Genomic DNA, 45,712 nt, shown 5'->3' with positions numbered 1-45,712 from the left:
GGCCGTATACCGCGAGTTGCTGATCAACAGCCCGCAGCACTCCACCCTCGTTCATTGAAACCCAGGGTGTTGCACTTCACTTTTGAATCCGCCCAGTAACGAGCATCGCGGTTGGTGGTGCTTATCAGGCAAGAGCAACGGTGAAGGATGCATCGGGCGCAGCCGTAGCGAACCGCGTGGTGACTTTCAGCATCAACAACAGTGCTATCGCATCATTGCCTCAAACCACGGCGTTGACCGACTCTTCCGGTGTGGCGCTAGTTCCTGTGAGCGTCGCGTCGTTCACGGCCTCTGGTGCGGCTACGCTGACTGCGGTAGCTGAAGTCACGACGTCGGGAGTGACAGTCTCCGGAACAGGGAGTGTGGATTTCGCGGTCGCTGCAGCGGGTCTGACCTTGTCACCTATTGCAGTCACCACGCCAAATCTTCCTTCCGGCGGGAACACTGCTCTTTCGGTTACTGCACTAGTGAATGATGCTCCTTTAACAGGCACTCCTGTCAACGTGGCATTTTCTGTGTCCTGCGGGCGAATCAATGGATCCGACGCTTCTGCAGGTGGTGTCAGTGTCACAACCAACGGTAGCGGCGTAGCTTCCGCGACATACACGTCTGTGAACCCTGATGGTTCGCTTTGCAGTGGCAATATCAGTTTGTCTGCGGCAAGTGCTGGAGCTGCTACGCGATCTACCACGATTATTGTCGCTGCCCCCGTAGCCAACGCAGTCACGTTTGTCTCGGCTACTCCCAGTCAAATCTTCGTGGCCGGTTCTGGCGCTGCTGAGCAGGCAGTTGTGACCTTCAAGGTGTTCGCTGCATCCGGCACGCCGCTCTCTGGGGTAAACGTTGCTTTCAGTATTCAAGAGAATCCAGGTGGTGTGGGGCTCAATGCGTCTGGTTCTACGTCGAACGTCACCGCTACCACTGACCAGTCGGGTCAAGCATCTGTTTCTGTGTTCTCGGGAACGATTCCCGGCCCCGTCAAGGTCAGGGCCGCATTGGTATCCGCTCCTTCTGTCTTTGCTGAGTCACAAAACCTGACGATTGCTTCTGGCCCACCATCGCAGCGATTCATGAGTTTGTCGGTAAGCAGCTTCAACATTGAAGGGTGGAAGGTGGACGGTACGCCCACACGCCTAACTGTGCGTATTGCGGATCGTCAGGGCAATGCAGTTGCTGACGGAACCGTGGTCAACTTCACCGCTGAAGGTGGCCAAGTTGCAAACAGTTGTGCAACCGCCACTGTTAACAAGATATCTTCTTGCTCGGTAGATTTTGTAACCCAGAATCCCCGACCACCAGGCGGGCGTGCTTCGGTGATGGCGTATCTGGCAGGTACCAAGGATTACGACGACATCAACGCCAATAACATTTTCGATGCGGGTGACGTGTTGAAACAGTTAGGCGATGCATACCGGGACGATAACGAAAATAATGCTTTTGATGCAGGTGAATTCGTCGTGTCGCGCGGTGGCAGCATTGCGTGTCCGGGTGTGGGTGGCGAATTTGCTTCGCTGCTTAACACTTGCAATGAAGGTCTCAGCACTACGGTGCGTCAAACGGCTGTAATCCTGTTCGCGTCATCATCTCCGGATATCTCGACCGATTTAGTCCGGAGTCCGACGGTGATCAGTTTCAAGCTGGGCAGTATTGACAACAAGTTGCTGCCCATGCCCGTGGGTACTACGATTACTGCTATACCTGTGGCAGACGGCTGCACTGTGGGAGACATCAGCGGATCGCCGGTAGTCAATGTTGGCTCCAAGCCAGGGAACCCCGACGAAGATCTGAAAACCAATGTGGCCATTACGCTGAAGGGTTGCGCGGCTGGCCAGCAGATCAACGTGAAAGTTACTTCGCCGGGCGGATTGGTAACTTCCATTCCCGTGACCCTTAACTAAGTGGGTGCTAGTCTCCGACATGATCTGTCACTGCACAGTTCATGTTGAGACGGCGGTCTTGGTTTGTTTGGGCTCACGACTAGCGGAACAGTGGGATTACGTCTCTCTGAAGGGGACAACTCGGTAGACTTGTGTCCATGATGACACTCCTTCCTCTTTCATTGACTGGTGATGCGGAGCAGCGGCCGCTCTCCGATTTTTTGCGCGTGCCGGATAGAAATGCAGCAGACTCAGCGCCGTCTGCTGATGTTCGGTTTTCACCCGATGTTTCGATCAACCTTGGAAAGCGCAGCTACCCCATCGCGATAGGCGCCGGCCTGCTGGCCACGCCTGCCACCTACGCCGCGCTACCCAGCGCTGCTGCCGCCCTCATCGTCACCAACACCACCGTAGCTCCGTTGTACAGCGATGCCTTGCGCGCCGCGCTGGCGCCGAAGTACGCGCAAGTGCACCTGGTGGTGCTGCCCGATGGCGAGGAGCACAAAAACTGGCAGACCCTGAACCTGATTTTTGATGCCCTGCTGCAGCATGGTTGCGACCGCAAGACCGTGCTGTTCGCCCTGGGCGGCGGTGTTGTCGGCGACATGACGGGCTTTGCCGCCGCCAGCTACATGCGCGGTGTGCCCTTCGTACAGGTGCCCACCACGTTGCTGGCACAGGTCGATTCTTCGGTGGGGGGCAAGACGGCCATCAACCATCCGCTGGGCAAGAACATGATCGGCGCGTTCTACCAGCCGCAGTTGGTGGTGTGCGACCTGGCCACGCTCGATACCCTGCCGCCGCGCGAGCTCAGCGCTGGCCTGGCCGAAGTCATCAAGTACGGGCCGATTGCCGACATGGACTTCATGGCCTGGCTGGAAGAAAACATGGAGGCACTGCTGGCCCGCGACCGTACGGCGCTGGCGCATGCGGTGCGGCGCAGTTGCGAGATCAAGGCCTGGGTGGTGGGGCAGGACGAGCGCGAGGCCGGGCTGCGTGCCATTTTGAACTTTGGCCACACCTTTGGCCACGCCATCGAGGCGGGCATGGGCTACGGCGCATGGTTGCATGGCGAGGGTGTGGGTGCCGGCATGGTGATGGCGGCCGAGCTGTCGCGCCGGTTGGGCCTGGTGGACGACGCGTTTGCGGCACGCTTGAAAGCGCTGGTGCAGCGTGCTGGGTTACCCCTGCGCGGGCCGGTGCTGGATGCGGGGGACAATGCCGGCCGCTACCTGGAGCTGATGCGCGTGGACAAGAAATCCGAGGCGGGCGAAATCCGTTTCGTGCTAATCGACGGGCCGGGCCAGGCTTGCGTGCGCGCCGCGCCCGATGCGCTGGTGCGCGAGGTGATTGACGCGTGCTGTGCTTGATTGCGATGGCAATGGCGCCTGCATGCCAGTGAATATCCTCCACTTGCGGCCTGTTTGATGCTCGGTCAAGGCTTGGCACACTATGCCTGCGATCCCGCGCACACCCGTGGACGCAGGCACGCAGAAGCGCCGGCGCCCACGCGCACCGACTACCAGCGCGACCGCGACCGTATCGTGCACTCGTCGGCGTTCCGTCGGCTGGTGTACAAAACCCAGGTTTTTCTGAACCACGAGGGCGATCTGTTTCGCACGCGGCTCACGCATTCGCTGGAGGTGGCCCAGCTGGGGCGCTCGATTGCGCGGTCCTTGTGCATCAACGAAGATCTGGTGGAGGCCATTTCGCTGGCCCACGATCTGGGCCATACCCCTTTCGGGCACGCCGGGCAGGACGCACTCAACGGCTGCATGCAGGCCCATGGCGGGTTCGAGCACAACCTGCAGAGTCTGCGGGTGGTGGACCAGCTGGAAGAGCGCTATCCCGACTACGACGGCATCAATCTCAGCTTCGAGACGCGGGAGGGTGTGCTCAAGCATTGCTCGCAGGCCAATGCGCTGCGGCTGGAGGCCGCTGAACCGGGTGGGGTGGGCGGACGATTTCTGCGCAAGGAACAGCCCAGCCTGGAGGCGCAACTGTGCAATCTGGCCGATGAAATTGCCTACAACGCGCACGACATCGACGACGGTGTGCGTTCGGGTCTGATCACGCTGGCGCAATTGGCCGAGGTGGAGCTGTTTGACCGTTACCGCCGGGTGGCTGAAGCCGAGCACCCGCACCTGGTGGGTGCTGCGATGGAGCGGCGCCTGCTGTATGAAACCATCCGGCGCATGCTCAGTGCGCAGGTGTACGACGTGATTGATGCCACCCGTGCAGCGCTGGCCGATGCCGCGCCACGCAGTGTGGCCGATGTGCGCCGGGCCCCAGCGCTGGTGGGCTTCAGCGCCCCCATGCGGGCACAGTCCTCGGAGCTGAAGCGCTTTCTGTTCAAGAACCTCTACCGCCATCCGCAGGTGGTGGAGACCACCGGGCGCGCGCAGCGTGTGGTGACCGGGTTGTTTGCGGCTTACGTGTCCGAGCCCGGCGAGATGAAACCCCGCTTTACCCGGCAGGCCATGGAGGGCGAACCTTCGGTGCGTGCCCGGGCGGTGGCCGATTTCATCGCCGGCATGACCGACCGCTTTGCAGCGCGTGAGCACGAGCGCCTTACCGGCCTGCGCTTGCTGGGCTGAGGTGCCGGGAGCGCGTCCGCTGCAGATGCCGTGGCAGCGGGCCGGTAAAATGGCACTCCCTTGTTGTCGCCTTTCGAATCCACCTGCCATGAACCTTGCCGCCCCTGCGTCGCCCTCCGCGCCCTCAGAACGGGCCGACCTCGTGACGGCAGACATGGTGCGCTGGCTGGAGCGGGCGGTGATCGGGCTCAATCTGTGCCCCTTTGCCAAGGGCGTGCATGCCAAGGGGCAGGTTCACTATGTGGTGAGCGCCGCCACCGATACCGCAGCGCTGGCGCAGGACTTGCGGCGCGAGCTGGCCGATCTGGCCACAACCCCCGCGGAGGTGCGCGACACCACCTTGCTGATGGCGCCAGGCTGCCTGCAGGATTTTCTGGAATTCAACGATTTCCTCGACGTGGCCGAAGCTGTTCTCCAAGAGTTGGATCTCGATGGAACCCTGCAGATTGCCAGCTTTCATCCCCAGTTCCAGTTTGCCGGAACGGACGCGGACGATGTCACCAACTGCACCAACCGCGCGCCGTATCCCACCTTGCACCTGCTGCGCGAAGACAGCATTGACCGGGCGGTGCAGGCCTACCCCGAAGCGGAGGCCATCTATGAGCGCAACATGGAAGTGCTGGAGCAGCTGGGCATGACGGGCTGGCAGGCACTGGAGGTGGGGGCAAGTATGAGTACGACGGCTGCCGCATCGCCAACGCCCAAGGACCTGGCATGAAGGCCGCGCACCACAAGGCCGCCGTCAACGCGACCGGCAAGAATGCCCCTGCGGCCAGCGCTGAGCTGTCCGAGCTGCGCCCGGGCCAGTCCGTTGAGCTGCTGAAGGAACTGCACATCCTCACGCGCGAAGGGCGCTTGAACCAGGATTCACGGCGCAAGCTCAAGCAGGTGTACCACCTGTTCAACTTCATCGAGCCCTTGCTGCAGGAGCTGTCGGAGGGCGGGCGCAGCCCCACGTTGGCCGACCATGGCGCGGGCAAGTCGTATCTGGGCTTCATCCTGTACGACCTGTATTTCAAGGCACTGGGGCGCGGCCACATCTATGGCATCGAGTGGCGTGCCGAGCTGGTCGAGAAATCGCGTGCGCTGGCCGAGCGGCTGGGGTTCGGGCGCATGTCCTTCCTGAATCTCTCGGTGGCCGCATCCACCGGCGCGGCGGAGCTGCCCGAACGCATCGACGTGGTGACCGCGCTGCACGCCTGTGATACTGCCACCGACGATGCCATTGCCTTCGGCCTGCAAAAGCAGGCGCGTGCCATGGTCATCGTGCCCTGCTGCCAGGCTGAAATGGCGGCCTGTCTGCGCCAGGGCAAGGCGCTGCAACTGGCGCGCACGCCGCTGGCCGAGCTGTGGCGCCACCCGCTGCACACGCGCGAGCTGGGCAGCCAGGTGACGAATGTGCTGCGCTGCCTGCACCTGGAAGCCTGCGGCTACCAGGTCACGGTGACCGAACTGGTGGGCTGGGAGCACAGCATGAAAAACGAGCTGATCATCGCGCGTTATACCGGCCAGAAAAAGCGCAGCGCGCAGGAGCGGCTGCGCGCCATCCTGCGGGAGTTCGGCCTGGAGCAGGCGATGGGCGCGCGGTTCGGGTTGCCAGCGGATGGCATCGCCGTGCCGCAGGGCTGATCCGAGCACCCCTCTTTAATGGGGGTCAGACTCCCATTAAGATTCCGGCTCCGTCATTGTCAGGAGCCCGCCATGGCCCGTTTGCCCCGTCTCACGCTTGCGGGCTATCCGCACCACATCATCCAGCGCGGCAACAACCGCCAGGTGATTTTTGTGGACCGGCAGGACTTCGAGACCATGCTGGCGCTGCTGGCCGAGAACGCGCAGAAGTTTGCCGTGGCCATTCACGCCTATGTGCTGATGGACAACCACTTTCACCTGCTGGCCACGCCGGCCACGGCCGAGGCGCTGCCGCTGATGATGCAGGCCGTGGGGCGCAGTTATGTGCGCTATTTCAATCAGCGCCATGGCCGCAGCGGCACGCTGTGGGAGGGACGCTACCGCTCCACCCTGATCGAGAGCGAGCGCTATCTGCTGGCCTGCATGGTCTATATCGACCTGAACCCGGTGCGCGCCGGCATGGTGGCGCAGCCGGGCGCCTGGCCCTGGTCCAGCCATGCCCATTGCCTGGGGCAACGCATCGACAAACTGGTCACGCCGCATGCCTTGTACTGGGCGCTGGGCAACACGCCGTTTGCACGCGAGGCAGCTTACGCCGCGCTGGTGCAGGCGGGGGTTGGCAGCGGCGAGCAGGCGGCGCTGACCGATGCGGCGCTGCGTGGATGGGCGCTGGGCGATGCAGATTTCGTGGTGGAGCTGCAAAAAAAATCTCTCCGCAGAGTTACGAAAACCAGGCCAGGGCGGCCCAAACTGGCCGGAAAGTTACCAGCCAATTAAGTCTCCAGTGCTTGATGCATCAGTGTAAAACGCTATCAAATTGAATGTGTCCCTTATTTAATTTGTTTCCATTTCCGTTGGGTTTAATTGGAGTCTGACCCCAAATATTGTGCTTGCCTGAATATGTTGCAATGCACTAATCTTGCGGTCCCTGCGAAAAACTTGAGGAGTGCGCCATGACCACGGCTGCCGAGATCCAGCATCTGCAACAACACGGTTTGTATTCATCGGGCAACGAACACGACGCCTGCGGCCTCGGTTTTGTGGCCCACATCAAGGGCATCAAGCGCCACGACATCGTGACGCAGGCCCTGAAGATCCTGGAAAATATCGACCACCGTGGCGCGGTGGGTGCCGACCCGCTGATGGGTGATGGCGCAGGCATCCTGATCCAGATCCCCGACGCGCTCTACCGCGAAGAAATGGCCAAGCAGGGCGTGACCCTGCCAGCGGCGGGTGAGTACGGTGTCGGCATGATCTTCCTGCCCAAGGAACACGCTTCCCGCCTGGCTTGCGAGCAGGAGATGGAGCGCGCCATCAAGGCCGAAGGCCAGGTGCTGCTGGGCTGGCGCGATGTGCCGGTGAATGTGGACATGCCCATGTCGCCCACCGTGCGCAAGAAGGAGCCCATCCTGCGCCAGGTCTTCATCGGCCGAGGCAACGATGTGATCGTGCAGGACGCGCTGGAGCGCAAGCTGTACGTGATCCGCAAGACGGCCAGCGCCAACATCCAGGCGCTCAAGCTCAAGCACAGCAAGGAATACTACGTTCCATCCATGTCCAGCCGCACCGTGGTCTACAAGGGCCTGCTGCTGGCCGACCAGGTGGGTGTGTATTACAAGGACCTGTCGGACGAGCGTTGCATCTCGGCCATCGGCCTGGTGCACCAGCGTTTCTCCACCAACACCTTCCCCGAGTGGCCTTTGGCCCATCCCTACCGCTACGTGGCGCACAACGGTGAAATCAACACCGTCAAGGGCAACTACAACTGGATGAAGGCGCGCGAAGGCGTGATGGCCTCGCCCGTGCTGGCGGCCGACCTGCAAAAGCTCTACCCCATCAGCTTTGCCGACCAGTCCGACACCGCCACGTTCGACAACTGCCTCGAACTGCTCACCATGGCCGGCTACCCCATCAGCCAGGCCGTGATGATGATGATCCCCGAACCCTGGGAGCAGCACACCACCATGGACGAGCGCCGCCGCGCCTTCTATGAGTACCACGCCGCCATGCTGGAGCCCTGGGACGGCCCGGCCTCCATCGTGTTCACCGACGGCCGCCAGATCGGCGCCACGCTGGACCGCAACGGCCTGCGTCCCTCGCGCTACTGCATCACCGATGACGACCTGGTCATCATGGGTTCGGAATCTGGCGTGCTGCCCATCCCCGAGAACAAGATCGTGCGCAAGTGGCGCCTGCAGCCCGGCAAGATGTTCCTGATCGACCTGGAGCAGGGCCGCATGATCGATGACGATGAGCTGAAAGCCAACGTCGTCAACACCAAGCCCTACAAGCAGTGGATCGAGAACCTGCGCATCAAGCTCGACAGCATCGAAGCCGGTGCCGGGGCCTCCGCGCCACAAGTGGCTGACCTGCCGCTGCTGGACCGCCAGCAGGCCTTCGGCTACACGCAGGAAGACATCAAGTTCCTGATGGCGCCCATGGCCAAGAACGGCGAGGAGGGCATTGGCTCCATGGGCAACGACAGCCCGCTGGCCGTGCTCTCGGGCAAGAACAAGCCGCTGTACAACTACTTCAAGCAGCTGTTCGCCCAGGTGACCAACCCGCCGATCGACCCGATCCGCGAGGCCATCGTGATGTCGCTCAACAGCTTCATCGGTCCCAAGCCCAACCTGCTGGACATCAACCAGGTCAACCCGCCGATGCGGCTCGAAGTGAGCCAGCCCGTGCTCGACTTTGCCGGCATGGCCAAGCTGCGCGACATCGAGCGCCACACGAACGGCAAGTTCAAGAGCGCCACCATCGATATCACCTACCCGCTGAGCTGGGGTCGTGAAGGCGTCGAGGCCAAGCTGGCCTCGCTGTGCGCGCAGGCGGTGGACGCCATCAAGGGCGGCGCCAACATCCTCATCATCAGCGACCGCGCCGTGAGCGCCACGCAGGTGGCCATCCCCGCGCTGCTGGCGCTGTCGGCCATCCACCAGCACCTGGTGGGCGCGGGCCTGCGCACCACGGCCGGCCTGGTGGTCGAAACGGGTACCGCCCGCGAAGTGCACCACTTCGCCGTGCTGGCCGGCTACGGCGCCGAGGCCGTGCATCCCTATCTCGCCATGGAAACCCTGGCCGAGATGCACAAGGGCCTGGGCGGCGACCTGTCGGCCGACAAGGCCATCTACAACTACGTCAAGGCCATCGGCAAGGGCCTGTCCAAGATCATGTCCAAGATGGGCGTGAGCACCTACATGAGCTACTGCGGCGCCCAGTTGTTCGAGGCCATCGGCCTGAACACGGACACCGTGGGCAAGTATTTCACCGGCACCGCCAGCCGCGTGGAAGGCATCGGCGTGTTCGAGATCGCCGAAGAAGCCATCCGCATGCATAAGGCGGCCTTTGGTGACGACCCCGTGCTCGAAACCATGCTGGACGCGGGCGGCGAATACGCCTGGCGCGCCCGGGGTGAAGAGCACATGTGGAGCCCCGACGCGATTGCCAAGCTGCAGCACAGCACCCGCGCCAACAACTGGAACACGTACAAGGAATACGCCCAGATCATCAACGACCAGAGCAAGCGCCACATGACGCTGCGCGGCCTGTTCGAGTTCAAGATCGACCCCTCCAAGGCGATCCCGATCGACGAAGTCGAGCCCGCCAAGGAAATCGTCAAGCGCTTTGCCACCGGCGCCATGTCGCTGGGCTCCATCTCCACCGAGGCGCATGCCACCCTGGCCGTGGCCATGAACCGCATCGGCGGCAAGAGCAACACGGGCGAAGGCGGTGAGGACGCTGCGCGCTACCGCAATGAACTCAAGGGCATCCCGATCAAGAAGGGCGATACCTTGAAGAGCGTGATCGGCGCCGAGAACGTCGAGGTCGATCTGCCTTTGCAGGACGGCGACTCGCTGCGCAGCCGCATCAAGCAGGTGGCCTCGGGTCGCTTCGGTGTGACGGCGGAATACCTGTCGTCGGCCGACCAGATCCAGATCAAGATGGCCCAGGGCGCCAAGCCCGGCGAAGGCGGCCAGCTGCCCGGCGGCAAGGTGTCCAACTACATCGGCAAGCTGCGCCATAGCGTGCCGGGCGTGGGCCTGATCTCGCCCCCGCCGCACCACGACATCTACTCCATCGAAGACCTGGCCCAGCTGATCCACGATCTGAAGAACGTGGCGCCGCATGCCGGCATCAGCGTCAAGCTGGTGTCCGAAGTGGGCGTGGGCACTATCGCCGCAGGCGTGGCCAAGTGCAAGAGCGACCACGTGGTGATCGCCGGCCATGACGGCGGCACGGGTGCATCGCCCTGGTCGTCCATCAAGCACGCGGGCGGTCCGTGGGAAATCGGCCTGGCCGAGACCCAGCAGACCCTGGTGCTGAACCGCCTGCGTGGCCGCATCCGCGTGCAGGCCGACGGCCAGATGAAGACCGGCCGCGACGTCGCCATCGGCGCGCTGCTGGGCGCCGACGAGTTCGGCTTTGCCACGGCCCCGCTGGTGGTCGAGGGCTGCATCATGATGCGCAAATGCCACCTCAACACCTGCCCCGTGGGCGTGGCCACGCAGGACCCAGCGCTGCGCAAGAAGTTCTCGGGCAAGCCCGAGCATGTGGTGAACTACTTCTTCTTCATTGCCGAAGAAGTGCGCCAGATCATGGCCCAGCTGGGCATCCGCAAGTTCGACGACCTGATCGGCCGTACCGACCTGCTCGACATGCGCCAGGGCCTGGAACACTGGAAGGCCCGTGGCCTGGACTTTGGCCGCCTGTTCGCGCAGCCCAACGTGCCCGCCGACGTGCCGCGCTTCCATGTGGATGTGCAAGACCACAACATCGGGCACACGCTGGACCGCAAGCTCATCGAGCGCAGCCAGCCTGCCATCGAAAAGGGCGAGCGCGTGCAGTTCATCGAAGTGGCGCGCAACGTGAACCGCTCCGTGGGCGCCATGCTCTCGGGCGCGGTGACCCGCGTGCACCCCGAAGGCCTGCCCGACGACACCATCCGCATCCAGCTCGAAGGCACGGGCGGCCAGTCGTTCGGCGCCTTCCTCACGCGTGGCATCACGCTGTACCTGATCGGCGACGCCAACGACTACACGGGCAAGGGCCTGTCGGGCGGCCGCGTCATCGTGCGTCCCAGCATCGACTTCCGCGGCGACACGGTGCGCAACACCATCGTGGGCAACACGGTGATGTACGGTGCCACCGCGGGGGAGTCCTTCTTCAGCGGCGTGGCAGGCGAGCGCTTTGCCGTGCGCCTGTCCGGCGCCACCACCGTGGTGGAAGGCACGGGCGACCATGGTTGCGAGTACATGACGGGCGGCACCGTGGTGGTGCTCGGCAAGACCGGCCGCAACTTCGCCGCCGGCATGAGCGGCGGCGTCGCCTATGTGTACGACGAAGACGGCCAGTTCGACACCCGTTGCAACATGTCCATGGTCACGCTGGAGCGCATCCTGCCCTCGGCCGAACAGGAAGCCACGGTACCGCGCTCCATCTGGCACAACGACCAGACGGACGAAGCCCAGCTCAAGAAGCTGCTGGAAGACCACAACCGCTGGACGGGCAGCAAGCGCGCACGCGAGCTGCTCGACAACTGGGCCGCATCGCGCAGCAAGTTCGTCAAGGTTTTCCCGACCGAGTACAAGCGCGCGTTGTCTGAAATTTATGAACGAAAAGTGATGGAAGAGCAAGCTACGCCTGCGGTAGTAGCTACCAAAAAGGACGCGATCCCGGCCAAGTAAGGCGGCATTGCAACCCTTTGCACACCATTCATAGACAAGGACACCGACATCATGGGAAAGACCACCGGCTTCATGGAATACGAGCGCATCGAAGAGGGCTACAAGCCCGTGCCCGAGCGCCTGAAGCACTACAAGGAATTCGTCATCGGCCTCGACGAGAGCCAGGCCAAGCTGCAGGGTGCGCGCTGCATGGACTGCGGCACGCCGTTCTGCAACAACGGCTGCCCGGTGAACAACATCATTCCGGACTTCAATGACCTCGTGTACCACGCGGACTGGAAGAGCGCGATCGAGGTGCTGCACAGCACCAACAACTTCCCCGAGTTCACCGGCCGCATCTGCCCCGCGCCCTGCGAGGCCGCCTGCGTGCTCAACGTGAACGACGACGCCGTGGGCATCAAGTCCATCGAGCACGCGATCATCGACCGCGCCTGGGCCGAAGGCTGGGTGCAACCGCGCCCTGCCAAGCACCAGACGGGCAAGAAGGTGGCGGTGGTGGGTTCCGGCCCCGCAGGCTTGGCCGCTGCCCAGCAACTGGCCCGCGCAGGCCACAGCGTCACGCTGTTCGAGAAGAACGACCGTGTGGGCGGCCTGCTGCGCTATGGCATCCCCGACTTCAAGATGGAGAAGTCGCACATCGACCGCCGCGTCAAGCAGCTCGAAGCCGAAGGTGTGGTCATCCGCACCAGCGTGTTCGTGGGCGCCGCCAAGGACGGCCTGGGCAAGGACTCCAAGGTCACCAACTGGGCCAAGGAAACCGTCACGCCCGAGCAGCTGAACAAGGAGTTCGATGCTGTGCTGCTGACGGGGGGCGCCGAGCAGTCGCGCGACTTGCCCGTGCCGGGTCGCGAGCTCGATGGCATCCACTTTGCCATGGAGTTCCTGCCCCAGCAGAACAAAATCAACGCGGGCGACAAGCTCAAGGGCCAGATCCTGGCCACGGGCAAGCATGTCATCGTGATCGGTGGCGGCGATACAGGCAGCGACTGCGTGGGTACCAGCAACCGCCACGGAGCGGCCAGCGTGACCCAGTTTGAGGTGATGCCCCAGCCCCCCGAGGTGGAAAACCGCCCTCTGACCTGGCCCTACTGGCCGCTCAAGCTGCGCACCAGCTCTAGCCACGAAGAGGGCTGCGTGCGCGAGTTCGCCATCTCCACCAAGGAGTTCACGGGTGAAAAGGGCAAGGTCAAGGGCCTGACCACCGTGCAGGTCGAGTTCAAGGACGGCAAGCTGGTCGAGATCGCAGGTACCGAAAAGCACTACCAGGCCGACCTGGTGCTGCTGGCCATGGGTTTTGTGAGCCCGGTGGCGCCCGTGCTCGATGCCTTTGGCGTGGACAAGGATGCGCGCGGCAACGCCCGCGCCACCACGGAGTTCGACGGCGGCTACGCCACCAATGTGCCCAAGGTGTTCGCCGCCGGCGATATCCGCCGCGGGCAGAGCCTGGTGGTCTGGGCGATCCGCGAAGGCCGCCAGGCGGCGCGTGCGGTGGACGAGTTCCTGATGGGCTACTCCGACCTGCCGCGCTGAGCGGGCAACCGCACCGGCCTTTCCAACGGCGCCCGCGGGCGCCGTTGGTGTTTGTATTGCTACAATTTTAATAGCTTGAGGCGCTTGTCCAGTGCGCGCTGGTGCCATGCTTCGCTCGTTATCCCCAGGGTGGCGCATGGTGGCCAGGGTGCCGGCAGGCCGCATCGATGGGAGAATGCAGGGTTTTCCCGGGGCGTGAAACACTGCACCAGTGGTGGTGCATGCCCCCTCCGGCGTTGCCGTCCTGTCTGTTCTTTTTGAAAATCGTCACACCATGAAGAAAATTGCTGCTGTTGCTTTGCTGACCCTGGGCGCCGTACTGGCGGGATGCTCCAAGCAGGAGTCTGCCGCGCCCGCCGCCGCACCGGCGCCAGCCGCTGTCACCAAGATCGTCGTCGGCCTGGACGACAACTTCCCGCCCATGGGTTTTCGCAACGAGAAGAACGAACTGGTCGGTTTTGACATCGACATGGCCAGGGAGGCCGCCAAGCGCCTGGGCCTGGAAGTCGAATTCAAGCCCATCGACTGGAGCGCCAAGGAAGCCGAGCTGTCGGGCAAGCGCGTGGACGCGCTGTGGAACGGCCTGACCATCACCGAAGAGCGCAAGCAGAACATTGCGTTCACCGCGCCCTACATGGAAAACCACCAGATCATCGTGGTGCCTGCCAACTCCGCCATCAAGTCCAAGGCCGATCTGGCGGGCAAGGTGGTGGGCGCGCAGGAAGGCTCCAGCGCCGTCGATGCGATCAAGAAGGAAGACGCCGTCTTCCGGTCCTTCAAGGAGTTCAAGACCTTCGGCGACAACGTGACCGCCCTGATGGACCTGAGCACCGGCCGCCTGCAAGCCGTGGTGGTCGATGAGGTGGTGGGCCGCTACTACGTGGCCAAGAAGCCGGGCGACTACGCCGTGCTGGATGACAACTTCGGCACCGAGGAATATGGCGTGGGCCTGCGCAAGGACGACACCGAGCTGCACGGCAAGCTCGACAAGGCCCTGACCGACATGAAGCAGGATGGTGCTGCAGCGAAAATTGCCGAACAGTGGTTCGGCAAGAACATCATCAAGTAAGCTCCCCGCCATCAGGCCCGTGGCCCGCACCGGCAGCGCCCTTCATCGGCCTGCCGGTGTTTTTCGTTCACGCGACTGGAAGTCATTGCATGGACTACGTTCTCTCCCTCCTGGGGCCGCTGGCGCAGGGCGCCACAGTCACCCTGAAACTGTTTGCGATCACGCTGGCGCTGGCCGTGCCGCTGGGGCTGTTGCTGGCGCTGGCGCGGGTGTCGCATGTCAAGCCGTTGTCGGCGGCGGTGAATGGCTACATCTGGCTCATGCGGGGCACGCCGCTCATGCTGCAGATGCTGTTCATCTACTTTGCGCTGCCCTTCGTGCCGGTGATCGGGGTGCGCCTGCCCGACTTTCCGGCTGCCGTGGCGGCTTTTGCGCTGAACTACGCAGCCTACTTCGCCGAAATCTTCCGTGCGGGTATCCAGTCGGTGGACCGGGGCCAGTACGAGGCCGGCAAGGTGCTGGGCATGAACTACGGCCAGACCATGCGCCGCATCGTGCTGCCGCAGATGGTGCGCAGCATTCTGCCGCCCATGAGCAACGAGACTATCACCCTGGTCAAGGACACGTCCCTCATCTACGTGCTGGCCCTGAACGACCTGCTGCGTGCCGCGCGCGGCATCGTGCAGCGCGACTTCACCACCACGCCCTTCATCGTGGCCGCGGCCTTTTACCTGCTCATGACCCTGTTGCTTACCTGGGGTTTCCAGCGCCTGGAGAAACGCTATGCCAAGTACGACCAGTGACGCCGCGCCCATGATCGAGGCGCGCGACGTGCGCAAGCGCTTTGGCCACAACGAGGTGCTGCGCGGCGTGTCGCTGCGGGTAGCGCCCGGCGAGGTGGTGGCCATCATCGGCCCCTCGGGCTCGGGCAAGAGCACCTTTTTGCGCTGCCTGAATCACCTTGAAACCATCGACAGCGGCCATGTCGCCATCGAAGGCGAGGCGCTCGCCACCACCGATGCCCAGGGCCGCTGTACCTATGTGCCCGACGCCGAACTGCGCCGCATCTGCGCCAAGACCGGCATGGTGTTCCAGCACTTCAACCTGTTCCCGCACCTCACGGTGCTGGAGAACCTCATCGAGGCGCCGATGGTGGTGCAGGGCCTGGCGCGCGACGCTGCAGTAGCCCGCGCCGAGGCGCTGCTGGCCAAGGTGGGCCTGTCCCCGAAGCGCGACAACTACCCCGCGCGCCTGTCGGGCGGGCAAAAGCAGCGCGTGGCCATTGCGCGCGCGCTGTGCATGCAGCCCGACATCATGCTGTTCGACGAACCCACCTCCGCGCTCGACCCCGAGCTCACCGGCGAGGTGCTGCGCACCATGCGCGAACTGGCCGAGGAGCACATGACCATGCTGGTGGTCACCCACGAGATGGGTTTTGCACGCGAGGTGGCCCACACGGTGGCTTTCATGGACCAGGGCGAGCTGGTGGCAGCGCGTGCGGCGGGGGAGTTCTTTGCCGATCCAGGGCATGAGCGGGCGCGGGCGTTTTTGCAGCACATGCTGTGACTATGGGATGGAATGGGAATTTTTCCTTGCCTGGCAAGCGGTAGTAGCTATGGTTTTTATGGTTTTTGCTCGTTTTTCTGCTCCGGCCTGTCCCGCTACAGCACGCGCCAGGCACCGCAAGGTGGGCCACGGTGGGCGCGCGTGCAACGAATTTTTTATAACCGTCAAGCATAGGCAAGCGTCACTTGCATGCCACAGGTTTTAACGATCGGCTGGGCAGTACCGAGGGGTTTCCCCTATGATGCGGGTCCTGCTGTCAGGGTCCCGGCCCTCGACGGCGTTTTTTGTTCTGCACCATGCCATCCAACGATTCATCGGCTGCCAGCGCGCTGGCGGAACTGCGCAACGTCACCTTCGGGTACGGCGAGCGCGTGATCCTGCGCGACCTGTCGTTGAAGATTCCGCGTGGCAAGGTCACGGCGCTCATGGGTGCGTCGGGGGGCGGCAAGACGACGGTGCTGCGCCTCATCGGCGGCCAGTACCGGGCGCAGCGGGGCGAAGTGCTGTTCGATCAGCAGGATGTGGGGCGCATGGATGCGGCGGGCCTGTATGCGGCGCGCCGGCGCATGGGCATGCTGTTTCAGTTTGGCGCCCTGTTCACCGATCTGAATGTGTTCGACAACGTGGCGTTTCCGCTGCGTGAGCACACCGATCTGTCGGATGCGCTGGTGCGCGACATCGTGCTCATGAAGCTCCATGCCGTGGGCCTGCGCGGTGCGCGCGACCTGATGCCCAGCCAGATCTCGGGCGGCATGGCGCGGCGCGTGGCCCTGGCCCGGGCGATTGCGCTGGACCCCGAGCTGGTCATGTACGACGAGCCCTTTGCCGGGCTCGACCCCATTTCGCTGGGCACGGCCGCGCAACTCATCCGGCAGCTCAATGATGCCATGGGGCTCACCACCATCCTCGTGTCGCACGACCTCGAAGCCACCTTTGCCCTGGCCGACCATGTGGTCATCCTGGGCGCCGGCGTGGTGGCGGCCCAGGGCACCCCCGATGAAGTGCGCGCCAGCACCGATCCGCTGGTGCACCAGTTTGTCAACGCGCTGCCCACGGGCCCGGTGCCCTTCCATTACCCGGGGCCCACGGTGGCGAGCGACTTTGGTCCGGTGCAAGGGAGGTCGGCATGAGTTGGTGGCGTCCTTCCGATGTGGGCCTGGCCGTGCGCAGCCAGCTGGCGGATGCGGGGCAGGCGGCGCGCCTGTTCTGGCAGCTGATACGCCAGGTTCCGGCGGCCGTGCAGCGCCCTGGACTGGTGCGCGACCAGGTGCATTTCCTGGGCAATTATTCGCTGGCCATCATTGCGGTGTCCGGCCTGTTCGTGGGCTTTGTGATGGCGCTGCAGGGCTATTACACGCTGCAGGATTTTGGTTCGACCGAGGCGCTGGGCCAGCTGGTGGCGCTGAGCCTGCTGCGCGAGCTGGGGCCGGTCATCACCGCCTTGCTGTTTGCCGGGCGCGCTGGCACCTCGCTCACGGCCGAGATCGGCCTGATGCGCGCGGGTGAGCAATTGAGCGCCATGGAAATGATGGCCGTGGACCCCGTGCGCCGCATCCTGGTGCCCCGTTTCTGGGCGGGTGTCATCGCCATGCCCCTGCTGTCGCTGGTGTTCAATGCCGTAGGCGTGGTGGGCGGCTGGGTCGTGGCCGTGCCCATGATCGGCCTGGACGGCGGGGCATTCTGGAGCCAGATGCAGGGCGGCGTGGATGTTTTCAGTGACCTGGGCAACAGCGTCATCAAGAGCCTGGTGTTTGGTTTTACCGTGACCTTCGTGGCGCTGCTGCAGGGCTACACGGCCAAGCCGACGCCGGAAGGGGTTTCGCGCGCCACTACGCGCACCGTGGTGATGGCCTCGCTGGCGGTGCTGGCGCTGGACTTCCTCCTCACGGCCATGATGTTCAGTATCTGACGCGGGCGCAGCCGGCGTGACAAGGAAAGCACGATGCAACAATCCAAAAACGATCTCTGGGTAGGCCTGTTTGTGATGCTGGGGGCGGCCGCGCTGGTGTTTCTGGCGCTGCAGTCGGCCAATCTGCTGCACCTGAACTTTCAGACCGGCTACCGCGTGACCGCGCGTTTCGACAACATTGGCGGCCTCAAGCCCAAGGCGGCGGTGCGCAGTGCCGGCGTGGTGGTCGGGCGTGTGGAGTCGATCACGTTTGACGACAAGACCTTCCAGGCGCGTGTGACACTGGAACTGGACAAGCAGTATGCTTTCCCCAAGGACAGTTCCCTGAAGATCCTGACCAGCGGCCTGCTGGGTGAGCAATACATCGGTATCGAGGCAGGTGCCGACGAAAACAACCTGGTGGCGGGTGACAGCCTCACCGCCACCCAGTCGGCCGTGGTTCTGGAAAACCTGATTGGACAGTTTCTTTACAGCAAGGCGGAAGAGGGCGGCAAGCCGTCGGGCGCAGGTAGCAAAAAATGATGATGTGGACGACTGCGGGCTTCGCTCGCCATGATGGACAGCCCCGGTTTGCCCGCGCTACATTGCGCGGGTGCGCCCTGGTGCTGGGGGCTGTGCTGCTGGCCGGATGTGCCAGCGGGCCGGGCACCCATCCCCGGGATCCGCTGGAGCCCTACAACCGCAGCATGACCCGGTTCAACGACAGCGTGGACGAAGCGGTCCTGAAACCCGTGGCCACGGCCTACAAGGATGTCGTTCCCTCCCCCGTGCGCACGGGGGTGAACAACTTTTTCGGCAACCTGGGGGATGTCTGGTCGTTTGTGAACAGCGTCCTGCAGTTGCACCCCGAAGATGCGATGTCCAGCCTGGTGCGCTTCAACGTCAACACGGTGTTTGGTCTGGGCGGGCTGCTCGATATCGCCACGGAGATGGGAGTGGACCGCAACCGGCAGGACTTCGGTCTCACGCTGGGGCGCTGGGGTGTACCCACGGGGCCTTATCTGGTGCTGCCGCTGCTGGGACCCTCCACGGTGCGCGACACTGCGGCATTGCCCGTGGACATGCAGGGCAACCTGCTCGGCCAGTGGGATTCGGTGGCTGCGCGCAATTCTCTGTATGCCTTGCGTGCGGTGGATACCCGGGCCAGCCTGCTGGGGGCCGGGGCCGTGCTGGAAGGTGCTGCGCTCGACAAATACAGTTTCACGCGGGACGTGTTTCTGCAGAGGCGCGCTCTGCGCTCGGGTGCCCAGGAAGCCGACGGGAACGACGACAGCGGCGGTGTGCTGCCGCCAGAACCCGACCAGTGAGCGCGGGCGTTGTTGCGGGCGGTTGCAACTGCTTGCAACCCCGCAACACAACGACGCATGGCGTACACCGCGTGCCGTCACAATGAATTGACCGGCGACACCGTCGCCCGATGGAGAGAAGACCCACATGATGAATCGACGCAACCTGGGCCGCATGGCCGCAACACTGGCGGTGGCCAGTTCCATGGGGATGCACTGGGCGGCTTTCGCTGCCGATGAGGCACCTGATGCGTTGATCAAGCGCCTGTCCCTCGAAGTGATGGGTAGCGTTCGCGGCGACAAGGCCATCCAGGCCGGCGACATCAACAAGGTGATCGCCCTGGTGGACAAGGTGATCATGCCCAACGTGAATTTCCGGCGCATGACGGCGGCTGCCGTGGGTCCGGGCTGGCGCCAGGCCAGCCCCGAGCAGCAAAAGCGCCTGGAGGAAGAGTTCAAGGTGCTGCTGGTGCGCACCTATGCGGGCGCTCTGGCCCAGGTGAACGACCAGACCATTGCCATCAAGCCCCTGCGCGCTGCGGCCGATGACAAGGATGTGCTGGTGCGCACCGAGATCACGGGCCGTGGTGATCCGATCCAGCTCGACTATCGGCTGGAAAAAACCCCGGGTGTCGGTGCGGGCTGGAAAATCTACAACCTCAACGTGCTGGGCGTGTGGCTGGTGGAAACCTACCGCGGCCAGTTCGCCACCGAGATCAATGCGCGCGGGGTGGATGGCCTCATCGAGGCGCTGGTCGCACGCAACAAGAACAATGCCGCCAAGGGCTGACAGCGAGACCCCGCGCATGCTGGTGCTTCCCTCCGAGCTCACCCACCGCCAGGCCAGCGGCTGCCTGCGCATGCTGGTGCAAGGGCTCCAGGTTCTCAAGGGGCCCGAGGTGGTGGTGGATGCCAGCGCGCTGGCCGTGTTCGACACCTCCGCGCTGGCGGTGCTGCTGGAGTGCAGGCGCGAAGCGCTGGCAGACCGCAAGGCTTTTGTGGTCAGAGGCCTGCCTGCAGCCCTGGTCGGCATGGCCGGGCTGTACGGCGTGGACGACTTGCTGCAGGTGGCCGGCTGAGCTGGGTGCCGGCCTGCAAGGCCGGCAATGTCCTCGGGCGGCGGGTGCTGTTGGTCTGAACGCGGCAGCTCGCGGGCCAAGGCCTTAAAATCAAAGGTTCCATGCCTGCAGTCTCCTTCCAAGCCATCTCCAAGACCTTTGTCACCCCCAAAGGGCCCTTCCAGGCACTGAACCAGGTCAGCCTGGACATCGAGGAAGGCGAATTCTTCGGACTCCTCGGCCCCAACGGTGCCGGAAAAACCACCCTCATCAGCATATTGGCGGGCCTGGCGCGCGCTACCCAGGGCAGGGTGCTGGTGCAGGGCAGCGATGTGCAGTCCGACTTTGCCGAGGCCCGGCGCAAGCTGGGCGTGGTGCCCCAGGAACTGGTGTTTGATCCGTTCTTCAATGTGCGCGAGGCGCTGCGATTCCAGTCGGGCTACTTCGGCGTGAAGAACAACGACGCCTGGATCGACGAACTGCTGGCCAACCTGGGCCTGGCCGACAAGGCCAATGCCAACATGCGCCAGCTCTCGGGTGGCATGAAGCGGCGCGTGCTGGTGGCGCAGGCGCTGGTGCACAAGCCGCCCATCATCGTGCTCGACGAGCCCACGGCCGGCGTGGACGTGGAGCTGCGCCAGACCCTGTGGCATTTCGTCGCCCGCCTGAACAAGGAAGGCCACACCGTGCTGCTGACCACCCATTACCTCGAAGAGGCCGAGGCCCTGTGCGGCCGCATCGCCATGCTCAAGGCGGGGCGGGTGGTGGCGCTCAACCGCACCAGCGAGTTGCTCAAGACGGCCTCGGGCAGTGTGCTGCAGTTCAAGACCGACGCCTTGTTGCCGCCGTCCCTGGCCCTCCTGGCGCGGGTCACGGGCCGCATCGTGCAACTGCCCGCACACGATGCGGCGGAAATCGAAAACCACCTGGCCGCCCTGCGCGTGGCCGGTGTGGAGGTGCAGGACATGGAAATCCGCAGGCCGGACCTGGAAGACGTGTTCCTGCAGGTCATGTCGGGAACGTCGGCCTCGAACATTCCGCTGTCGGAGGTGGCACTGTGACCGGCTGGCAAACCCTGTTCTACAAAGAAGTGCTGCGCTTCTGGAAGGTCAGCTTCCAGACCGTGGCCGCGCCCGTGCTCACGGCCGTGCTGTACCTGCTGATCTTTGGCCATGTGCTCGAAGGCCATGTGAAGGTGTACGACCGCATCAGCTACACCGCCTTCCTGGTGCCCGGCCTGGTGATGATGAGCGTGCTGCAGAACGCCTTTGCCAACAGCTCGTCGAGTCTGATCCAGAGCAAGATCATGGGCAGCCTGGTGTTTGTGCTGCTCACGCCGCTGTCGCACTGGGCCTGGTTTCTGGCCTATGTGGGCTCGTCGGTGGTGCGCGGGCTGGTGGTGGGGTTGGGGGTGTTCATCGTCACCCTGGCGTTTGCGCGGCCGGAGTTTGCGGCGCCGCTGTGGATCTTCGTCTTTGCGTTTCTGGGCGCAGCGCTGCTGGCCACGCTGGGGCTGATTGCAGGCCTGTGGGCCGACAAGTTCGACCAGCTGGCCGCGTTCCAGAACTTCGTGGTCGTGCCCATGACCTTCCTGTCGGGCGTGTTCTATTCCATCCAGTCGCTGCCACCGTTCTGGCAGACCGCGAGCCATCTCAATCCGTTCTTCTACATGATCGACGGCTTCCGCTATGGCTTCTTCGGCCAGAGCGATACCTCGCCCTGGCTCAGCCTTGGCATCGTGGGCATGGCCTGGCTGGCCGTGAGTGCCTTGGCCGTGCACCTGCTGCGCACCGGCTACAAGATTAGAAATTGACAGAGAACCGACCATGACTGCAGACCAGCTCAAAGACATCATCGCCGCGGGCCTGGCCTGCGACCACATCACGCTCGAAGGCGATGGCCGCCACTGGTATGCCACCATCGTTTCGGTCGAATTCGAGGGCAAGCGCGCCATCCAGCGCCACCAGCGCGTGTACGCCACGCTGGGCGCCAAATTGGCCACCGACGAGGTGCATGCGCTGTCGATGAAAACCTTCACCCCCGCAGAATGGGCGGCGCAGGGGCAGTGACGCTGTTGCCCTGTCAGCTCATTTATTGATAGCTTCTGGCGCCTGATGGATAGGCGCTAGAAGCCATTTTCTTCATATTTCTGGTTTTTCGAGATGGACAAACTCCTGATCCGCGGTGGTCGCCCCCTCAATGGCGAGGTGCTGGTGTCTGGCGCCAAGAACGCCGCCCTGCCGGAGTTGTGCGCCGCGCTGCTCACGGCAGAGCCCGTGACCCTGCTCAACGTGCCCCAGCTGCAGGATGTGAGCACCATGCTCAAGCTCATCCGCAACATGGGAGTGTCAGCCGAGCGTTCACAGGATGGCACCGTGCGCATTGATGCCGGTGGCCTCAACACGCCCGAAGCCCCCTACGAGCTGGTCAAGACCATGCGCGCCTCGGTGCTGGCCCTGGGCCCGCTGCTGGCCCGCTTTGGCGAGGCCACGGTGTCTCTGCCTGGCGGCTGCGCCATCGGTTCGCGCCCGGTCGACCAGCACATCAAGGGCCTGGCCGCCATGGGCGCCGAGATCGTGGTCGAGCACGGCTACATGATCGCCAAGCTGCCCGCGGGCTGGACGCGCCTGAGGGGCGCGCGCATCACCACCGACATGGTCACGGTGACGGGCACCGAAAACTTCCTCATGGCCGCTGCGCTGGCCGAAGGCGAGACCGTGCTCGAAAACGCCGCGCAGGAGCCCGAAATTTCCGACCTGGCCGAGATGCTGATCGCCATGGGCGCCAGGATCGAAGGGCACGGCACCAGCCGCATCCGCATCCAGGGTGTGGACCAGCTGCACGGCTGCACGCACCGCGTGGTGGCCGACCGCATCGAGGCCGGCACCTTCTTGTGCGCCGTGGCGGCCACGGGCGGTGATGTGGTGCTGCGCCATGGCCGCGCAGACCACCTGGATGCGGTCATCGAAAAGCTGCGCGAAGCCGGTGCCACCGTGCAGGCGGTGGACGGCGGCATCCGCGTGCACAGCGCGGGCGGCGCCACGCTCAAGGCCCAGGGTTTTCGCACCACCGAATACCCGGGTTTCCCCACCGACATGCAGGCCCAGTTCATGGCGCTCAACTGCATTGCGCAGGGCACGGCCACGGTGACCGAAACGATTTTTGAAAACCGCTTCATGCACGTCAACGAGCTGGTGCGTCTGGGGGCCAGGATCCAGGTCGATGGCAAGGTGGCGGTGATCGAAGGCCTGGCTTCCACGTCCGCGCGCCTGTCGGGCGCCACCGTGATGGCCACCGACCTGCGGGCCTCGGCCAGCCTGGTCATTGCCGGCCTGGTGGCCGACGGCGAAACCGTGGTGGACCGCATTTACCACCTCGACCGGGGCTACGACTGCATGGAAGCCAAGCTGCGCGGCCTTGGCGCTGACATTGAGAGAATGAAAGCATGAGCATGATCACCCTGGCGCTCTCCAAGGGCCGCATCTTCGACGAAACCCTGCCCCTGCTGGCCGCCGCCGGCATCGAGGTGCTGGAAGATCCCGAAAAATCGCGCAAACTCATCCTGCCCACCAACCAGCCCGATGTGCGCGTGGTGCTGGTGCGCGCCACCGATGTGCCCACCTATGTCGAATATGGCGGCGCCGATCTGGGCGTGACGGGCAAGGACACCCTGATCGAGCATGGTGGCCAGGGCCTGTACCAGCCGCTCGACCTGCGCATTGCCAAGTGCCGCGTGAGCGTGGCCGTGCGCGATGATTTCGACTACGCCCAGGCCGTCAAAAAGGGCTCACGCCTGAAGGTGGCCACCAAGTACACCAGCATTGCCCGCGACTTCTTTGCGAGCAAGGGCGTGCATGTGGACATGGTCAAGCTCTATGGCAGCATGGAACTGGCGCCCCTCATCGGCCTGTCCGATGCCATCGTCGATCTGGTCTCCACCGGCAACACGCTCAAGGCCAACCACCTTGTTGAGGTCGAGCGCATCATGGACATCAGCTCGCACCTGGTGGTCAACCAGGCGGCGCTCAAGCTCAAGCAGGCGCCGCTGCGCCGCATCATCGATGCGTTTGCCTCGGCCATCCCTGCGCCAAAGAACTGAAACCTCCACCGCATCAAACTATGACTTTGGTAGCTGCTCCCATCCGTCTGTCAACCGCTGCAGCCACTTTTGAGGCTGATTTTGCAGCCCGCCTGCACTGGTCTGCCGATACCGACGCGGCCATCGAGCAGCGCGTGGCCGACATCCTGGCCGATGTGCAGCAGCGCGGCGATGCGGCGGTGCTGGAGTACACCGCCCGCTTCGACGGCCTCTCGGCGCCGGGCATGGCGGCACTGGAGCTGACGCAGGTCGAACTCAAGGCCGCGTTCGACGCCATTCCCACCGTGCAGCGCGCCGCCTTGCAGGCGGCCGCCGCTCGCGTGCGCAAGTACCACGAAGCGCAGAAGAAAGCCTCTGGCGAGAGCTGGAGCTACCGCGACGAAGACGGCACGCTGCTGGGCCAGAAGGTCACGCCGCTCGACCGTGTGGGCATCTACGTGCCCGGTGGCAAGGCGGCTTATCCGAGCAGCGTGCTGATGAACGCCATCCCCGCCCATGTGGCCGGTGTGGGCGAGATCATCATGGTGGTGCCCACCCCCAGGGGCGAGAAAAACGCCCTGGTGCTGGCCGCAGCCTATGTGGCCGGCGTCACACGTGCCTTCACCATCGGCGGCGCGCAGGCCGTGGCGGCGCTGGCCTACGGCACGGCCACGGTGCCGAAGGTGGACAAGATCACCGGCCCCGGCAATGCCTACGTGGCCAGCGCCAAGAAGCGCGTGTTCGGCACCGTGGGCATCGACATGATCGCCGGCCCCAGCGAAATCCTGGTGCTGGCCGACGGCAGCACGCCCGCCGACTGGGTGGCCATGGACCTCTTCAGCCAGGCCGAACACGACGAGCTGGCTCAAAGCATCCTGCTGTGCCCCGACTCCGCCTACCTCGACGCTGTGCAGCGCGAGATCGACCGCCTGCTGCCCACCATGCCGCGCGCCGAGATCATCGCCAAAAGCCTCACCGGCCGCGGCGCGCTGATCCACACGCGCAGCATGGAAGAGGCCTGCGCCATCAGCAACCGCATCGCGCCCGAGCACCTGGAAGTGAGCAGCCGCGACCCGCACCGCTGGGAGCCCCTGCTGCGCCACGCGGGCGCCATCTTCCTGGGCGCCTACACATCCGAGAGCCTGGGCGACTACTGCGCCGGCCCCAACCATGTGCTGCCCACCAGCGGCACGGCGCGCTTCAGCTCGCCCCTGGGCGTGTACGACTTTCAAAAACGCAGCAGCCTCATCGAGGTGAGCGAAGCCGGTGCGCAGACGCTGGGCCAGATCGCCAGCGTGCTGGCCCATGGCGAGGGCCTGCAGGCCCACGCGCGGGCGGCGGAGCTGCGCCTCAGGCCGTCGTAACCCTGGCCGCCGTGCTGACCGAGGCCTGTGTACACGCTGCGCCGCTGAACGCCTGGCGCGTGCTCCACCCCTTTCTTGTGGCCCCCAACGAACTGGAAACCGCCGAATGACCCACGCCGATCCATCTTCCCCGCTGCAGGCCCTGGCCCGCATTCGCCCCGATGTGCGCGCCATGCACGCCTATGCCGTGCAGCCCGCCACCGGCATGCTCAAGATGGACGCGATGGAGAACCCGTTTCGCTTGCCCGCCCATCTGCAGGCCGCGCTGGGCCAGCGCCTGGGCGCGCTGGCGCTCAACCGGTACCCGGGAGAACGCATGGCCGACCTGCAGGCCGCGCTGGCGCGCCATGCCGGCATGCCCGAAGGCCACCGCATCGTGCTGGGCAATGGCTCGGACGAGCTCATCGGCCTGGTGTCGCTCGCCTGCGCCCGACCGGGCACCGGTGAGCGCCCTGTGGTGCTGGCACCCGTGCCGGGCTTCGTGATGTACGCCATGAGCGCCCAGCTGCAGGGGCTGGACTTCGTGGGCGTGCCGCTCACGCCCGACTTTGCGCTGGATGAGCCCGCCATGCTGGCCGCCATCGCGCGGCACCGGCCCGCCATCACTTTCATTGCCTACCCCAACAACCCCACGGCCACGCTGTGGGACGAGGGCGCGGTGCAGCGCATCATCGACGCCGCGGGTGCCCAGGGCGGCATCGTGGTGATGGACGAGGCCTACCAGCCCTTTGCCAGCCGCACCTGGATCGACCGCATGCGGGCCGAGCCCGCGCGCAATGCGCACGTGCTGCTCATGCGCACGCTCAGCAAGTTTGGCCTGGCAGGTGTGCGCCTGGGCTATCTCATCGGCGCGGCCGCGCTGGTGGCCGAGATCGACAAGGTGCGCCCGCCCTACAACGTGAGCGTGCTCAACTGCGAGGCGGCGCTGTTCGCGCTGGAACATGCCGAGGTGTTTGCGGCGCAGGCGGCCGAACTGCGCGCCCAGCGCACCGAGCTGCTGGCCGCGCTGCGCGCCATGCCGGGCGTCGAGAAAGTGTGGGACAGCCAGGCCAACATGGTGCTGGTGCGGGTGGCGGATTCGGCCAAAGCCTACGAGGGCATGAAAACCCGCAAGGTCCTCGTCAAGAACGTTTCTACAATGCACCCATTGCTGGCCAATTGCCTGCGTCTCACGGTGGGCGCCGCCGAAGACAACAACCAGATGCTGGCCGCCCTGCAGGCTTCCTTATGACTTCCTCCGCTCTCGTCACCTCCACGTCTCCCGATCCCCTGGCCGACCGCATCGCCGAGGTCAGCCGCAACACCGCCGAAACCCGCATCTCGGTGCGCGTGAACCTCGACGGCACCGGCCAGGCCAAGCTGCACACGGGTATCGGCTTTTTTGACCACATGCTCGACCAGATCGCCCGCCACGGCCTGATCGACCTCGATATCGATTGCGAGGGCGACCTGCACATTGACGGCCACCACACGGTGGAGGACGTGGGCATCACCCTGGGCCAGGCGTTTGCGCGCGCGGTGGGCGACAAGAAGGGCATCCGCCGCTACGGCCATGCCTACGTGCCGCTCGACGAAGCGCTCTCGCGCGTGGTGGTCGATTTTTCGGGCCGCCCGGGCCTGCACATCGATGTGAAGTTCACCTCCGGCAGCATCGGCCAGCTCGATACGCAGCTGGTGTACGAGTTCTTCCAGGGCTTCGTGAACCACGCAGGCGTCACGCTGCACATCGACAACCTCAAGGGCGTCAACGCGCACCACCAGTGCGAGACCATTTTCAAGGCGTTCGGGCGCACGCTGCGCGCGGCGCTGGAGCGCGATCCGCGCTCGGCGGGTGTCATCCCGTCCACCAAGGGTTCGTTGTGAGATATTTGGTCAAATCAGGCGCTGGCGTTTGATGGATAAGTGCTGGTAGCTATGAATATGGAAGTAAAAACCGTTGCGGTGGTCGATTACGGCATGGGCAACCTGCGCTCGGTGTCTCAGGCCGTGCAGGCTGCGGCCCACGATACGGGCTGGACGGTCGTGGTCACCTCCCGCCCCGAGGACGTGCGCGCCGCCCAGCGCATCGTGCTGCCAGGGCAGGGCGCCATGCCCGACTGCATGCGCGAGTTGCGCGAATCTGGTCTGCAGGAATCGGTGCTCGAAGCTGCGGCCACCAAGCCGATGTTTGGCGTCTGCGTGGGCATGCAGATGCTGCTGGACCACAGCGCCGAGGGCGACACGCCGGGCCTGGGCCTGATCCCCGGCGACGTGCTCAAGTTCGATCTGGCGGGCAGGACGCAGCCCGACGGCAGCCGCTACAAGGTGCCCCAGATGGGCTGGAACCAGGTGCGGCAGATGCCCCACGCCCACCACGGGGGCGGCGTGCACCCGGTGTGGGCTGGCGTGCCGGACAACAGCTACTTTTACTTCGTGCACAGTTTCTACGCTGTGCCGCAGAATCCTGCCCATTGCGCAGGGCAAACGGACTATGGCGGCTGGTTTGCGGCCGCCATTGCGCGCGACAATATTTTCGCCACGCAGTTCCATCCGGAAAAGAGTGCGGAGCACGGCCTGGCGCTGTACCGCAATTTTCTGCACTGGAATCCCTGATTTCTTAACTTCCACTCGTTCGGGCCGAGCCGTGCTCGCCCTTTCCCTCCCGAACTTCACCACCATGCTGCTCATTCCCGCCATCGACCTGAAAGACGGCCACTGCGTTCGCCTCAAGCAAGGCGATATGGACCAATCCACCACCTTTGGTGAAGACCCTGCCGCCATGGCCCGCAAATGGGTGGATGCCGGCGCGCGCCGCCTGCATCTGGTGGACCTGAATGGTGCCTTCGCCGGCGTGCCCAAGAACCACGGCGCGATCAAGTCCATCCTCAAGGAGGTGGGCGAAGAAATTCCGGTGCAGCTGGGTGGCGGTATTCGCGACCTGGACACCATCGAGAAATACATCGACGGCGGCCTGCGCTACGTGATCATCGGCACGGCAGCGGTCAAGAATCCCGGTTTCCTCAAAGACGCCTGCAGCGCCTTTGGCGGCCACATCATCGTGGGGCTGGATGCCAAGGACGGCAAGGTGGCCACCGATGGCTGGAGCAAGCTCACCGGCCATGAGGTGGTGGACCTGGCCCGGAAGTTCGAGGACTGGGGTGTCGAATCCATCATCTACACCGACATCGGCCGTGACGGCATGCTCTCGGGCATCAACATCGACGCCACCGTGAAGCTCGCGCAGGCGCTGTCCATTCCCGTGATCGCCTCGGGCGGCCTGTCGAACATGGCCGATATCGAGCAGCTGTGCGCCGTGGAGAGCGAAGGCGTCGAAGGCGTGATCTGCGGCCGCGCCATCTACAGTGGCGACCTCGACTTTGCTGCGGCCCAGGCGCGCGCCGACTCGCTGGGCCATGCCGCCTGACAGTGCGGCGGTGGCTGCGTGGGGTGGCACAGAGATTTTTCAGGGGCAGCCCTGCATCCGCCTGCAGGCGCCCCAGGGCGATAGCGCGCTGGTGGCCTTGCATGGTGCCCAGGTGCTCTCGTGGGTGGCCGGCGGGCGCGAGCGCCTGTACCTGAGTCCCCAGGCGGTTTTCGATGGCCAGTCGGCCATCCGTGGCGGCATCCCGCTGTGCTTTCCCCAGTTCAACCAGCGCGGCCCCTTGCCCAAGCATGGTTTTGCGCGCAATCTGGCCTGGCGCCGCGTGTTGTCGGGCGGTGATGGCGATGCGCAGTCGGTTGTGTGCCTGGAACTTGCCGACAGCGAGGCCACGCGCGCCTGGTGGCCCGAGCGCTTTGCGGCGCAGCTGACGGTGGCGCTGGGGGCAGGCAGCCTGCGGGTGCAACTGGCGGTGCGCAATACGGGCGACACGGACGCCGATGCCTGGAGTTTCACCACCGCGCTGCACACCTATCTGCGCGTGGAGAATGTCGAGCATGTCCACCTGCGCGGACTCGATGGCTGCGCGCGCTGGGACGCAGTGGCGGACGCACGCGGCGTGCAGCGGGGCGCGGTGCGCCTGGCGGGTGAATACGACTGCGTCTTTCAGGCGCCCGCCGGGCCCATGCAACTGCTCGACGGTGCCCAATGGCTTCAGATCACCCAGAGCGCCAGCCTGTCCGACACCGTGGTCTGGAACCCGGGGGCTGAACTCTGCACCCGGCTGGCAGACATGCCACCCGATGGCTACCGCTCCATGCTGTGCGTGGAAGCGGCCCGGATCGACCAGCCCGTGACCCTGGCGCCGCAGGCGCAGTGGCAAGGTTGGCAAGAACTCAGGGTGCTGCAGGCGTCCTAGTGCGACAGCCTTGTCGCGTTCGCTAGGGGATGCAGAGGGACGTGATCAAGGTGCGCTCGGCAGACCGTGCGCACGGCCAGGGATCGTTCGCGGAAGGTGGGCGCAGATCCGATGGTTCCGGCCGGATGATGCGGTGGGCGGTTACGGATATCCTATAAGAGCTTGTTGACGATCTCGCAGGGGATCGCGTTGGAGCGCAATCGGGATGAGTGGATGCTTCAGGTGCGCCGCATGGGCTCGTGCCCATGCAAGCGGCCGGGGCAGCCTTGTCGCCCGATTTCGCTCCAACCCTTCGGGCAGCGGTCTTTGCGGGCGGTCTGCGGCGTTGCGGCGCTTGTGGATAGCCGGGCTATCCACTGCGCACCGCGCTTTGCATCCCATCGCGCAAAGACCGCTGCGCGACCCCAGGGAGATCGTCAACAGGCTCTGAGAACCTGTGCAAAGAGCGGGTCGATCGATTCCCGTCGTTTCATGGAAGTGGTGCTTTAGATGATTCTTGTAACCGGCGGCGCCGGCTTTATTGGCTCGCACACCTGCGTGGCTCTGGCCCAGGCGGGCATTCCCTGTCTGATTCTGGACAACTTTTGCAACAGCCGCCGCTCGGTGCTGGAGCGCCTGGGGCGCATCACGGGCACGCAGCCCCTGTGCATCGAGGGCGATGTGCGCGATGCACAGGGGCTGGCGCGCGTGTTCGCGCAGCATCCCATCGAGGGCGTGATCCACTTTGCCGCACTCAAGGCCGTGGGGGAGTCGGTGCGCGAGCCGCTGCGTTATTACGACAACAACGTCGCTGGCACGGTGACCTTGCTGCGCGCCATGCAGGCGGCGGGCGTGCACACGCTGGTGTTCTCCTCATCGGCTACTGTCTATGGCGAGCCTGCGTCGGTACCGATCCGCGAGGATTTTCCCCTGTCCGCCACCAACCCCTACGGCTGGAGCAAGCTCATGATGGAGCAGGTGCTGGCGGATGTGGACCACGCCGAGCCTGGCCAGTGGCGCATTGCGCGGCTGCGCTATTTCAACCCCGTGGGCGCGCACGAGAGCGGGCTCATCGGCGAAGACCCCCAGGGCGAGCCGGGCAACCTGATGCCCTATGTGGCGCAGGTGGCGGCCGGGCAGCGCGCATCCCTGAGCGTGTATGGCAACGACTACCCCACGCCCGATGGCACGGGCGTGCGCGACTACATCCATGTGTGCGATCTGGCCGAGGGCCATGTGGCCGCCCTGCGTTATCTGCGCGAGCACGCCGGGCTGCTCACCGTGAACCTGGGCACCGGGCAGCCGGTGTCGGTGCTGGAGATGGTGCGCGGCTTCGAGCAGGCCAGCGGCCGTGCCGTGCCCTACCAGATGGTGGCGCGGCGGCCGGGTGATGTGGCGCAGTGCTGGGCCGACCCGGCGCTGGCCGAGCGGCTGCTGGGCTGGCGCGCCCGCCACGGGGTGGACCGCATGTGCGCCGATGTGTGGCGCTGGCAAAACGGGGTGGCGCGCACGCTGGGGTGAGATCGTCCACTCGTTCCGTGAACATGCACAGGTTCTGAGGGCTGCACTGCACTGGTGGTGCGCCTGCGTGGTATCTTGTTGCCCCCAACCAGCCTTGCCGATAGCGCTTTCATTCCATGCTTGCCAAACGCATCATCCCCTGCCTTGACGTGACCGGTGGTCGTGTCGTCAAGGGCGTCAACTTTGTCGAATTGCGCGATGCGGGCGACCCGGTCGAGATCGCCGCGCGCTACAACGCGCAGGGTGCCGACGAACTCACGTTTCTGGACATCACCGCCACTAGCGACGGGCGCGACCTGATCCTGCACATCATCGAGGCGGTGGCCAGCCAGGTGTTCATTCCGCTCACCGTGGGCGGGGGCGTGCGCACGGTCGATGACGTGCGCCGCCTGCTCAACGCGGGGGCCGACAAGACCAGCTTCAACTCGGCCGCCATTGCCAATCCCGACGTGATCAGCGCGGCATCGGCCCGCTACGGCGCGCAGTGCATCGTGGTGGCCATCGATGCCAAGCGCCGCTCCGAAGAGGAGGCGCTGCGCCAGGGACCCGATGGCCGGACCGTGGGCCCCGGCTGGGATGTCTACAGCCATGGCGGGCGCAAGAACACCGGCCTGGATGCCGTGGCCTGGGCGAGCGAGATGGCGCAGCGCGGCGCCGGCGAGATCCTGCTGACCAGCATGGACCGCGACGGCACCAAGGCGGGCTTTGATCTGGCCCTCACGCGCGCCGTGAGCGATGCCGTCAGCGTGCCCGTGATTGCCTCGGGCGGTGTGGGCAACCTCGACCATCTGGCTGACGGCATCCAGATCGGCGGTGCCGACGCCGTGCTGGCCGCCAGCATCTTCCACTACGGCGAGTTCACGGTGTTGCAGGCCAAGCAGCACATGGCCGAGCGCGGGATTCCGGTGCGTCTGTGATCGTCATTTGCTCACTATTTGATGGCTTTAGCGCTTGATACATAAGCGCTATAGCCTCAAAAGGCTTCAAGGCCGGGGTGGGCGCACCGCGCCGTCACCCAAATCATCGACAATCGCACCCATGAACTGGCTCAACGAAGTGAAGTGGGATGCGCAGGGCCTGGTGCCCGTGATTGCGCAAGAGCAGGGCACGGGCGACGTGCTGATGTTTGCCTGGATGAACCGCGAGGCGCTGCAAAAAACGGCAGAACTGGGCCGGGCCGTGTACTTCAGCCGCTCGCGCAAAAAGCTGTGGTTCAAGGGTGAAGAGTCGGGCCATGTGCAGACGGTGCATGAAATCCGCCTCGATTGCGACAACGACGTGGTGCTGCTCAAGATCACCCAGCTCGGGCACGAGCCCGGCATTGCCTGCCATACCGGCCGCCACAGCTGCTTTTTCAGCGTGCTCCGGGACGGCGCCTGGCAGGCGGTCGAGCCGGTCTTGAAAGACCCTGAATCCATCTACAGATAACACCCATGAGTTCCAACGATTCCCTGGCCCCGACTTCGCAGGACGCGCTGGCGCGTCTGGCTGCCGTCATCGAAAGCCGCAAGCCGTCGAACGGCGGCGATCCGGATAAGAGCTACGTTTCGCGCCTGCTGCACAAGGGGCCGGATGCGTTCCTGAAGAAGATCGGCGAAGAGGCCACCGAGGTGGTCATGGCGGCCAAGGACGTGGACCATGGCGCCGACAAGGCCAAAATCGTCTACGAAGTGGCCGACCTGTGGTTCCACTCCATGATTGCGCTGGCCCACTATGGCCTCACGCCCGCCGACGTGCTGGCCGAACTCGAGCGCCGCGAGGGCACCAGCGGTATCGAGGAAAAAGCCTTGCGCAAGGCGGTTGCGCGTGCGGCCCAGGAAAAATCGCCATGAACGACATCATCGATGTGCAGACCAACGACGAGAAGGCCGAGGGCCTCAAGGCCTGGGGCTGGGTCAGCTATGTGCTGCACCTGATCGTGGCCGTGGGTGCCGTCATCCCGGGCGCGCAGCCGGGCGCGGCGCTGCTCATCATCGCGCTGGTCATCGACCTGGTGAAACAGGGCGAGGGCGCGGGCACCTGGCAGGCCAGCCACTTTGCCTGGCGCATCCGCACGGTGTTGTGGGCGGGGGTGCTGTACATCGTCACGGCGCCGCTGTGGCTGCTGTTTTTCTTTCCCGGCTGGGTGGCCTGGGGCCTGATCTCCATCTGGTTCCTGTACCGCATCGTGCGCGGCATGGTGACCATGAACAACAGCCAGGCCATCGATGCCTGAGCGCGGCACGCTGACACCCATCAATCTGGCGCTGCAGGGCGGCGGCTCGCATGGCGCGCTGACCTGGGGCGTGCTGGACGCGCTGCTCGAAGATGGGCGCCTGATGATCGGTGGTATCAGCGGCACCAGCGCCGGAGCCATGAACGCCGTGGCGGTGGCGCATGGTTTTGCGCAGGCGGCCCAGCAGCACAAAGATCCGAAAGAAGCCCACGCGGCCGGATGCGAACTGGCCCGCGCTGCGCTGACGCGGCTGTGGGAAGGCGTCGGGACGCTGGGCAGCCTGATGTGGGGCACGCCGCTGGCAGCCGCCAACCCGCTGCTGGGCATGATGAACCGCTGGTTGTCGCCCTACCAGACCAATCCCCTGGACATCAACCCCCTGCGCCGGCTGCTGGAGCGCGAGGTGGATTTCGAACTGCTGTGCGCCGCCAAGGGCGCCTCCGGCCCCAAGGTGTTTGTGTGTGCCACCAATGTGCGCACCGGGCGCGGCGAAATCTTCTCGGGCGCACGGCTCAGCGCCGACGCGGTGATGGCGTCGGCCTGCCTGCCGCTGTTGTTCAAGGCCGTGGAGATCGAGGGCGAACGGTACTGGGATGGGGGTTATTCCGGCAATCCCGCGCTGCACCCGCTGATCTACCAGACCGACACCTCCGACATTCTGCTGGTGCAGATCAATCCGACCGAGCACCACGGGCTGCCCGACACGGCCCCCGAAATCCTCGAACGCATGAACGAGGTGACCTTCAATGCCAGCCTGCTGGCCGAACTCCGTGCCATCGAGTTCGTGCGGCGCCTGCTGGCCGAGGGCAAGCTGGACGCGCGCCGCTACAAGAACGTGCGCATGCACCGCATTGACGGTGGCGCGGTGCTGGCCCCATTTGGCGCTGACAGCAAGGCGCGCGCGGACATGGCCTTTGTGCGCAAGCTGTTCGCGCTGGGGCGCACGGCAGGCCAGGACTGGCTGAAAGCGCACCACCGCGATGTGGGTGTGCGCCCCTCCCTCAACATCGCCGACAATGTGTAACTGCCCGTGTGCCTTTGGGCGCTGAGCCAGCCTTCTTTTTCGCCATGCACGATCCAAACTGCCTTTTCTGCAAAATCATCGCAGGCCAGATTCCTTCGAAGAAGGTCTATGAAGACGAGGAAATCTTTGCCTTCCATGACATCCACCCCTGGGCGCCGGTGCACTTTTTGATGGTGCCCAGGCTGCACATCCCCTCGATGGCGCAGGTCACGCCCGAGCATGCCGGCCTGCTGGGCCGCATGCTGGCACTGGCGCCGCGCCTGGCCCTGGAGCAGGGCTGCAATCCGTATCCAGAGGGGGGGTTTCGCATCGTGGCGAACACGGGGCTTGAAGGCGGGCAGGAGATCCACCATCTGCACATGCATGTGATCGGTGGTCCGCGCCCCTGGCTCAAGGGCTGAATGCTTTTCCCCCTGGGGGTTGTGCAGGCGCTTTGAACTCCTGTCGCGGCCGCCGTCTAAAATGATTCCAATTCGTTAGGAGATATTCCATGGGTTCTTTTTCCATCTGGCACTGGCTGATCGTGCTGCTGATCGTTGTGATGGTGTTTGGCACCAAGAAACTCAAGAACATGGGTTCTGACCTGGGAGGCGCTGTCAAGGGCTTCAAGGACGGCATGAAGGATGGCTCCTCGCCGGACACCAACGCTGCAACGCCCCCCGCCGGTCAGGTGGCCAACCAGGCCACCGCCGACAAGACCACCATCGATGTCGAAGCCAAGCAAAAGAGCTGAGTTCGGGCGCTGGCGCTTCCATGATTGATATTGGCCTGTCCAAGATGGCGCTGATCGGCGTGGTGGCACTCATTGTCATCGGGCCCGAGAAGCTGCCGCGCGTTGCCCGCACGGTGGGCGCCTTGCTGGGCAAGGCGCAGCGTTACGTGGCGGACGTGAAGTCCGAGGTGAACCGGTCCATGGAGCTCGACGAGCTCAAGAAGATGAAGGACACGGTCGAAAACGCGGCCCGGGATGTGGAGCAATCCATCCAGACCAGCGCCAGCGAATTCGAAAAGGACCTGGCCCAAGCCAGCGGTACGGCCAGTGCCGACCTGCATGACCCGTTCGCCGTGGTGCCCGCCTACAGGCACCCGGGCAAGAACTGGCGCCTGAAAAAGGGCGCCATGCCCCAGTGGTACAAGGCGCGCAGTGGCGTGCGTACCAAGGCCCTGTCGGGCGCGGCGCGCGTTGCGCGCTACCGGCCACAGAAATTCCATTGATGCTGCATCCTGCCGCGCAGCGGGGGCGTTGCTGACGCCCGCGAAATTCCAACATGTCCGAAACCCCCTCCCAAGACGAACTGGCCGGCACCGAGCAGCCGTTTGTGCAGCACCTCATGGAACTGCGCGACCGCCTGGTCAAGGCCATCATCGCCATCGGTGTGGCGGCAGCGCTGCTGTTCTTCTTTCCCGGCCCTGGCGCGCTCTACGACTTTCTGGCGGCGCCGCTGGTGGCCCATCTGCCCAAGGGGGCCACGCTGATCGCCACCTCGGTGATCTCGCCTTTCATGGTGCCGCTCAAGATATTGCTCATGTCGGCATTTCTGCTGGCATTGCCTGTCGTGCTGTGGCAACTGTGGGCGTTTGTGGCGCCCGGCCTCTATTCGCACGAAAAGAAGCTGGTGCTGCCCCTGGTGGTGTCGAGCACCGTACTGTTTTTCATCGGGGTGGCTTTTTGCTACTTCTTCGTCTTCGGGCAGGTGTTCAGCTTTATCCAGGGCTTCGCGCCCAAGAGCATCACGGCGGCGCCAGACATCGAGGCCTACCTCGGCTTCGTGCTGACCATGTTCCTGGCGTTCGGCATGGCATTCGAGGTGCCCATCGCGGTGGTGGTGCTGGCCCGCATGAACATTGTGAGTGTGGAAAAGCTCAAGAGCTTTCGGGGTTATTTCATCGTGATCGCGTTCATCATCGCGGCCGTGGTCACGCCTCCGGATGTGGTGTCCCAGCTGGCATTGGCCATTCCGATGTGCCTGCTCTACGAAGTGGGTATCTGGGCGGCCCAGATCTTCATCAAGCACACCAAGGCACCCGAAGACGCCGAAGAGGCGGCATCCTCCTCGTCCTGATTGCCACGCAATCGGATGCCGGTGCTGGCCTGAAGCAAACATAGCTTCCAACGCTTACCCATCAAGCGCTGGAAGCTATTTTTTTGGAGCATCAGAGCGCGTGCGGCAACGCCAATGCACCGATGGCCAGCACGGCGCCAGCGCTTCAGCAGCGCCTTGTCAGCGCTTCACGGCACGTTGCGGCCGGGGACGAACGCCGGGGGTGACCTTCAGGTCCACCATGGCATCGCCGCGCTGCACGGCGAAGGGTGTGGCGGTGCCGGGCTTGAGGGCCGCCACGGCCGTGAGCAATTCGGAAACGTTGGTAACGGCCTTGCCATCGACGCGCACGATCACGTCACCGGGCCGCAGGCCGGCCTGGGCGGCGGGGCCGTCCTGCAGCACGCCGGTGATGATCACGCCCTCGGTGGCTTTCACGCCAAAGGTCTCGGCCAGTTCGGGCGAGAGTTCATTGGGCTCCACGCCAATCCAGCCCCGGGTCACCTGACCGTCTTTCACAATGCCGTCGAGCACCAGCCGGGCGGTGGACACGGGAATGGCAAAGCCGATGCCCATGCTGCCACCGGAGCGCGAATAGATGGCCGTGTTGATGCCCAGCAGGTTGCCGTTGACGTCCACCAGCGCGCCCCCCGAGTTGCCGGGGTTGATGGCTGCATCGGTCTGGATGAAGTTTTCGAAGGTGTTGATGCCCAGCTGGCTGCGGCCCAGCGCGCTGATGATGCCGCTGGTCACCGTCTGGCCCACGCCGAAGGGATTGCCGATGGCCAGCACCCGGTCGCCCACGGCGACCTGGTCGGAGTTGCCCAGCACGATGACGGGCAGCTTGTCGAGTTCCACCTTGAGAATGGCCAGATCGGTGTCGGGGTCAGTGCCGATCACGGTGGCCCGGGCACGGCGGCTGTCGGTGAGCGTGACCTCGATCTCGTCAGCGCCCTCGACCACATGGTTGTTGGTGAGGATGTAGCCGTCGGGGCTGATGATCACACCGCTGCCCAGTCCGGTTTGGGACTGGCTGCCCTGGTCGCCAAAGAAGAACTGGAACCACGGATCGTTGCTGCGCGGGTGCCGCACTTCCTTGCTGGTGTTGATGCTGACCACGGCAGGCGCGGCTTTGCGGGCGGCGCTGCTGAGGCTTCCAGGTTCCGGTTGCGCGGAACTTGTGGCGGGCGCCTCGACCAGCGCAATGCCTGCACCCGAGCGCGTGGTGCCCCGGCCCAGCCAGTCCGGCTGCAGGGTGGCGACAACAAAGTAGGCGGCAACGAGCACCGTCACGGACTGGGAAAAGAGGAGCCAAATGCGCTTCATGGTGTTTTGAGTGACTCTGGGAGTGGGTGCCGGGAAAGCCGTGTCCACATTGTTGGCGGACCGCCGATGATTGTCGCTGAACGGTCAGTTTCCTGCGCACGGTTGCCTTCAGTTGTGAGGGCGGTTCTCTGCTTTGCGAGAGGGGTGATCGTGAAATTTTATTCAGCGTTGTTGCCGTGTTGCGCATGGTGTAAACCCACTTGGGCCTGGCCGAATCCCCCAATCCCGGGGCGGCGGCCGCAGGCGCGTCTGCGGCATTGTGCTGGCGGCAGCGCTGTCGGCAGCGCACCTTTGGCGTGGCCAAAGAGTTGATGTTTCTTGCCGCCAAGACCAGCGCCATGGCGTGCGGGCGGCGGTGACAATACCGTGATGAGCATTTCCCGCACCACACTCGTGCAGGCATTTGACAGCCTGCTGCAACCCGAGCGTTTCAAGGACTACGGCCCCAATGGCCTGCAGGTCGAGGGCAAGGCCGACATTGCCTGCATCGTGAGCGGCGTGACGGCCAGCCGGGCGTTGATCGAAGCCGCCATTGCGCGCCGGGCCGACGCCATTTTTGTGCACCATGGCCTGTTCTGGCGCGGACAGGATGGCCGCATTACTGGCTGGATGCGCGAACGCCTGCGCCTGCTGCTGGCGCATGACATCAACCTGTTTGCCTACCATCTGCCGCTCGATGCGCACCCCGAAGTAGGCAACAACGCGCAGCTGGGGCGGGTGCTGGGCTGGACGGCCGACCAGCGCTTTGGCGAGCAGGACCTGGGCTTTGCCGGGCCGGCCGCGCTGGATGGCGCGCAGGCGCTGGCAGACCATGTGGCACGGGCGCTGGGCCGCCCCGTGACGCTGGTGCAGCCAGCGGCGCGGCGCATCCGGCGCGTGGCCTGGTGCACGGGCGGGGCGCAGGGTTATTTCGAATCGGCCATTGCCGCAGGGGCCGATGCCTTCATCACCGGCGAAATCTCGGAGCCCCAGGCCCACCTGGCGCGGGAAACGGGTGTGGCCTTCATTGCCGCCGGCCACCATGCCACCGAGCGTTATGGTGCCCCCGCCGCTGCCGCGCGGGTGGCGCAGCAGTTGGGGGTGGAGCACCATTTCATCGAGATTGACAACCCGGCGTGAGCGGAGTGTGGTGCTCCATGTATTCATGCTATTTAATTGATAGCTTCTGGCGCTTTATTTAAGGGCGCTTGCGGCTGATTTGATCCAAAATTTCATCATGCAAACCATTGCCATCACCCAGGGTGACCCAGCCGGTATCGGTCCCGAAATCGTTGCCAAGGCCTTTCGCGACGCTCCCGACATGCTGCGCGGCTGCTTTGCGGTGGGCGATCTGGCCACCCTGCGCCGCGCTGCGCAGTGCATCGTGCGCCCTGGCGTGCCGGAGTTGCCGGTAGCGCTGATCGCATCGCCCGATGACGCCTGGCAGGTGCCATCGCGCTGCATGCCGGTGCTGCAATTGCCTGGCTTGCCCGGCCCCGTGCCGTGGGGCCAGGTGAGTGCCGCGGCCGGCCGTGCTGCAGCCGACTGCGTGGTGTGGGCCGCGCGAGCCGCCCTGCAGGGCCACATTGCGGCCCTGGTGACGGCGCCGTTGCACAAGGAGGCGCTGTCTGCCGCGGGGGTGAGCTTTCCCGGCCATACCGAGTTGCTGCAGGCCGAGGCGGCGGCCCATCAGGGCGTGCCGCTGGCTGCCATGCCGGTGCGCATGATGCTGGCCAGTGATGAACTGCGCACGGTGCTGGTCAGCATCCACCTGTCGCTGCGCGACGCCATCGCGGCCGTGACGCGGGAAAACATCTTGCAGACCCTGCAGATCACCCATGCCGCGTTGCTGCGAAGTCTGGGGCGGGCGCCGCGCATGGCGGTGGCGGGCCTCAATCCGCACGCCGGCGAAGGGGGCTTGTTCGGACGCGAGGAAATCGACAGCATCGTACCCGCCGTCGCCGATGCGCGTGCGCTGGGCATGGATGTGCATGGCCCGTTGGCGCCCGACACGGTGTTCATGCGCGCGCGCCACACGCCGCAGCATGCCGGGGAGTTCGATGTGGTGCTGGCCATGTACCACGACCAGGGCTTGATCCCCGTGAAATACCTGGGGGTGGACAAGGGGGTGAACGTGACGCTGGGCCTGCCGCTGGTGCGCACCAGTCCAGACCACGGCACCGCTTTCGATATTGCCGGCCAGGGCGTTGCCGATGCTGCAAGCCTGGTGGAGGCGGTCCGGGTTGCACGCCAGATGGTTCGATAAAAACAAACGCCCTCAGCAGGTGCTGAGGGCGCTGGCAATGGTGGAGCGGCAAGGGTGCCGCGTGCCCATGAACGCGTTTCAGCGCTTGAGGCTGTCGCGGATTTCGCGCAGCAGAACGATGTCTTCAGCGGGTGCTGCGGGGGCTTCTGGCGCTGCGGGCGCTTCGCGCTTGAGGCGGTTGATCTGCTTGACCATGATGAAGATGATGAACGCAAGGATCAGGAAATTCACCGCCACGGTGATGAAGTTGCCGTAAGCGAACACCGGGACACCGGCCTTCTTGATGGCATCCAGCGTCTGCGCCGTACCCGCCGGTACCTCGCCCAGCGCGATGAACATGTTGGAAAAATCGAGCTTGCCAAACACCAGGCCCACCAGGGGCAGGATCAGGTCGGAAACCACCGAATCGACAATCTTGCCGAAAGCGCCACCGATGATCACGCCGACGGCCAGGTCGATCACGTTGCCCTTGATCGCAAATTCGCGGAACTCTTGCATCATGCTCATGGTTATTTCTCGATTAATTGCGGATGCGCAAGTATTGCTCAGTTTGCAGGCCTGTCAAGGCGGGCCTGTACATTGAATTACCCATTTTCACTCCGCTACAATTCGCAGTTGACCCCAATCTAGCGATGTTCATCGAGGATCCCCATGAGTGACACTCCAATCGACTCCAGCAAGCGGACGTGGATCATCACGTCTGCCTGCGCTGGTGCGGTGGGCGGCGTGGCAGCTGCCGTACCTTTCGTGAGTTCTTTCCAGCCCTCCGAGCGAGCCAAGGCCGCAGGTGCCGCCGTTGAGGTGGATATCTCCGCCCTCAAGCCCGGAGAAAAAATGACCGTGGAGTGGCGCGGCAAACCGGTGTGGATCCTGAAGCGCACACCCGAGCAACTGGAATCCCTGGCGCAAACCGAGCCCCAGGTGGCCGATCCAAAATCCGATCGCAAGGCCTACCCTATTCCTGAGTACGCCAAGAATCAGCACCGCTCGATCAAGCCCGAAGTGTTTGTCGGCGTGGGCATATGCACCCACCTGGGCTGCTCGCCAGGTGACAGGTTCCAGACTGGTCCTCAGCCGTCGCTGCCCGATGACTGGCATGGTGGCTTTCTGTGCGCTTGCCATGGCTCCACGTTTGACGTGGCCGGTCGGGTGTTCAAGAACAAGCCCGCACCTGACAACCTCGAGGTGCCGCCGCACATGTATCTCTCCGATACACGTCTGATCATCGGCGAAGACAAGAAGGCCTGAAGGAGCACTACATGGCCCACGAATTCAAAGAAATCTCCCCCAACGCCTCGGCCGGTGCCAAGGTCACGAACTGGTTCGAAAACCGTTTTCCAACGGCGTTCGATGCCTACCGCGTGCACATGTCGGAGTACTACGCTCCGAAGAACTTCAACTTCTGGTACGTCTTTGGCTCGCTGGCACTGGTGGTGCTGGTGATCCAGATCGTCACCGGGATCTTCCTGGTGATGCACTACAAGCCAGATGCAGCGCTGGCGTTTGCATCGGTCGAGTACATCATGCGTGATGTGCCCTGGGGCTGGCTGATCCGCTACATGCACTCTACGGGGGCCTCGGCGTTCTTCATCGTCGTCTACCTGCACATGTTCCGTGGCCTGATCTATGGCAGCTACCGCAAACCGCGTGAACTGGTCTGGATCTTTGGCTGCGCGATTTTCCTGGCGCTCATGGCTGAAGCCTTCATGGGCTACCTGCTGCCCTGGGGCCAGATGTCGTACTGGGGTGCGCAGGTGATCGTCAACCTGTTTGCCGCCATTCCTTTCGTTGGTCCTGACCTGGCACTGCTGATTCGTGGCGACTACGTGGTCGGCGATGCGACGCTCAACCGCTTCTTCAGCTTCCATGTGATTGCTGTGCCGCTGGTGCTGCTGGGTCTGGTGGTCGCCCACTTGCTGGCCTTGCACGATGTGGGGTCCAACAATCCCGATGGCGTGGAAATCAAGGCGCCCAACGCACCCAAGGATGCCAAGGGCAAACCGCTCGACGGCGTGCCGTTCCATCCCTACTACACGGTGCATGACATCTTCGCGCTGAGCATGTTCCTCATGGCTTTCACGGCAGTGGTGTTTTTTGCACCCGAGTTCGGTGGCTATTTCCTGGAGTACAACAATTTCATCCCGGCAGATCCGTTGGTGACGCCGCTGCACATTGCACCTGTCTGGTACTTCACGCCGTTCTACTCCATGCTGCGTGCCATCACCAGCGAGATGATGTACGCGCTGATCGCCTGCGTGCTGGCGGGCGCTTTCCTCGGCGTGGTCAAGGCCCGGCTGCCTGGGTTCCTCAAGGGGGGCATTGTGATTGCAGCCGTGGTTGCGGTTCTGCTCATGCTGGCGATCGATGCCAAGTTCTGGGGCGTGGTGGTGATGGGTGGTGCCGTGATCATCCTGTTCTTCCTGCCATGGCTGGACGCCTGTGAAGTGAAGTCCATCCGCTATCGCCCCAACTGGCACAAGTATCTGTATGCCGTCTTCGTGATCAACTTCCTGATTCTGGGGTACCTGGGCGTGCAGCCGCCATCGCCCGTGGGTGAGCGCGTTTCGCAGGTGGGCACGTTGTTCTATTTCGGTTTCTTCCTGCTGATGCCCTGGTGGAGCCGTATCGGTGCAACCAAGCCAGTGCCTGACCGTGTCAACTTCACTGCGCATTGAGCCCTGGAGATAACAACAATGAAGAAACTCATCCTCACGCTGGTTGCTGCACTGGGCTTGGCAGCCGGTGCTGCGCATGCCGCCGGTGGCAGCGCCATTGCCTGGGACAAGGCTCCCAACAAGACCAACGACCTGGCTTCGCTGCAAAACGGCGCCAAGGTGTTTGTGAACTATTGCCTGAGCTGCCATTCGGCTGCGTTCATGCGGTTCAACCGACTGCGCGACATTGGTCTGACCGATCAGCAGATCAAGGACAACCTTCTGTTCACCACGGAGAAGGTGGGTGAAACCATGAAGGCCTCCATCGATCCCAAGCAGGCCAAGGAATGGTTCGGTGCCAACCCGCCTGACTTGACGGTCATCGCACGCTCGCGTGCGGGCCACGGTGGCACGGGGGCGGACTACCTTTACACGTTCCTGCGCACGTTCTATCGTGATGGAGCCAAGGCTACTGGCTGGAACAACTTGCTGTTCCAGAATGTGGGCATGCCCCATGTGCTCTGGGAGTTGCAAGGCGACCGCCGTCCGGTGTTCGAGGCGCATGAAAGCCACGGACAAACGACCCAGGTTTTCAAGGGCTGGGAGCAAGTCACCCCTGGTACCATGACGCCCCTGCAGTATGACCAAACCATTGGCGACCTTGTGAACTACCTGCAGTGGATGGGCGAGCCCGCACAGAACACCCGCGTGCGGGTGGGTGTGTGGGTACTGATTTTCCTGGGCTTCTTCACGGTCATTGCCTGGAGGCTGAACGCAGCCTTCTGGAAAGACGTCAAGTAAACCTTGGATCCGCTGACCGCGCGCCCGCTGGCGCGGCGGGACTTTACAGAGTGGGCGCTTTTTGCGTCCCACTCTTTTGATTTTTAGGAGCCTCCCACCATGATGGTGCTTTATTCGGGTACGACCTGTCCCTTCTCCCACCGCTGCCGCTTTGTCCTGTTTGAAAAAGGCATGGATTTCGAGATCCGCGATGTGGACCTGTACAACAAGCCCGAAGACATCAGCGTGATGAATCCCTATGGTCAGGTGCCGATTCTGGTGGAGCGTGACCTGATCCTGTACGAGTCGAACATCATCAACGAGTACATCGACGAGCGGTTTCCCCATCCTCAGCTGATGCCAGGTGACCCTGTGGACCGTGCCCGCGTGCGCCTGTTCCTGCTCAACTTCGAGAAGGAATTGTTCGTGCATGTGAACATCCTGGAGTCGCGCGCCACCAAGGGCAACGAAAAGGCGCTGGAAAAGGCCCGCGCCCATATCCGTGACCGCCTGACGCAGCTGGCCCCCGTGTTCCTCAAGAACAAATACATGCTGGGTGACAACTTCTCGATGCTCGATGTCGCCATTGCTCCACTGCTGTGGCGCCTGGATTACTACGGCATTGATCTCAGCAAGAACGCGGCGCCATTGCTCAAATATGCAGAGCGCATTTTCTCGCGCCCTGCCTACATTGAGGCGCTCACACCATCTGAGAAGGTGATGCGCAAGTAAGCCCATCTGCTTGTCCCGACACTTGCACCGTAGCGACACCATGAATGCCCAGGACTCCACTTCCACGCGCCCTTACCTGATCAGGGCCCTTTATGAGTGGTGCACCGACAACGGGTTCACACCCTACGTGGCGGTGCGTGTGGATGGGTCCGTTCAGGTGCCGCGCGAATATGTGAAGGATGGCGAAATTGTCCTGAACATCAGTTATGACGCGACGAGCTCCTTGCAGCTGGGCAATGACTTCATCGAGTTCAAGGCACGCTTTGGCGGCAAGCCGCGTGAGATCCTGGTGCCCGTGGGGCGGGTGATTGCCATTTATGCGCGTGAGAATGGGCAAGGCATGGCATTTCCTGCGCCGGTGGATGTGGATGCTGCCGTACTCGACGGAGGCCTTGTTTCAGCTGCTGTGCCCCCGCCGGTGCCGGCCGAGGATGCCGAAGACCGTGTGGTGCAACTGGTGCCCAGCGATGGCATGCCCGCCGAGGAAGGTGGCGGCGATCCCCATCCCCCGCGCACCTCGGGCAGAAGTGCGCGCCCCTCTCTCAAGCGCATCAAATAGCCACCACACGCCGCAAAAGACGCTGTTTTTGCAGGATAAAATGCAGCCTTCGCCGATTTAGCTCAGTTGGTAGAGCAACCGCCTTGTAAGCGGTAGGTCGTCAGTTCGATTCCGACAATCGGCACCATTTTTCGCAAAAACGCCCGGGCTTACACCTCTCTCAGGGGTATATCAGGCCTGAATCTTGAGGCGAATGGAGTCCACCTCCCACCCCCGGCTGCGCAAGTGCGCCAGCAGCGCCGGCAGCAACTGGCGTATTTTTGCCGCCGCAGCGTTGCTTTTCACCAGCAGACACCAGTTGCCTCCATCGATAGGTCCTGCTTGCACCGTCGAGCGCAGGGCTGAAGGGATCAGCCGTTCAATCGCCTGAAGCCGTTCACTGGAATCCCGTGTGAGCGCCGCCAGTTTGGCCAGCGTCGGAGAGTCCTCGCTGGCTTGCTGCAGTGTGATGGCGTAGTGGCGGCGATTCATGGGGATGGTGTGATGGAGCCGGGCAGGCGGGACGGCATTGGATTATCGCGGACGCCTGGTTCGCGCCTTGTCGTTCAACCCGTTGGCCTGCTGGTGCTTGGAATCGGGGTGCCTTTTCGGGTGCGTCGGGAATTTCCGATGTGGGGGCAATGAATCCTGCGCCCCGGTTGCAGGTGCCCACGCAGTGCCTTGGGCTGCGGTGCCCCGATGGCCACCCAAATTCCCCCGCCTATGGCCACCTCAAACTCCCCCACCTGAACTGATCGGGGATAGGGGTTAAACGCCGGCGCCGTCGGC

48 protein-coding genes and 1 tRNA gene are annotated in these 45,712 nt (G+C 63.9%); 46 read left to right on the top strand and 3 right to left on the bottom strand.

Annotation, left to right across the window (positions count from 1 at the left end):
- The first annotated feature begins 140 nt into the window (after positions 1-140).
- From BLW02_RS19745 to tatC, 38 genes are all read left to right on the top strand, one after another.
- Positions 141-1,898 carry an Ig-like domain-containing protein gene (locus tag BLW02_RS19745; RefSeq protein WP_139285391.1) on the top strand — a complete coding sequence of 586 codons (1,758 nt, stop codon included), beginning with the start codon at positions 141-143 and terminating at the stop codon, positions 1,896-1,898.
- Between the two features lie 161 nt (positions 1,899-2,059).
- The gene (gene aroB, locus BLW02_RS15295) at positions 2,060-3,247 is read left to right on the top strand and encodes a 3-dehydroquinate synthase (protein ID WP_425285667.1); all 1,188 of its coding nucleotides are present in this window, start codon (positions 2,060-2,062) and stop codon (positions 3,245-3,247) included.
- Positions 3,248-3,304: 57 nt separating this feature from the next.
- Positions 3,305-4,474: a deoxyguanosinetriphosphate triphosphohydrolase gene (locus tag BLW02_RS15290; protein ID WP_092699969.1), complete on the top strand. Its 1,170-nt coding sequence runs from the start codon at positions 3,305-3,307 to the stop codon at positions 4,472-4,474.
- A gap of 88 nt (positions 4,475-4,562) precedes the next feature.
- Positions 4,563-5,192: a DUF1415 domain-containing protein gene (locus tag BLW02_RS15285; RefSeq protein WP_092699967.1), complete on the top strand. Its 630-nt coding sequence runs from the start codon at positions 4,563-4,565 to the stop codon at positions 5,190-5,192.
- Positions 5,189-6,103, top strand: coding sequence for a class I SAM-dependent methyltransferase (locus tag BLW02_RS15280; RefSeq protein WP_092699965.1), 915 nt, complete (start codon positions 5,189-5,191; stop codon positions 6,101-6,103). The genes BLW02_RS15285 and BLW02_RS15280 overlap by 4 nt, the downstream gene beginning before the upstream one ends.
- A 72-nt stretch (positions 6,104-6,175) precedes the next feature.
- Positions 6,176-6,880, top strand: a complete 705-nt coding sequence (locus tag BLW02_RS15275) for a transposase (protein ID WP_092699963.1) — start codon at positions 6,176-6,178, stop codon at positions 6,878-6,880.
- Between the two features lie 176 nt (positions 6,881-7,056).
- Positions 7,057-11,790 (top strand): glutamate synthase-related protein, encoded by a 4,734-nt coding sequence (locus BLW02_RS15270; protein WP_092699961.1) that lies wholly within the window; start codon positions 7,057-7,059, stop codon positions 11,788-11,790.
- Between the two features lie 51 nt (positions 11,791-11,841).
- Positions 11,842-13,320 carry a glutamate synthase subunit beta gene (locus BLW02_RS15265; protein WP_092699959.1) on the top strand — a complete coding sequence of 493 codons (1,479 nt, stop codon included), beginning with the start codon at positions 11,842-11,844 and terminating at the stop codon, positions 13,318-13,320.
- A 274-nt stretch (positions 13,321-13,594) separates the two neighbouring features.
- Positions 13,595-14,389 (top strand): amino acid ABC transporter substrate-binding protein, encoded by a 795-nt coding sequence (locus BLW02_RS15260; protein ID WP_092699957.1) that lies wholly within the window; start codon positions 13,595-13,597, stop codon positions 14,387-14,389.
- An 89-nt stretch (positions 14,390-14,478) separates the two neighbouring features.
- Positions 14,479-15,132, top strand: coding sequence for an amino acid ABC transporter permease (locus BLW02_RS15255; protein ID WP_092699955.1), 654 nt, complete (start codon positions 14,479-14,481; stop codon positions 15,130-15,132).
- Positions 15,113-15,895, top strand: a complete 783-nt coding sequence (locus tag BLW02_RS15250; RefSeq protein WP_092699953.1) for an amino acid ABC transporter ATP-binding protein — start codon at positions 15,113-15,115, stop codon at positions 15,893-15,895. Before BLW02_RS15255 ends, BLW02_RS15250 begins: the two co-directional genes overlap by 20 nt.
- 296 nt (positions 15,896-16,191) lie before the next feature.
- Positions 16,192-17,025 carry an ABC transporter ATP-binding protein gene (locus BLW02_RS15245; RefSeq protein WP_092699951.1) on the top strand — a complete coding sequence of 278 codons (834 nt, stop codon included), beginning with the start codon at positions 16,192-16,194 and terminating at the stop codon, positions 17,023-17,025.
- Positions 17,022-17,804, top strand: coding sequence for a lipid asymmetry maintenance ABC transporter permease subunit MlaE (mlaE, locus tag BLW02_RS15240; protein WP_092699949.1), 783 nt, complete (start codon positions 17,022-17,024; stop codon positions 17,802-17,804). Before BLW02_RS15245 ends, mlaE begins: the two co-directional genes overlap by 4 nt.
- Before the next feature lie 33 nt (positions 17,805-17,837).
- A complete protein-coding gene (gene mlaD, locus BLW02_RS15235; protein ID WP_092699947.1) occupies positions 17,838-18,326 on the top strand; it encodes an outer membrane lipid asymmetry maintenance protein MlaD in 489 nt (162 codons plus the stop codon).
- Complete coding sequence (locus tag BLW02_RS15230) at positions 18,326-19,111, top strand: MlaA family lipoprotein (protein ID WP_244273717.1); 786 nt, start codon at positions 18,326-18,328, stop codon at positions 19,109-19,111. The genes mlaD and BLW02_RS15230 overlap by 1 nt, the downstream gene beginning before the upstream one ends.
- Positions 19,112-19,238: 127 nt before the next feature.
- On the top strand, positions 19,239-19,880 hold the full coding sequence (locus BLW02_RS15225) for an MlaC/ttg2D family ABC transporter substrate-binding protein (protein ID WP_092699943.1): 642 nt from the start codon (positions 19,239-19,241) through the stop codon (positions 19,878-19,880).
- Between the two features lie 16 nt (positions 19,881-19,896).
- Positions 19,897-20,169: an STAS domain-containing protein gene (locus BLW02_RS15220; RefSeq protein ID WP_092699941.1), complete on the top strand. Its 273-nt coding sequence runs from the start codon at positions 19,897-19,899 to the stop codon at positions 20,167-20,169.
- A 101-nt stretch (positions 20,170-20,270) separates the two neighbouring features.
- Positions 20,271-21,209: an ABC transporter ATP-binding protein gene (locus tag BLW02_RS15215; protein WP_092699940.1), complete on the top strand. Its 939-nt coding sequence runs from the start codon at positions 20,271-20,273 to the stop codon at positions 21,207-21,209.
- Positions 21,206-21,961, top strand: a complete 756-nt coding sequence (locus BLW02_RS15210) for an ABC transporter permease (protein WP_026437139.1) — start codon at positions 21,206-21,208, stop codon at positions 21,959-21,961. Before BLW02_RS15215 ends, BLW02_RS15210 begins: the two co-directional genes overlap by 4 nt.
- Positions 21,962-21,974: 13 nt before the next feature.
- On the top strand, positions 21,975-22,217 hold the full coding sequence (locus BLW02_RS15205; RefSeq protein ID WP_092699938.1) for a BolA family protein: 243 nt from the start codon (positions 21,975-21,977) through the stop codon (positions 22,215-22,217).
- Positions 22,218-22,310: 93 nt separating this feature from the next.
- Positions 22,311-23,597, top strand: a complete 1,287-nt coding sequence (murA, locus tag BLW02_RS15200) for a UDP-N-acetylglucosamine 1-carboxyvinyltransferase (RefSeq protein ID WP_092699937.1) — start codon at positions 22,311-22,313, stop codon at positions 23,595-23,597.
- Between the two features lie 2 nt (positions 23,598-23,599).
- Entirely contained in the window at positions 23,600-24,247 is a 648-nt protein-coding gene (gene hisG / locus BLW02_RS15195) for an ATP phosphoribosyltransferase (protein ID WP_092699935.1), read from the top strand.
- A gap of 20 nt (positions 24,248-24,267) precedes the next feature.
- Positions 24,268-25,590, top strand: a complete 1,323-nt coding sequence (gene hisD / locus BLW02_RS15190) for a histidinol dehydrogenase (RefSeq protein ID WP_092699933.1) — start codon at positions 24,268-24,270, stop codon at positions 25,588-25,590.
- A gap of 106 nt (positions 25,591-25,696) precedes the next feature.
- Positions 25,697-26,821 carry a histidinol-phosphate transaminase gene (hisC, locus tag BLW02_RS15185; RefSeq protein WP_092699932.1) on the top strand — a complete coding sequence of 375 codons (1,125 nt, stop codon included), beginning with the start codon at positions 25,697-25,699 and terminating at the stop codon, positions 26,819-26,821.
- Positions 26,818-27,453: an imidazoleglycerol-phosphate dehydratase HisB gene (gene hisB, locus BLW02_RS15180; protein ID WP_092699930.1), complete on the top strand. Its 636-nt coding sequence runs from the start codon at positions 26,818-26,820 to the stop codon at positions 27,451-27,453. Before hisC ends, hisB begins: the two co-directional genes overlap by 4 nt.
- A gap of 51 nt (positions 27,454-27,504) precedes the next feature.
- Positions 27,505-28,182, top strand: coding sequence for an imidazole glycerol phosphate synthase subunit HisH (gene hisH, locus BLW02_RS15175; RefSeq protein WP_092699928.1), 678 nt, complete (start codon positions 27,505-27,507; stop codon positions 28,180-28,182).
- A 64-nt stretch (positions 28,183-28,246) separates the two neighbouring features.
- Entirely contained in the window at positions 28,247-28,993 is a 747-nt protein-coding gene (gene hisA / locus BLW02_RS15170; protein WP_092699926.1) for a 1-(5-phosphoribosyl)-5-[(5-phosphoribosylamino)methylideneamino]imidazole-4-carboxamide isomerase, read from the top strand.
- A complete protein-coding gene (locus BLW02_RS15165) occupies positions 28,983-29,867 on the top strand; it encodes a D-hexose-6-phosphate mutarotase (RefSeq protein WP_092699924.1) in 885 nt (294 codons plus the stop codon). Before hisA ends, BLW02_RS15165 begins: the two co-directional genes overlap by 11 nt.
- Before the next feature lie 489 nt (positions 29,868-30,356).
- Positions 30,357-31,367, top strand: a complete 1,011-nt coding sequence (gene galE, locus BLW02_RS15160) for a UDP-glucose 4-epimerase GalE (protein WP_092699922.1) — start codon at positions 30,357-30,359, stop codon at positions 31,365-31,367.
- A 116-nt stretch (positions 31,368-31,483) separates the two neighbouring features.
- Positions 31,484-32,284, top strand: a complete 801-nt coding sequence (hisF, locus tag BLW02_RS15155; protein ID WP_092699921.1) for an imidazole glycerol phosphate synthase subunit HisF — start codon at positions 31,484-31,486, stop codon at positions 32,282-32,284.
- A 112-nt stretch (positions 32,285-32,396) separates the two neighbouring features.
- Positions 32,397-32,795, top strand: coding sequence for a phosphoribosyl-AMP cyclohydrolase (gene hisI, locus BLW02_RS15150; protein WP_208859744.1), 399 nt, complete (start codon positions 32,397-32,399; stop codon positions 32,793-32,795).
- Between the two features lie 5 nt (positions 32,796-32,800).
- Complete coding sequence (locus tag BLW02_RS15145) at positions 32,801-33,199, top strand: phosphoribosyl-ATP diphosphatase (protein ID WP_092699917.1); 399 nt, start codon at positions 32,801-32,803, stop codon at positions 33,197-33,199.
- On the top strand, positions 33,196-33,582 hold the full coding sequence (locus tag BLW02_RS15140) for a DUF4870 family protein (RefSeq protein WP_026437581.1): 387 nt from the start codon (positions 33,196-33,198) through the stop codon (positions 33,580-33,582). Before BLW02_RS15145 ends, BLW02_RS15140 begins: the two co-directional genes overlap by 4 nt.
- Positions 33,575-34,606, top strand: coding sequence for a patatin-like phospholipase family protein (locus BLW02_RS15135; protein WP_092699915.1), 1,032 nt, complete (start codon positions 33,575-33,577; stop codon positions 34,604-34,606). Before BLW02_RS15140 ends, BLW02_RS15135 begins: the two co-directional genes overlap by 8 nt.
- Positions 34,607-34,650: 44 nt before the next feature.
- Complete coding sequence (locus BLW02_RS15130) at positions 34,651-35,007, top strand: histidine triad nucleotide-binding protein (protein ID WP_092699913.1); 357 nt, start codon at positions 34,651-34,653, stop codon at positions 35,005-35,007.
- Positions 35,008-35,096: 89 nt separating this feature from the next.
- Positions 35,097-35,339, top strand: coding sequence for a Sec-independent protein translocase subunit TatA (tatA, locus tag BLW02_RS15125; RefSeq protein WP_092699911.1), 243 nt, complete (start codon positions 35,097-35,099; stop codon positions 35,337-35,339).
- Between the two features lie 20 nt (positions 35,340-35,359).
- Positions 35,360-35,821 (top strand): Sec-independent protein translocase protein TatB, encoded by a 462-nt coding sequence (tatB, locus tag BLW02_RS15120; RefSeq protein WP_092699909.1) that lies wholly within the window; start codon positions 35,360-35,362, stop codon positions 35,819-35,821.
- Between the two features lie 53 nt (positions 35,822-35,874).
- Complete coding sequence (gene tatC / locus BLW02_RS15115) at positions 35,875-36,669, top strand: twin-arginine translocase subunit TatC (RefSeq protein ID WP_092699907.1); 795 nt, start codon at positions 35,875-35,877, stop codon at positions 36,667-36,669.
- Positions 36,670-36,828: 159 nt separating this feature from the next.
- Here tatC and BLW02_RS15110 read toward each other — a convergent pair whose 3' ends face one another.
- On the bottom strand, positions 36,829-37,974 hold the full coding sequence (locus BLW02_RS15110; protein WP_092699905.1) for a S1C family serine protease: 1,146 nt from the start codon (positions 37,972-37,974) through the stop codon (positions 36,829-36,831).
- A gap of 369 nt (positions 37,975-38,343) precedes the next feature.
- Here BLW02_RS15110 and BLW02_RS15105 point away from each other — a divergent pair, with 369 nt between their 5' ends.
- Positions 38,344-39,093, top strand: coding sequence for a Nif3-like dinuclear metal center hexameric protein (locus BLW02_RS15105; RefSeq protein WP_092699903.1), 750 nt, complete (start codon positions 38,344-38,346; stop codon positions 39,091-39,093).
- A gap of 97 nt (positions 39,094-39,190) precedes the next feature.
- On the top strand, positions 39,191-40,219 hold the full coding sequence (gene pdxA, locus BLW02_RS15100; RefSeq protein ID WP_092699973.1) for a 4-hydroxythreonine-4-phosphate dehydrogenase PdxA: 1,029 nt from the start codon (positions 39,191-39,193) through the stop codon (positions 40,217-40,219).
- Positions 40,220-40,297: 78 nt separating this feature from the next.
- Here pdxA and mscL read toward each other — a convergent pair whose 3' ends face one another.
- Entirely contained in the window at positions 40,298-40,726 is a 429-nt protein-coding gene (mscL, locus tag BLW02_RS15095; RefSeq protein ID WP_092699901.1) for a large conductance mechanosensitive channel protein MscL, read from the bottom strand.
- Between the two features lie 144 nt (positions 40,727-40,870).
- On the opposite strand from mscL, the gene petA reads away from it, so the two are divergent.
- From petA to BLW02_RS15065, 6 genes are all read left to right on the top strand, one after another.
- On the top strand, positions 40,871-41,467 hold the full coding sequence (gene petA / locus BLW02_RS15090; RefSeq protein WP_092699899.1) for a ubiquinol-cytochrome c reductase iron-sulfur subunit: 597 nt from the start codon (positions 40,871-40,873) through the stop codon (positions 41,465-41,467).
- An 11-nt stretch (positions 41,468-41,478) separates the two neighbouring features.
- Positions 41,479-42,894 (top strand): cytochrome b, encoded by a 1,416-nt coding sequence (locus tag BLW02_RS15085; RefSeq protein WP_092699897.1) that lies wholly within the window; start codon positions 41,479-41,481, stop codon positions 42,892-42,894.
- Positions 42,895-42,912: 18 nt separating this feature from the next.
- A complete protein-coding gene (locus BLW02_RS15080; RefSeq protein WP_092699895.1) occupies positions 42,913-43,674 on the top strand; it encodes a cytochrome c1 in 762 nt (253 codons plus the stop codon).
- A gap of 99 nt (positions 43,675-43,773) precedes the next feature.
- Positions 43,774-44,385, top strand: coding sequence for a glutathione S-transferase N-terminal domain-containing protein (locus BLW02_RS15075; protein ID WP_007854512.1), 612 nt, complete (start codon positions 43,774-43,776; stop codon positions 44,383-44,385).
- Positions 44,386-44,425: 40 nt separating this feature from the next.
- Positions 44,426-44,944 (top strand): ClpXP protease specificity-enhancing factor, encoded by a 519-nt coding sequence (locus tag BLW02_RS15070; RefSeq protein WP_092699893.1) that lies wholly within the window; start codon positions 44,426-44,428, stop codon positions 44,942-44,944.
- 51 nt (positions 44,945-44,995) lie between these two features.
- Positions 44,996-45,071: transfer RNA gene (locus BLW02_RS15065), tRNA-Thr, on the top strand.
- A gap of 44 nt (positions 45,072-45,115) precedes the next feature.
- Here BLW02_RS15065 and BLW02_RS15060 read toward each other — a convergent pair.
- Entirely contained in the window at positions 45,116-45,415 is a 300-nt protein-coding gene (locus tag BLW02_RS15060; RefSeq protein ID WP_026437567.1) for a DciA family protein, read from the bottom strand.
- Between the last annotated feature and the right edge of the window lie 297 nt (positions 45,416-45,712).

Origin of the sequence: Acidovorax soli, assembly GCF_900107605.1 — a bacterium.
In the GTDB taxonomy this organism is placed as follows: Bacteria; Pseudomonadota; Gammaproteobacteria; order Burkholderiales; family Burkholderiaceae_C; genus Acidovorax; species Acidovorax soli.
The sequence above is the reverse complement of the archived record's forward strand: the minus strand, read 5'-3'. Positions and strand labels throughout refer to the sequence as shown.

Coding starts and splice junctions, on each gene's coding strand:
- BLW02_RS15280 (WP_092699965.1), top strand. CDS start 5,189: ATGAAGGCCGCGCACCACAAGGCCGCCGTCAACGCGACCGGCAAGAAT.
- mlaE (WP_092699949.1), top strand. CDS start 17,022: ATGAGTTGGTGGCGTCCTTCCGATGTGGGCCTGGCCGTGCGCAGCCAG.
- petA (WP_092699899.1), top strand. CDS start 40,871: ATGAGTGACACTCCAATCGACTCCAGCAAGCGGACGTGGATCATCACG.
- mscL (WP_092699901.1), bottom strand. CDS start 40,726: ATGAGCATGATGCAAGAGTTCCGCGAATTTGCGATCAAGGGCAACGTG.
- tatA (WP_092699911.1), top strand. CDS start 35,097: ATGGGTTCTTTTTCCATCTGGCACTGGCTGATCGTGCTGCTGATCGTT.
- hisB (WP_092699930.1), top strand. CDS start 26,818: ATGACTTCCTCCGCTCTCGTCACCTCCACGTCTCCCGATCCCCTGGCC.
- BLW02_RS15285 (WP_092699967.1), top strand. CDS start 4,563: ATGAACCTTGCCGCCCCTGCGTCGCCCTCCGCGCCCTCAGAACGGGCC.
- BLW02_RS15070 (WP_092699893.1), top strand. CDS start 44,426: ATGAATGCCCAGGACTCCACTTCCACGCGCCCTTACCTGATCAGGGCC.
- BLW02_RS15225 (WP_092699943.1), top strand. CDS start 19,239: ATGATGAATCGACGCAACCTGGGCCGCATGGCCGCAACACTGGCGGTG.
- BLW02_RS15265 (WP_092699959.1), top strand. CDS start 11,842: ATGGGAAAGACCACCGGCTTCATGGAATACGAGCGCATCGAAGAGGGC.
- hisC (WP_092699932.1), top strand. CDS start 25,697: ATGACCCACGCCGATCCATCTTCCCCGCTGCAGGCCCTGGCCCGCATT.
- hisA (WP_092699926.1), top strand. CDS start 28,247: ATGCTGCTCATTCCCGCCATCGACCTGAAAGACGGCCACTGCGTTCGC.
- BLW02_RS15270 (WP_092699961.1), top strand. CDS start 7,057: ATGACCACGGCTGCCGAGATCCAGCATCTGCAACAACACGGTTTGTAT.
- murA (WP_092699937.1), top strand. CDS start 22,311: ATGGACAAACTCCTGATCCGCGGTGGTCGCCCCCTCAATGGCGAGGTG.
- BLW02_RS15110 (WP_092699905.1), bottom strand. CDS start 37,974: ATGAAGCGCATTTGGCTCCTCTTTTCCCAGTCCGTGACGGTGCTCGTT.
- tatC (WP_092699907.1), top strand. CDS start 35,875: ATGTCCGAAACCCCCTCCCAAGACGAACTGGCCGGCACCGAGCAGCCG.
- BLW02_RS15085 (WP_092699897.1), top strand. CDS start 41,479: ATGGCCCACGAATTCAAAGAAATCTCCCCCAACGCCTCGGCCGGTGCC.
- BLW02_RS15260 (WP_092699957.1), top strand. CDS start 13,595: ATGAAGAAAATTGCTGCTGTTGCTTTGCTGACCCTGGGCGCCGTACTG.
- BLW02_RS15250 (WP_092699953.1), top strand. CDS start 15,113: ATGCCAAGTACGACCAGTGACGCCGCGCCCATGATCGAGGCGCGCGAC.
- BLW02_RS15165 (WP_092699924.1), top strand. CDS start 28,983: ATGCCGCCTGACAGTGCGGCGGTGGCTGCGTGGGGTGGCACAGAGATT.
- hisH (WP_092699928.1), top strand. CDS start 27,505: ATGAATATGGAAGTAAAAACCGTTGCGGTGGTCGATTACGGCATGGGC.
- BLW02_RS15220 (WP_092699941.1), top strand. CDS start 19,897: ATGCTGGTGCTTCCCTCCGAGCTCACCCACCGCCAGGCCAGCGGCTGC.
- BLW02_RS15290 (WP_092699969.1), top strand. CDS start 3,305: ATGCTCGGTCAAGGCTTGGCACACTATGCCTGCGATCCCGCGCACACC.
- BLW02_RS15105 (WP_092699903.1), top strand. CDS start 38,344: ATGAGCATTTCCCGCACCACACTCGTGCAGGCATTTGACAGCCTGCTG.
- BLW02_RS15130 (WP_092699913.1), top strand. CDS start 34,651: ATGCACGATCCAAACTGCCTTTTCTGCAAAATCATCGCAGGCCAGATT.
- BLW02_RS15205 (WP_092699938.1), top strand. CDS start 21,975: ATGACTGCAGACCAGCTCAAAGACATCATCGCCGCGGGCCTGGCCTGC.
- BLW02_RS15075 (WP_007854512.1), top strand. CDS start 43,774: ATGATGGTGCTTTATTCGGGTACGACCTGTCCCTTCTCCCACCGCTGC.
- BLW02_RS15275 (WP_092699963.1), top strand. CDS start 6,176: ATGGCCCGTTTGCCCCGTCTCACGCTTGCGGGCTATCCGCACCACATC.
- BLW02_RS15245 (WP_092699951.1), top strand. CDS start 16,192: ATGCCATCCAACGATTCATCGGCTGCCAGCGCGCTGGCGGAACTGCGC.
- galE (WP_092699922.1), top strand. CDS start 30,357: ATGATTCTTGTAACCGGCGGCGCCGGCTTTATTGGCTCGCACACCTGC.
- tatB (WP_092699909.1), top strand. CDS start 35,360: ATGATTGATATTGGCCTGTCCAAGATGGCGCTGATCGGCGTGGTGGCA.
- hisG (WP_092699935.1), top strand. CDS start 23,600: ATGATCACCCTGGCGCTCTCCAAGGGCCGCATCTTCGACGAAACCCTG.
- BLW02_RS15145 (WP_092699917.1), top strand. CDS start 32,801: ATGAGTTCCAACGATTCCCTGGCCCCGACTTCGCAGGACGCGCTGGCG.
- BLW02_RS15080 (WP_092699895.1), top strand. CDS start 42,913: ATGAAGAAACTCATCCTCACGCTGGTTGCTGCACTGGGCTTGGCAGCC.
- hisD (WP_092699933.1), top strand. CDS start 24,268: ATGACTTTGGTAGCTGCTCCCATCCGTCTGTCAACCGCTGCAGCCACT.
- BLW02_RS15230 (WP_244273717.1), top strand. CDS start 18,326: ATGATGTGGACGACTGCGGGCTTCGCTCGCCATGATGGACAGCCCCGG.
- BLW02_RS15060 (WP_026437567.1), bottom strand. CDS start 45,415: ATGAATCGCCGCCACTACGCCATCACACTGCAGCAAGCCAGCGAGGAC.
- pdxA (WP_092699973.1), top strand. CDS start 39,191: ATGCAAACCATTGCCATCACCCAGGGTGACCCAGCCGGTATCGGTCCC.
- BLW02_RS15215 (WP_092699940.1), top strand. CDS start 20,271: ATGCCTGCAGTCTCCTTCCAAGCCATCTCCAAGACCTTTGTCACCCCC.
- BLW02_RS15135 (WP_092699915.1), top strand. CDS start 33,575: ATGCCTGAGCGCGGCACGCTGACACCCATCAATCTGGCGCTGCAGGGC.
- hisF (WP_092699921.1), top strand. CDS start 31,484: ATGCTTGCCAAACGCATCATCCCCTGCCTTGACGTGACCGGTGGTCGT.
- mlaD (WP_092699947.1), top strand. CDS start 17,838: ATGCAACAATCCAAAAACGATCTCTGGGTAGGCCTGTTTGTGATGCTG.
- BLW02_RS15140 (WP_026437581.1), top strand. CDS start 33,196: ATGAACGACATCATCGATGTGCAGACCAACGACGAGAAGGCCGAGGGC.
- BLW02_RS15255 (WP_092699955.1), top strand. CDS start 14,479: ATGGACTACGTTCTCTCCCTCCTGGGGCCGCTGGCGCAGGGCGCCACA.